The organism is Bradyrhizobium betae (genome assembly GCF_008932115.1).
In the GTDB taxonomy this organism is placed as follows: Bacteria; Pseudomonadota; Alphaproteobacteria; order Rhizobiales; family Xanthobacteraceae; genus Bradyrhizobium; species Bradyrhizobium betae.
Map to the genome: position 1 here is coordinate 4,233,402 of NZ_CP044543.1, position 56,788 is coordinate 4,290,189.

Here is a 56,788-nt window from a genome sequence, read left to right on the forward strand (position 1 = left end):
GCGAGACTTCGTCCGGGCCGTGCATCTTCGGCTTGACGATATAGGCAGATCCCGTGCGGCTGTTCTTGACCTTCGAGTTGCCCTTGAGGTCGTGAATCGCGAGCAGGCCGGAGACGGCGGCATCGAGCAGGCCTTCCGGAACTTCCTCGCCCTTCTCGTCCAGCACCGCGTCGGTGAACATGTGATGACCGCAATTGCGCATCAGCAGCAGGCTGCGGCCGTGCAGCTTCACCTCGCCCTTGCCGTCCGGTGTCTTGTAACTGCGGTCGGCATTCAGCGAACGCGTCAGCGTCTTGCCGCCCTTCTCGAAGTCGGCCGACAGCGTGCCGTTCATCAGGCCGAGCGTGTTGCGATAGACCAGGACCTTGTCTTCGGCGTCGACCGCCGCGACCGAGTCCTCCATGTCGAGGATGGTCGACACGGCGGACTCCATGATCATGTCGGCGACGCCGGCCGGGTCGTCCTTGCCGATTCCGCTGCTGCGGTCGATCTTCACCTCGACGTGCAGGCCGTTGTTGGCGAGCAGCACCGCGCTCGGTGCGGCAGCATCGCCCTGGAAGCCCGCCAACTGCGCGGCGTTCTTCAGCGCGGTGGCGTTGCCGCTCTTCAGCTTCACCGCGAGCTGGCCAGCGACGATGCTATAGGCGGTGACGTCGGTATGGCTGCCGGTCGCGAGCGGCACGGCGGCATCGAGGAAGGCCTTGGCCTTGGCGATCACCTTGTCGCCGCGCGCCTTGTTGTAACCCTTGCCGGCTTCGGAAGGATCGTGCGGGATCGCGTCGGTGCCGTAGAAGGCGTCGTAGAGCGAGCCCCAGCGCGCGTTCGCCGCGTTCAGCGCATAGCGCGCATTGGTGAGGGGAACAACGAGCTGCGGGCCGCAGATCTTGCCGATCTCCTCGTCGACATTGGCGGTCTCGACCTTCTGCGTCGCAGGCTCGGGGACGAGATAGCCGATCTCCTTGAGGAAGGCGGTATAGGCATCGAGGTCGAAAGCCTTGCCCTTGTTGGCGCGGTGCCAGTCGTCGATCTTGGCCTGCAGCGTGTCGCGCAACGTCAGCAGTGCGCGGTTCTTCGGCCCCAGCTCCTTGATGATGGCGGCAACCCCGGCCCAGAACGCGTCCGGCGCGATCCCCGTTTTCGGGGCCGCTTCCTTGGCGATGAAGTCAAACAGGACGGGTGCAATCTTCAATCCGTGGGCGTCGACGCGTTTCATGATGGTCTTTCTTGTTGGAAATGGCTGTTTTTGGCTGCTTTTGACCCGGCAGCAGCAAAATGCGCCCACTGGGAGCGGCTTTCGGGGCCTTATTAGCCCCAAAATCGGGGCCGTGAGAAGGCCTCCGAAAGTTGTCAAAATGTCAAGGCGAGGGGGCGGGCCGGCGCTCCGCTGTCATTCCCCGCGAAAGCGGGGAATCCAGTACGCCGCGGCTTCTCTGTAACCCAACACTGTCTCTGGAATACTGGGTCGCCCGGTCAAGCCGGGCGACGACAGTGGAGTAGGACGGCCTTAAATATTCGCGGCGAGGTCGACGACCTCGTCGAACAGCACGCCTGATGTCTTCAGCATCTGTTCGATCTCGTCGGCCGCCTCCGCAACCGTCCGCGTCGACGTGTCGATCACGAGTTCGGCGGCTTGCGGCGCCTCATAGTCGTTCAGGATGCCGGTGAAGGATTGCAGGGTGCCGGCGCGGGCCTTCTTGTAGTGGCCCTTGGGATCGCGCTCCTCGCAGATGCCGGCGGGCGTCGCCACGTGGATCTCGCGGAACGCGGTATCGGCGATGCGGCGTGCGGTGGCGCGGTCCTCGCGAGCCGGCGAGACGGCCGCGACGATCGCGATATGGCCGTTGCGGGCGAGATGCGTCGCGACCTCGGCGAGGCGGCGGATATTCTCGCTGCGATCGGCGGCGGAGAAGCCGAGATCGCTGTTGAGGCCGGCGCGCAGCGTGTCGCCGTCGAGCAGGATCGGCGAGCCGCCGTTGGTGAACAGCCGCCGCTCCAGCGCCTTCGCCAGCGTCGACTTGCCGGACGCCGGCAGGCCCGTGAGCCAGACCACGGCGCCGTTGTGCCGGTAGCGCGCGGAGCGTTCATCCGGCCGCAGCGCCGATTCCACCGGCACGATGTCGACAGGCACCGCACGCTGGCCTGCCTCGACCGACAGCACGAGGCCGCCGCCGGCGATACGCCCGGACACCTCGATCACGAGACGGCCGGTGCGCGGGTTCTCGGTGTAGGGGTCGGTCGCGATCGGACTGGACAGCGAGATATCGATCTCGCCGACATGGTTGCGGCCGATCGCCTTGTTCTCGACGCTCGAGAGTTCGCCGGGATCGACCGCCTTCTCGATCGCGACCACGGTAGCGCGACTCTCCTTCGGTCCGCAGCGGACCAGCAGCTGGTCACCCTTGGCGAGCGGCTTCTCGTGCAGCCAGAAGATGCGCGCGCGGAGCCGACGCGTCTCGCGCGGAGCGGAGCTGGCGTGCGCGACGATGTCGCCGCGCTCGATGAACAGCTCGCGGTCGAGCGTGATGCCGACCGAGCGGCCCGCGCCCTGACGTCCCGCGACCGGCGTCAGCGGCCAGCTCTCGACGGTCTTGATCCGGGCGATCTTGCCGGCCGGCATGATCACGATCTCGTCGCCGGCAATCAGGCTGCCGGACTCGATACGGCCCGCCACGATGCGGCGGTCGTCGAACTTGTAGATCGCCTGCACCGGCAGGCGCAGCGGCAGCGCTTCGAGCGGTCGCGCCGGCTCGAGGGCGTCGAGTGCCTCGACCACGGTTGGTCCCTTGTACCAGCCGATGCGGTCGGTGTGTTCGGCGACGCCGTCGCCATCGCGCGCGGAGATCGGGATGATTGCCGTCGGCGTCACGCCGAGGCCGTTGAGATGCGCGGAGATTTCGTCGCTGATCGCCTTGAAGCGATCCGCGGAGAAATCGACGCGGTCCATCTTGTTGACGACGACGGCGACCTGCTTCACGCCGAGCAGATGCAGCAGATAGCCGTGCCGCCTGGTCTGGTCGCGCACGCCTTCCAGCGCGTCGATGATCAGCACCGCGCCGTCGGCCTGCGAGGCGCCCGTGATCATGTTGCGCAGGAATTCGGCGTGGCCGGGCGCGTCGATCAGCACGATGTCGCGCGAATTGGTGCGGAAGCGGATCTGCGTGGTGTCGATGGTGATGCCCTGGTCGCGCTCGGTCTGGAGCGCGTCGAGCAGGAACGACCACTCGAACGGCATGCCGCGCCGCGCGCTGACGGCCTTGAGCATTTCGAGCTTGCCGTCGGGCAGGCTGCCGGTCTCGTGCAGCAGGCGGCCGACCAGCGTCGACTTGCCGTGGTCGACATGACCGACGATGACGATGCGGACCTGCGGACGGGTGGTGCCGTTCGGAGTGGCAGGCGAAGCGGGGGTGACGATCATGTTCATGGCCGCATTGCGTCCTGAGGTCAGAGATAACCGGCGACGCGCAGCCGCTCGAAGGCGTCCTCGGTCTCGTGGTCCAGCGCACGGCCGGCGCGCTCCGGCACCTTGGTCTGCTCGAGCTCGGCCAGGATCTCGTCGATGTTCGAAGCGGTCGAATTCACGGGGTTGGTGATGTCCTGATCGCCCAGCGAGCGGTAGCGCTTGCCGTTCTGGGAGAGATAGAGCGGGATGATCGGAATGTTCTCGCGCTTGGTGTAGGCCCAGATGTCGGCCTCGGTCCAATGCAGGATCGGATGGATGCGCAAATGCGCGCCCTGCGGCGGCGAGGCGTTGAAATGGTCCCAGAACTCCGGCGGCTGGTCGCGCACGTCCCAATTGCCTTCGAGCCCGCGCGGCGAGAACACGCGTTCCTTGGCGCGGGTTGCCTCCTCGTCGCGGCGAATGCCGGCGATCAGGCCGTCAAAGCCGTATTTGGCGAGCGCCATCTTGAGGCCCTCGGTCTTGCGCGCGGCGGAACGGGCCGCCGGCGGCAGCGTTGGGTCGACGGCATCGATGGGCGGGCAGGGCTCGACGCGCAGGTCGAGCTCCCATTCCTTCCCGTAATGATCGCGGAAGCGATACATCTCCGGAAACTTCTTGCCGGTGTCGACATGGAGGGCCGGGAACGGCAGGCGGCCGAAGAAGGCCTTGCGCGCCAGCCAGATCATGACGTTGGAATCCTTGCCGAGCGACCACAACAGGGCGATCTTCTTCAGGCGGGCAAACGCCTCGCGGAAAATGTAGATGCTCTGCGCCTCGAGCTGGTCGAGATGGTCCATGCCGGGCGTGGTCAGCGCGACGGGAATTTGCTCGAAAACGGGAGTCCGGGAGTCCCGTCCATCTGCACCGGAATCGGTCCTGAGAAGATGCATCTCTGCCACTTTGTGTTTGGAGGCGAAAATTCTATAGTTCTGGTACAGAAGAGAAGAAGAAATTTTCTCTTTGCGCGCTCGAAACGACACATATATAGAAAATAATTCCAGTCAACCCCGGATGTGGGGGAAGCGAGTATCGCATGCGGTTCTTGCCGGTGTTCCTCGATCTCAAGGCCGGTCCGGTGGTCCTCATCGGCGCGGGCGAGCTTTTGCGCGCCAAGCTGCGCGTGCTCGCCGCGGCCGGTGCGCGTATCCGCGTGTACGCGATCGATGGCAATCATGATCTCGGCCTCAGCCCCGAGGATACCGCGCGTATCGACGTCGCGGCGGGCGATCCGCTCACCGCCGATCTCTCGGGCGTCATCGCCATCGTCTGTGCAGGCGCGGGCGACATCGGCGTCGCGATGTCGGTTCGGGCCAAGGCGCTCGGCCTGCCCGTCAACGTCATGGACGACCTCGAACATTCCAGCTTCATTTTCCCGGCCATCGTCGATCGCGGCGATGTCGTGGTCGCGGTGGGCACCGGTGGCACCTCGCCGGTGGTGGCGCGGCGTCTGCGCGAGAAGATCGAGGCGCTGCTGCCGGCGCGCATCGGCGAACTCGCCGAGTTCATCGGCGGCTTCCGCAAGACCATCAACGGCCGCATCGCAGAGTTTCCGCTGCGCCGCCGCTTCTGGGAGCGCGTCATCGACGGCCCGATCGGCGCCGCCGTGCTCGCCGGCCGCAAGGACGAAGCGGACGCGGCGCTCAAGGCCATTTCCGATCCGTCCGAATTCGCGCGCGCCGGCAAGCCGGAAGGCTCGGTCGCGCTGGTCGGTGCCGGCCCCGGCGACCCCGATCTGCTCACCATCAAGGCGCTGCGCGCGTTGCAGGACGCCGACATCGTCTTCCATGACGAACTGGTCTCGCCTGAGATCCTCGACCGCATCCGCCGCGATACCACGCGCGTTCCGGTCGGCCGCCGCGTCGGCAAGCCCGGTATCGGCCAGGACGTCATCAACCAGCGCTTGATCGAGGCCGCACGATCCGGTCAGCGCGTGGTGCGGCTGAAGGGCGGCGATCCCTTCGTGTTCGGCCGCGGCGGCGAAGAGGTCGAAGCGCTTCGCGCCGCCGGTATCGCCTATTCGATCATCCCCGGCATCACCGCTGGACTCGGCGGTGCCGCCGATTTCGAGGTGCCACTCACCTATCGCCATGAAGCGACCCGCATCACCTTCCTCACCGCGCACAAGGCGCGCGATGCCGAGGCGGTGGACTGGTCGACGCTGACCGACACCAGGATGACCGTCGTGGTCTACATGGGCATGACCGCTGCGCCCGCGATCCGCGCAGGCCTGCTCGCCGCCGGCCGTTCGCCGGAGACGCCGGTCGGCGTGTTCGCTCGCGTCACGCGTCCGGACGCGCAAGGCGCGGTCGGTACGCTGCGCGACCTGCCCGAACTCGTGCGGCGGACCCATGGCGGTCCCGCCATCCTCATCATCGGCGACGTAGTCCGGCATGCCGGCTCGCTCCGCCGCGAAACACCCAACCAAATCATCTCTGACCTATTGGATGCAGCCGAATGACCTCCCCGCTTGAACAGAAGAAGCTCAAAATCGCCGGCCCCTCGGTCGTGACCGCCAACCGCACCTGGGACGGTATCGTGGTTTACCGCACCGCCGGCAGAAGCTGGTCCGCAGACCTGTCGGAAGCTGCGATCGTGCGCAACTCCGACGAGGCGAAGGCATTGCTCGCGGAGTCGATCGCCGATGACGTCGGCGCGATCGGTCCCTATATCGCTCCGGTGCAGGTCGGCACGGACGGCAGGATCGAACCCGGCAATCTGCGCGAACAGATCCGCCGCACTGGCGTGACCATCGGACAGCCGGTCCAGGCTTAAGGCATTTTCCTATGTACGCTTACGACGAAATCGACCGCACGCTTGTCAACGAGCGCGTCTCGGAGTTCCGCGACCAGGTGAAGCGGCGCCTTTCCGGCGAGCTCACCGAGGACGAGTTCAAGATCCTGCGGCTCCAGAACGGCGTCTATCTTCAGCTGCACGCCTACATGTTCCGCGTCGCTATTCCCTATGGCACGCTGGCGTCAAACCAGTTGCGGGCGCTTGCCCATGTCGCGCGCAAATACGATCGCGGCTACGGCCATTTCACCACGCGGCAGAATATCCAGTTCAACTGGATCAAGCTCGCGGAGCTGCCGGATGCGCTGGCCGATCTCGCTGAGGTCGGCATCCATGCGATGCAGACCTCCGGCAACAACATGCGCAACGTCACCTCCGACCAGTGGGCCGGCGTTGCCCCCGGCGAAATCGAGGATCCGCGCATCTGGTCGGAGCTGATCCGCCAGCACACCACGTTGCATCCGGAATTCTCGTTCCTGCCGCGCAAGTTCAAGATCGCGATCACCGCGTCGGACCACGACCGCGCCGCGATCAAGATCCACGATATCGGGCTGAAGCTGGTCAAGAACGAGAAGGGCGAGACCGGATTCGAGGTGCTCGTCGGTGGCGGTCTTGGCCGCACGCCGTTCATCGGCAAGACCATCAAGCACTTCGTGCACGGCCGCGATATCCTCAGCTATATCGAGGCGATCCTGCGCGTCTACAATCAGTATGGCCGCCGCGACAACATCTACAAGGCGCGCATCAAGATCCTGGTGCACGAACTCGGCATCGAGAAATTCTCGCGCGAGGTCGAGGAGGAATGGCAGCATATCCGCAATTCCTCGCTCCAGATCGACGACGAGGTGATCGAGGATATCCGCTCGCGCTTCAGCTACCCGAACTACGAGAAGCTGCCGCACATGCCGGACGAGCTGCGTCAGGCCGCGGCCGATCCCGACTTCGAGGCATGGCGCAAGAACTCGGTGTCGCCGCACAAGGTGCAGGGCTATTCCATCGTCACGATCTCGCTGAAGCCGATCGGCGCGCCTCCGGGCGATGCCACGGCCGAGCAGATGGACGCACTGGCCGATCTCGCCGACAAATATTCCTTTGGCGAGATTCGCGTCGGCCACGAGCAGAATCTCGCGCTGCCGCACGTCGCAAAGCGCGACCTGCCGGCACTGTGGAAGGCGCTCGACAAGCTTGGCCTGGCGACGCCGAACGTCAATCTGATCACCGACATCATCGCCTGCCCGGGGCTCGACTATTGCTCGCTGGCGAATGCGCGCTCGATCCCGATCGCGCAGGAGCTGACCCGGCGCTTCGCCAACCATGAGCTCGCCAATCTGATCGGCCGGTTGCACATCAACATCTCCGGCTGCATCAATGCCTGCGGTCACCACCATGTCGGTCATATCGGCATTCTCGGCGTCGAGAAGAACGGCGAGGAGGTCTACCAGATCACCATCGGCGGCCGTGCCGACGAGAGCGCCGCGCTCGGCAATCTGATCGGTCCGGGCGTCAAGTTCGACGAGGTCGCCGACGTCGTCGAGGACATCGTGGAAGCCTATCTTGCGCTGCGCGAGCGGCCGGAAGAGCTGTTCGTCGACACCGTGAAGCGCCTCGGTGTCGAACCCTTCAAGGAGCGCGTCTATGCCACTCGTTAACGGCGGAAAGATCGCCGACGACAGTTTCGTCAAACTCGCCGTCGACACCCCACTGCCCGAAGGCGGCGACCTCCTGGTGCCGGCTGAGCGCTTCTTGGCTGACGCAGAAGCTTTGCTCAAGCGCGGCGGCAAAGTCGGCGTGATCTGGCCGAACAATCGCGACATCGGCGAGCTCGTTCCGTATCTCTGCAAGATCGCCGTGGTCGCGCTGGTATTTCCGAGCTTCCGCGATGGACGCGCCTACAGCCAGGCGCGGCTGCTGCGCGAGCGCTACAATTATCGCGGCGAGCTGCGGGCGACGGGGCAGGTGCTGCGCGACCAGTTCGTGTTCATGCTCCGCGCCGGCTTCGATTCCTTCGAGGTCAAGAAGCAGGCCGACGCGGAAGCCTTCATGCAGACCGCCAAGCGCTATTCGGTGTTCTACCAGCCGACCGGCGATGGCCGGATCACGGCGCTGCACCGGCGCATGCAACTCCGTCACTCCGAGGGTGTCGGCACGTGAACGCGATCGCGCCCCAGGTTTCGTCGGTGTCCGTCTCTGCGCTGCCTTCGGCGGAGGAGCTTGATCGCGCGTTGCGCGATGCGTCTCCTGCCGAAGTCATCGCGACGGCACTGAAGACGATCGGGCGCGACAAGCTTGCACTGGTGTCGTCCTTCGGCACGGAATCGGCGACCCTGCTGAAGGTCATGGCGGACGTCGATCCGGCGATCCCCGTGATCTTCCTCGATACCGGTTGGCTGTTCGAGGAGACGTTCGCCTATCGCAACACGCTGGTTGCCGCGCTGGGCCTCAAGGATGTCCGCTCGATCAAGCCTGCTGAAGAAACGCTGTCGCGCGACGATCCCGACCGTGATCTCTGGTTCTCCGATCCCGACGCCTGCTGCCGCATTCGCAAAGTGGAGCCGCTCGCACGCGCGCTGAAACCATTCGATGCCTGGCTCAACGGCCGCAAGCGCTTTCAGGGCAATGCGCGCACCGACATTCCCGTGGTCGAGGACGATGGCGTGCGGCTGAAGTTCAATCCCTTCGCCAATGTCTCGCGCGAGGAACTCGAGGCGATCTTCGTCCGCGCTAAATTGCCGCGTCATCCGTTGGTGGAGTCCGGTTTTCTGTCGGTTGGGTGTATGCCTTGCACCAGCAGAACGATCGAAGGCGAGGATGCACGCGCCGGTCGCTGGCGCGGCCGGGCGAAGACAGAATGCGGCATCCACACGATGAAGACTTCGTAGCACAGGCAGGCTGCGACTCCTCAAACAAGAAAATCCGGTTCCGTTGACTCGAACGCGTTTCGCCCTGAGTTATGCCCGCATGCCATCGACGGCGCTGAAGTCGTCGAGGTGAATGGAGATGGACATGATGCGTCGTATCGTTCCGCTCGCGGCAGGATTGCTTTGGGCAAGCTCGGCTCTCGCCGCTGACATCAATCTTTTGAACGTTTCGTACGATCCGACGCGCGAGCTCTATGTCGAGTTCAACAAGGCGTTTGCGACCGCCTATCAGAAGGAAACCGGCAAGAGCGTCGAGATCAAGCAGTCGCATGGCGGCAGCGGTTCGCAGGCGCGCGCCGTGATCGACGGATTGCAGGCGGACGTGGTCACGCTCGCGCTCGCCTATGACATCGATGCTGTCGCGAGCAAGGGCCTCACCGCGACCGACTGGCAGAAGCGTCTGCCGCAGAATTCGTCGCCCTACACCTCGACCATCGTGTTCCTGGTGCGCAAGGGCAATCCGAAGGGCATCAAGGACTGGGACGATCTGCTCAAACCGGGCGTTGCCGTGATCACGCCGAACCCGAAGACCTCGGGCGGCGCGCGCTGGAATTATCTCGCGGCCTGGGGCTTTGCACAGAAGAAGTACGGCTCGGCCGACAAGGCCAAGGACTTCATCGGAAAGCTGTTCCAGCAGGTGCCGGTGCTGGATACCGGCGCGCGCGGCGCCACCGTGACCTTCGTCGAGCGCGGCGTCGGCGACGTGCTGCTCGCCTGGGAGAACGAGGCATATCTCGCGCTCAAGGAATTCGGTCCGGAGAAATTCGAGATCGTGGCGCCGCCGCTGTCGATCCTCGCCGAGCCGCCGGTCGCGATCGTCGACAAGGTGGCCGACAAGAAGGGCACCCGCAACGCTGCCGATGCCTACCTGCAGTATTGGTATACCAAGGAGGGTCAGGAAATTGCCGCACGCAATTTCTACCGTCCGCGCGATGCCGAAATCGCCAAGAAGTATGAAAACTCCTTCGCAAAGGTCGAGCTGTTCACGATCGACGATGTGTTCGGCGGCTGGACCAAGGCGCAGAAGGAACATTTTGCCGACGGCGGCGTCTTTGATCAGATCTACAAGAACTGATCGGGCGCTGTCTTAAGAGGCTTTAGCAGGGGGCCTGGTGAGCGCAGTTGCAGCACGACGCCGGACTTTGCCGGGCTTCGGTCTCACGATGGGACTGACGCTTTCCTGGCTGTCCGTGATTATCCTGATTCCGCTCGCCGGTCTGTTCCTGAAATCGCTCGAGCTGAGCTCCGAGCAGTTCTGGAACATCCTCTCCAGTCGACGAACCCTGAATGCGCTCAGGGTTTCGTTCGGCCTCGCCTTCGCGGCGGCCTGCGTCAATCTGGTGATGGGCAGCATCATCGTCTGGGCGCTGGTGCGCTACCGCTTCCCCGGAAGGCGGCTGTTCGATGCGATTGTGGATGTCCCCTTCGCATTGCCGACGGCGGTCGCCGGGGTCGCGCTGACCTCGCTGTTCGCCGAAAAGGGCTGGCTGGGCGCGCCGCTCGCGGCGCTCGGCATCAAGGTGGCGTTCACGCCGCTCGGCATCTTCGTCGCCATGATCTTCATCGGCATTCCCTTCGTGGTGCGCACGGTGCAGCCGGTGCTGCAGGATCTCGATGTCGAGATCGAGGAAGCTGCGGGCAGCCTGGGGGCGAGCCGCTGGCAGACCATCATTCGCGTGATCCTGCCATCGCTCGCGCCGGCGCTGCTCACCGGCCTCGCGCTCGCCTTCGCACGTGCCGTCGGCGAATACGGCTCGGTGATCTTCATCGCCGGCAATCTGCCGAATGTCTCCGAGATCGCACCGCTCCTGATCGTGATCCGCCTGTCCGAGTTCCGCTATGCCGACGCGACCGCCATCGCGGTGGTCATGCTCGTCGTGTCCTTTGTCATCATCTTTGCCGTCAACCGGCTCCAGCGCTGGGCGCAGAGCCGGATTCCGGTGCGTTGAGGGCGGGCCATGGCGATGCAGATCGCAGATTCGGTTTCGCTCTCGCCATCGGAGGCGAAGGCGCGTGCGCATGCCGCAGCCGCGCGGGACAACCTTCGCACGGAGCCGAGGGCGGTGCGCATCGTCATCATCGCGCTGGCGATGATCTTCCTCTCCGTCTTCGTCGTGCTGCCGCTCGTCGTGGTGTTCGCGCAGGCGCTCTCGAAGGGATTCCTCGCCTATATCTCCGCGCTGGCCGATCCGGAGGCGTTGTCCGCGATCAAGCTGACGCTGCTGGTGGCGGCGATCTCGGTCGGCCTCAATCTGGTGTTCGGCCTCGTCGCCTCTTGGGCCATCACCAAGTTCGAATTTCCCGGCAAGACCTTCCTGATCACGCTGATCGACCTGCCGTTCTCGGTGAGCCCGGTGATCTCGGGCCTCGTCTTCGTGCTGCTGTTCGGCGCGCAGGGCTATTTCGGCGGCTGGCTTCGGGATCACGACATCCAGATCCTGTTCGCGGTGCTCGGCATCGCGCTCGCCACCACCTTCGTGACCTTCCCCTTCGTGGCCCGCGCGCTGATCCCCTTGATGCAGGAGCAGGGCACGCAGGAGGAGGAAGCGGGGATCTCGCTCGGCGCCTCCGGCCTGCAGACCTTCTTTCGCGTCACGCTGCCCAACATCAAATGGGGCGTGCTCTACGGCGTCCTGCTCTGCAATGCGCGTGCGATGGGCGAGTTCGGCGCCGTGTCGGTCGTCTCCGGCCACATCCGCGGCGAGACCAACACCATGCCGCTGCTGGTCGAGATTCTCTACAACGAATACCAGTTCGTCGCCGCCTTCGCGATCGCCTCGCTGCTGGCGATGCTGGCGCTGATCACCCTGATTGCCAAAACCATTCTCGAACGTCACCTCGACGAAGGACAAGACGTCAATGACCATTGAAGTCAGGAATCTCGTCAAGAAGTTCGGCAGCTTCGCAGCCCTCGACGGCGTCGACCTCAAGGTCAATGACGGCGAGCTGCTGGCGTTGCTCGGACCCTCGGGCTCCGGCAAGACCACGCTGCTTCGGATCATCGCCGGGCTCGACTGGCCCGATGCCGGCGAGGTCTCCTTCAACGGCGAGGACGCGCTGGCGCAAGGCGCGCGCGAACGCCATGTCGGTTTCGTGTTCCAGCACTACGCGCTGTTCCGCCACATGACTGTGTTCGAGAACGTCGCCTTCGGCCTGCGCGTGCAACCGCGCGCGATCCGCAAGGACGAGGCGACGATCCGCGCGCGCGTCAAGGAGCTGCTCGATCTCGTGCAGCTCGACTGGCTCGCCGACCGCTATCCGAGCCAGCTCTCCGGCGGCCAGCGCCAGCGCATCGCGCTTGCCCGCGCGCTCGCGATCGAGCCGCGCATCCTGCTGCTCGACGAGCCGTTCGGCGCGCTCGACGCCAAGGTGCGCAAGGAGCTGCGCAAATGGCTGCGCTCGCTGCATCATGAGATCAACGTCACCTCGATCTTCGTCACCCACGACCAGGAGGAGGCGCTGGAAGTCGCCAACCGCGTCGTGGTGATGGACAAGGGCAGGATCGAGCAGATCGGCTCGCCCGACGACGTCTATGAGACTCCGGCCTCCGCCTTCGTGCATGGCTTCATCGGTGAATCCATCGAGCTGCCGGTCCAGATTGCCGACGGCGTTGTGCGGCTCGGTGACCGGCCGCTCCGGCTCGCGGCGGACGGTCTTGCGCCTGGCGCGTCAAGGCTGTTCGTGCGGCGACACGACATGCTCATTGGCCCGCCCGGCAGCGGCGCCTTCGAGGGCGCCGTGCGGCATGTCCGGAACTTTGGCCCGGTGCAGCGGGCCGAGGTGGCACTCTCGGGCGGCGAGACCATCGAGATCGACGCCCCGCGCGACAGGGAATTGCGTGCCGGCGACACGGTTGGCCTCGAGCCCCGCCGCTACCGGATATTTGCGGGCGTCTGACGCCCCGCGGAAGGTCAATTTTTCCTCAAAATTCACCTTTCAGCCACGGTTGGTATGCAACAACGGCCCTTCCTTTGGGGGCCCGATTCATGCGCGCTGCGGCCGCGATACTCATTGCTTTGCTTCTCGCCGGCTGTGCCGGCAATGAGGCACCGATCCAGCAGCAGCCGTCGATGTATGCCGACATGGCGGTCCCGGGCACCAAGCTCGATGCCCAGGCGGCCGCGATCATGATTTCGCAATACCGCCAGAACAACGCCCTCGGCACCGTGGTGATCGATCCCGACCTGATGCGGCTCGCCGAATCCCAGTCCAATGCCATGGCGGCGGCCAACAAGATGGACCATGACGTCCGTGCGCCGCTGGCCAAGCGCCTCGCCGCCGGCGGATATCCCGCGACCGTGGCGGTCGAGAACATCTCGGCCGGCTATCATACGCTGGCGGAAGCGTTTTCCGGCTGGCGCGACTCGCCGCCCCACCGGGCCAACATGCTCAAGGGCGGTGTCACAAAATTGGGCATCGCGGCGAGCTATGCTCCGGGCACCAAATACAAGGTGTTCTGGACCATGATCCTGGCCTCGACGGACCCCCGATAAGCCAGACTTGATCCCGGGATGCATTGACGCCGCGGCGATCAGTCGCCACGGTCGCTCGTCATCTGCTATTGTTCCCGAATGACCGATCACACCAATCCGGAATCCGCCAGCGTCCCCGCGAATGCGCAACGTGTGCTGGTGTTGCAGGGTGGCGGTGCGCTCGGCTCCTATCAAGCGGGCGCCTATCAGTCGCTGTGCGGCTACGGCTTCGAGCCGGAATGGGTCGCCGGCATTTCGATCGGCGCTGTCAACGCCGCGATCATTGCCGGCAACGAAGGCCAGACCCGCGTCAAGCGGCTCAAGGAATTCTGGGAGATGGTCTCGGCACCGGTGCCGTGGAAGCCGATCGGCAAGGGCGACCATAGCCGCGAGCTGTTCAACTCGACCAGCGCGGCGCTGATCGCGACCTTCGGCGTGCCCGGCTTCTTCACGCCGCGCGTCCCGCCCGCGCCGCTCTGGCCGCCCGGCAGCCCGCAGGCCGGGAGCTATTACGACACCTCGCCGCTGAAGAAGACGCTGGAGCGGCTGGTCGATTTCGATCGCATCAACGATCTGAAGACGCGCCTGTCGGTCGGCGCCGTCGGCGTCACCTCCGGCAACTTCAAATATTTCGACAATTACGAGTTCAAGAAGCTCGGCAAGACCATCGGCCCCGAGCATATCATGGCCTCCGGCGCGCTGCCGCCGGGCTTTCCGTCCGTCGTGATCGACGGCGAGCACTACTGGGACGGCGGCATCGCCTCCAATACCCCGCTCGACTATGTGCTCGATGCCGAGGTCGATCGCGACATGCTGATCTTCCAGGTTGACCTGTTCAGTGCGCGGGGCGACCTGCCGAATTCGCTGCTCGAGGCCACCGAGCGCGAGAAGGACATCCGCTTCTCCAGCCGGACGCGGATGAACACCGACAAGAACAAGCAGCTGCACAACGCCCGCAGGGCCGTGCGCGACCTGATTTCCAAATTGCCCGATTATCTGAAGAACGACCCTTCCGTGGAGTTCCTGGCGAAGGTATGGCGTGAAAGCACCGTCACCGTGGTGCATCTGATCTACCGCAGCAAGAACTACGAATCCTCGTCCAAGGATTACGACTTCTCGCACGTCGCCATGGTCGAGCATTGGGAAGCCGGCGTGCACGACGTGCATCTGTCGATGCGCCACAAGGATTGGCTCGAGCGGCCGCAGTCCGGCGAGACCATGGTGACCTACGATCTCACGGGGGACGTCACCGCGGCCCCGCCAAAAAGGAGCGAATGATATGGGTAGTCTGTCAGGCAAGAACGCCGTCGTGACCGGATCGACAAGCGGCATCGGGCTTGCTTATGCGCGCGGCTTCGCCGGCGCCGGCGCCAATGTCGTCATCAACGGCTTCGGCTCGCCGGAGGACATCGAGAAGGAGCGCGCCAAGATCGAGTCCGATTTCGGCGTCAAGGCGGTCTACTCGCCCGCCGACATGACCAAGCCGGCGGAGATCGCCGAGATGATCGCACTCGGTGAGAAGAGCTTCGGTTCGGTCGACATTCTCGTCAACAATGCCGGCATCCAGTTCGTCTCGCCGATCGAGGAATTCCCGATCGAGAAGTGGGACCAGATCATCGCGATCAACCTGTCCTCGGCTTTCCACGCCATTCGCGCGGCCGTGCCCGGCATGAAGAAGAAGGGCTGGGGCCGCATCATCAACACGGCGTCGGCGCACTCGCTGGTGGCCTCGCCCTTCAAGTCGGCCTATGTGTCGGCCAAGCACGGCATCGCCGGCCTGACCAAGACCGTGGCGCTGGAAGTCGCGACCCACAAGATCACCTGCAACTGCATCAGCCCCGGCTATGTCTGGACGCCGCTGGTCGAGAAGCAGATCCCCGACACGATGAAGGCGCGCAATCTGACGCGCGAGCAGGTCATCAACGACGTGCTGCTCGACGCCCAGCCGACCAAGGAATTCGTCACCTCCGAGCAGGTCGCAGCCCTTGCGCTGTTCCTCTGCGGCGACGATGCCGCCCAGATCACCGGCAGCAACCTCTCGATCGACGGCGGCTGGACCGCGGAGTAAGCAAGCGATGCCGTAGGGTGGGCAAAGGCGCGTCAGCGCCGTGCCCACCATCACCCTCAATTGAAAAAGTGGTGGGCACGCTTCGCTTTGCCCACCCTACGATTCCGTCGCTCGGTCGGGCCTAATGCGTCCAGGCCAGCGCCGTCACGATCGCGGACGACAAATTCAATTCCGCGAACATGATCTTGCCGGCGACTGTGACGAGGACGCAGGCAAGCGCCACGCGTAGCACCGGCTCCGGTACGCGCGTCGCGCTGAAGCTGCCGACGATGATGCCAGGCAGCGAGCCCAGCAGCAGCACGCCCATCAGGGCCCAATCGACGTCGCCAAGCGCCCAGTGCCCGACGCCCGCCACCAGCGTCAGCGGCACCGCATGCGCGATATCGGAGCCGACGATGGTCGCCATCGGCAGGCGCGGGTAGAGCAACAGCAGCACGGTGACGCCGACCGCGCCGGCGCCGACCGATGAAATCGATACCAGCACGCCGAGCACGATGCCGGTGAAGACGGTCGCGATCGCGGTGGTGCGCGCGTCGACCCGCTCGAGGCGTTTCCTGTAACGCTCCATGATCGACTTGCGGAAGATCAGCGAGGTCGCGGTCAGGAGCAGCGCAAAGCACAGCACGACGTTGACGAGGTTGCGCTCGGAATCGCCCCTGAGGTCGAGCTTCCACAACACGAGCAGGGTCAGCCCGCTCGCCGGAATGCTGCCGCACGCCAGCCGCAGCACCGCCCGCCAGTGCACGCTGCGCGACCAGCCATGCACGACGCTGCCGCCGGTCTTGGTCGCGGCGGCATAGAGCAGGTCGGTTCCGACAGCGGTGGCGGGGTGGATGCCGAACAGCAGGATCAGGAGCGGCGTCATCAATGAGCCGCCACCCACGCCGGTCATCCCGACAAGCAGGCCGACGCCAAACCCCGAGGCGACGTAAAGCGGATCGATCATCTTGCGAAAAGTGTAGGTTTATCCAGCCGGTTGAGCAATACGACGTGGAATAAACTTTCCCCAAAGTGGACCTTCCGGACCAAATAAGAGAAATCATACTACCAGAGGGAGTTTCGCAGTCATTCTGACCCGTTCACGACGGGCTCGCGAAATCGATTATTCTTTCAGGGAGCGGGGGTGAGGCCTACTTGCCAAACGCCAGCACGTGCAGGCCGAGCCGCTGCCGCACGATCCAGAACAGCAGGACCGTCTCGAAGCTGAGCGAGATCGAGGTCGCGGCCGCGGCGCCGTGGCCGCCGTAGCGCGGCACCAGCGCGATGCAGAGCACGACGTTCATCACGAAGGCCAGCGCGTAGGCCAGCGCGCAGATCTTCTGCTGGCCGAGCATGTTGAGCAGGCGCTCAACGGGCCCGATCGCGGAGCGGACCACGAGGCCGATCGCGGCGACGAACATGATGTCGTAGCCGACCGTGAATTGCGGTCCGAACAGCCAGAGCAGCGGCTTGCCGAACGCGAGCAGCACGATGGTCGCCGCCAGCGACGGCCAGAACGTCCAGCTGATGGCGTGCGCGACATAGGCCGACAGGCGGGCCTTGTCGCCGCTCGCGTTGTATTCGGCGAAGCGGTGCGCCGTGGTCGCAGACATCGCGTAGTGGATGAACGAGACCAGCGCCAGCGTCTTCACCACCGCGAAGTAGACGCCGACTTCGTCGGAGGGGCGGAAGCGCTGGAGCACCAGCACGTCGGTGTAGGACAGCAGCAGGTAGAAGCTCTCCACCAGCAGGATCGGCAGCGAGACGGCGAGCCAGCCGCCGACGTCGTAGGCCTTGGGGCCCGGCGCGATGTGATCGGCCAGCTTGCGGTTCAGCACCACCATCTGTCCAGTCATCGCGATCCAGACCGCGCCGGCGCTGGCAACCATCGCGGCGATTGCGCCGATATGGTAGCCGAGCATGAAGGCGCCGGCTGTGATGCCGATGATCAGCGCCTGGCGGATGATGAATTGCGGCATTAATCCGAGCTGCATCCAGTCATGCGAGCGCGCGATGCCGTCCTGGGTGTTGGCGACGACGAAGGCCGGCAGCGTCATGCAGCCGATATAGAGCGGCAGCACCTCGGCCGGATCGAGCCAGGGCGACGCCAGCTTGACGATGCAGGCAAGCCCGAGCGACACCAGCGCGGAGGCGGCAAAGGTGAGCCAGCGGCTGCCGGAGAGGAAGCCGCGCAGCAGCGCATGCTCGCCGCTGGTGCGGTATTCCGGAATGATTTTTTGCGCGGACGCCGAGATGCCGAAATCCAGCATGCTGCCGAGCAGGAGCACCCAGGTCCAGACATAGACATAGATGCCGTAGTCGGACGTTCCCATCCAGCGCGCCAGCAGCACCTGCGAGAAATAGGCAAGGCCCGCGCTGATCACGCGGATGATGAAGATGGTGCCGGCCAGCCGCCGCGTCAGCGACGCTTCGCTCGATCCGCCTGTCAGCCTGCCGCGCAGCCGCGCGATCAGCCGGGCCGGTCCGGTCGTAGCGGGTTCTGCATCCATCACGGCCAATTCGAACGACCCCCGGGCGTTCCGCGTGTTGCGGCAGGGTCCGAACTAGCAACGATTCGTTAAGATTCGGTTGGGTGAACGCGGTGCCGCCTCACCCTCCGCTATCGTCCCCGCGAACGCGGGGACCCATAAACACAGGGAGAAGTCGTAGCGCGAGCTGGCCACTCCGAGTCTTCGCGAAACCACTTGCTGTGGCTATGGGTCCCGGGCTCGCGCTGCGCGCCCCGGGACGACAGCTCGAACTCAATCCAGGCTCGTATTGAACTCGTACGACTTCTCCGCCCCCACCAGCGTGAACTTCAATGCCGCGCCGTCGGACTTGGCGCCCGGCGGCAGCCCATCGAGCTCGAAGGAGAATCGTTTCACGCCCGGCGGGCTATGCTCGACCGGCGCCGGGATCGGCAGCGACCAATCGGGGGTCGGCCCTTCCACGTACAAATTGACATTGCGGCTATCAGGTACAACCACGTCCACGACCACATTCCTGGGCCCGTCACGCTTGACGTCGCGGATGGTCAGCGGGTTGGGATCACCGATCGTGGCCGGCTTCGGCACGGTATCGAGCGCTGCACGCAGATTGGCGTCCTCGGTCGAGGCGACACTGTTGAAGCCGAGCTCGGCATTGGCCTCGACGGGGATGCAGAGTTTTTCGCAGACCGCATAGTTGATCTCGGCGCGCAGCGTCACCGGCTTGTCGGCGGCCTTGGCGACGATGCGCAGCGGCAGCACGACCTGGTCGTGATAGCCGATCGAATGGCCACCCGCGCCGTCGTCGAATTTCTGCGGCGCCGGCCACATGATTGTCACCGCCTCGACATTGTCCGACTTCGAGAAGTCGAACCGCGGCGGAACGCCGGAATCGCCGGGGTTGCGCCAGTAGGTCTTCCATCCGGGCTGGATCTGGAAAGCGATGCCGCCAAGCAAGACTGCGCCGCTCCGCGACCCCGCGAGCAACCGCACAGCGGAATGTCCGTCACGTTGCCACGGCGAGGCGTCGTCGGCGCGGGCTGCAAGCGCCAGTGATGACGCGAGCAAGATTGTCGCGACGCCAATCGCCGCACGCCTGGGAACTCTTGTCAGCATGGCACGTCTTTACAGGGTCGCCACGGGGCAAGCCATTGAAATGCTTGTGATGGATGCACTTGATTCATGTCCCTGCAAGCCTTGATTTGACAGCGGGCCGGCCCGACATCAGGATAGGAATTGAAACCGGAGTGCTTCACCGATGGCTCCCACAGGCAAGAGAACGGGCGAAAGCACCCGCGGCGCGAGTCTCGCGCCGCCCGGTTCGGCCGATTACCTCGACGGCCGGCTTTTGATCGCGATGCCCGTGATGGGCGACGAGCGCTTCGAGCGCTCGGTGATCTATCTCTGCGCCCATTCCGCCGAGGGGGCGATGGGCATCATCGTCAACCATCCGGCCGGCAGCATCGACTTCCCCGAGCTCCTGCAGCAGCTCGGCATCATCAAGAAGGGCGAGCATATCAGGCTGCCCGAGAATGCCGAAAGCATGAAGGTACTCCGCGGTGGCCCTGTCGATACCGGGCGCGGCTTCGTGCTGCATTCCAGCGATTTCTACATCGAGAACGCGACGCTCCGGATCGACGACGGCGTCTGCCTTACCGCGACCGTCGACATCCTGCGCGCGATCGCCAACGGCTCCGGTCCCAAGCATGCCATCCTCGCGCTCGGCTATGCCGGCTGGGCGCCGGGCCAACTCGAGACCGAGATCCAGAGCAACGGCTGGCTGCATTGCGATGCGGATGCGGATCTGATCTTTGGCGACGACGTCGACGAGAAATACGGTCGCGCACTCCGCAAGATCGGCATCGACCCCGGCATGCTCTCGAACGAGGCGGGGCACGCGTAGCTCCATTCTCCGCCGTTTTGGTTCGACCCACCGCTGTCATGCCCCGGCTTGACCGGGGCATCCAGTACGCCGCAACGCATCGGCACTTTCACAATCGCCTCGGCGTACTGGATCGCCCGGTCAAGCCGGGCGATGACACCAGTTGCTGAGCAGCGCCTACTCCGCCGCCTGCTGCTGCACCGTTGGCTCCGTCCCCGCGACCGTTGCGCGGCGCATGTCGCGGGGCTGGGACTGGTCGTAGCGGCGGACGCGGTGCATGGTCTGGCGGTTGTCCCACATCACGAGGTCATGCAGTTTCCATTTGTGGACGTAGACGAATTCCGGCTGCGTGGCGTGCTCGTTGAGGTCGCGCAGCAGCAGCCGGCCCTCCGGCACGCTCATGCTGACGATCTTGCCGGCATGCGATGACAGATACAGCGACTTGCGGCGATGTACCGGATGGGTGCGCACCAGCCGCTGCAGCACCGGCTTGAACATCTGCTTCTCGTCGTCGGTGTATTCGGTGAAGCCGAGCGATCCCCGCGAATACATCAGCGAGTGCTCGCAGACGAGGTCGTCGATCTCCGCTTTGGTCTCGTCGTCGAGCGCGTCATAGGCGGCGCGCATGTCGGCGAATTCGGTGTTGCCGCCCTTTGGGTTCACCACGCGCGCTGACAGCAGCGAGAATTTTGCCGGGATGGGACGGAACGAGCTGTCGGAATGCCACAGGCAGTTGCCGAGATTGAACAGATGCGTGCGGCTGTCCTTCGCCAGCGGCTTGCCGTCCTTGCCGAGATTGGACACGTCGTTGAGGCCCGACTGGAGCCGGTAGTCCTGCGCCTTGGTCACAGTGCCGCCGCGCGCGTCCTCGCGTTGACCGAAATTCAGCGCAAAGGCCATCTGCTGCTCGTCGGTGATGTCCTGGTCGTGGAAGACGAGCACCGCGTATGTGTCCATGGCGGCCTCGACCTCGCGGGCCTCCGCCTCGGTGAGCGGCTTGCGCAAATCGAGACCGGAGACCTCGCCGACGAAATGTTTTTGAAGCTGCCGGATGGCGATCGTCATGGTGTTCCTCCCGCGAACCGTGAGCGGTTGGTCCCGCTCTCTTGAAGAAAAAGCTACTCCCGCTTCGGCAGATGTCAACGCTCGGCGCGCATGGCTCTCACGCGTTGCGCGCCATCAGGCCGCCGTCCACCGGGATCACCGCGCCGGTCAGGAAGGATGCGGCCGGCAGGCACAGGCTCAGCGTCATGTGTGCGACTTCCTCGGGATCGCCGTAGCGGCCGAGTGCGGTGCGGCGCTTGGCATAGATGGTCTTGTGCTCCTCCGAGATGCGGTCGGTGATCGCGGTGCAGATCGGCCCCGGGCAGATGCAGTTGACGGTGATGCCCTCGCGGCCGAGCTCCACCGCGAGCGAGCGGGTGAGGCTGGCGACGCCGCCCTTCGCCGCCGAATAGGGGCTGTGCAACGCGGTGGCGCCGAGCGCTTCGGTCGAGGCGATGTTGACGATGCGCGGGCTCGTCGATTTGCGCAGATGCGGCAGCGCCGCGCCGATGATGCGCGGATGCGCCGTCAGCATCACCGCGATGCCCCTGGCCCAGGCGTCCTCGTAGGCTTCGTCGTCGATCGCGACGCGGACGGAGATGCCTGCATTGTTGACGATGATATCGAGCCCGCCGAAATGCGACGCCACATCGCCGACGACACGCTTGATCTCGCCGCCGTCGGCGACGTCGAGTTTCCAGGCCTTCGCCGAACCGCCGCTCGCCGCGATCTCTCTGGCGACGGATAGCGCGCCTTGCTCGTCGTAATCAGTCACGGCGACGTTCGCGCCTTCGCTTGCGAACACGCGCGCAGTCGCACGCCCCATGCCGCTGGCTGCGCCGGTGATGAGAACGGTCAGGCCCTTCACGGACCGGCTGAGCTGCTTGAAGTCGGACATGCTGTTTCCTCGCGGCGTGCTTGTTTTTTGTTATGAGATTGACGAGGCTGGCATCGATCCGCAGACAGGTCAAACAAGCAAGACAAAAGGGGAGGCCGCGATGGCGAACGAGCTGGATTTTTCGGGCAGGCAGGTGCTGGTCGTCGGAGGGTCCAGCGGCATCGGCAACGGCATCGCACAAGCCTTTCGCGCGCGGGGCGCGGCTGTTGCGGTCTGCGGCACGCGTGCTCACGCAACGGAATATTCGCCGGAGGAGGGCTCCGATCTCACCGGTCTTTCTTACGCGCAACTCGATGTCAGCGATGCCGGCGCGATCGAAGCCTTCAAGCCGTCGTTCGATCGTCTCGATGTGCTCGTGCTCGCGCAGGGCGCGGTGCTCTACCGCCGCGGTGAGTTCGAGATGGCCGGTTTTCGCAAGGTCGTCGAGGTCAATCTGATGAGCCTGATGGCTTGCGCCACGCGATTCCATTCCATGTTGCGGGATTCCAGGGGCGCGCTGATCATGGTGTCGTCGACCGCGGCCTATCACTCCACCATGGGCAATCCGGCCTACAATGCATCGAAGACCGGCGCGGTCGGATTGACGCGGACCCTGGGCGAGGCCTGGGCCGAGGATGGCATCCGGGTCAACGGCATTGCGCCCGGCCTCGTCGACACCAAGATGACGAAGGTGACGACCGACAATCCCAAGCGGCTCGAAGGCGCGCTGGCGCGCATTCCGTTGCGGCGATTGGGCACGCCGGCCGACATGGCGGGCGCGGCCCTGTTCCTGGCGTCGCCGCTGTCGTCCTACATCATCGGCCAGACACTGGTCGTCGACGGCGGACTCATTCTTTAGACGATTGGAACCGTGCCGCTCCTGATCGGTTACTTCGGCAGACCCCCGAGGAGGAGCAGCATGGACAAGGATCGAATCATCGGATCAGCCAAGGAGTTCGCCGGACGCGCCGAAGGCGCTGTCGGTGATCTCGCGGGCGATGCGCAGACACAGGCATCGGGCAAGGCGCGCGAGGCCGCCGGCACCGTGCAGAATCTCTACGGCCAGGCCAAGGATGCCGTGCGTGACGCTGGCGAAACGGCGGCCAGCTACGCCAAGGACGCTTACGACAAGCCCGCCGAAACCCTACGCGACGGTTCGCAGGCGATTGCCCAGAAGGTGCAGGACAATCCGCTTGGCTCGCTCCTGATCGCCGGAGGCATCGGCTTCGCGCTCGCGCTGCTGATGTCGCGCCCCGTCCGCCGCCCGCCGCCGCGCTGGCGCTACTAGGGCTGGTAGCCGTCAACACGCACTCGTGCCCCGGACGCGCTGCAGCGCTCAAGCGCTGCCGCGCAGATCCGGGGCTCATTCTTTTTTGAGTGCGGCAAATTCTCGGTCCGGGCTCGGCGTCGCATCACCAAGAGGTGCTGCGACGCGTCCAGGACACGACATCGATTACCGGATGACTTCCGCCGATCGCCCGACGTTACCCGGCGGTCGGGGGATCGCAGGATTTTGAGCTGGATTGCGCGGTCCTGGTGCGGGCGCTAGCTGACGCGGCGCTGGAGCGGGCTGCGGAGAGCCGAAGCCAAAGAAATCGCGAATGGACGGCGTGGATTGCGCAGGCTGCTGCGGCGTCGCCGGCTTCTTCGGCGCGAGCTTCGGCGGCGCGATCGCCGCGGCGGCGCCCGGCGTGCCGGGAGTGCCGGTACCACCGTCAGGCGTCGTCGCCGCCATCGGCGTATCACCCTTGGCCTGCTCGCGGCCGACTTCCCGGCGCGGCCAGGAATAATCGTCGGCGCGGCCCGCGGGTGCCGCCAGCGGCTCGCCCTTCACCAATGTCTTGACGGCAAGCGCATCGACGGCGGCGGGACGTGTGCCCGGTCCGCCCAGCAATTGATCGGTCGAAATCGACGCCGCAACCAGCGGCACGATCGGGCCCGCCAGCGGCCGCGGCGCGGGCTTGCCTGGTTCGGCGCTGGTGTCGGGCGTCGCCGGCTCGCTCGGCAGCGCGATCGGGCCGGAGCGTCCTGCGAGCAGGCGCGTGATCTCGCGCTCGACATAGTGGGCGAGCTTGCGCGCGCCGGGCTTGGTGAAATAGACGCCGTCATAGCTGCGGAGCTGACGGATCTGGCCTTCGAAGTCCGGACCTTTCTGCAGGAAGCGGCCGGCCTCGTCGACAAAGCCGTCCCAGACGTCGACATAGGTGATGCCGGCCTTGGCCGCGCCTTCGCGATAGAGCGAATCCAGGAACAGCATGTCCGCGGTGCCCTTGGGACCGCGAATCGCGGGCAGCCCGACCCAGAGCACCGGGACGCCCTTGCTCTTGAGGACGTTGGCCAGTTCCTCGATCTTCTTGCCGTAGAGCTCGACCCAGCGATCATCACGGAATTCGTAGAGGCCGTTCGGGTTGCGCGCCGTCTTTTCGGGCGCGGCCGCAGGTGTGTCGGCGTTGTCGGCATCGTCCTGCGGCAGGTCGGCATCGGCCGGCTTGTCGTCCGGCTTGGCCGCAGTATCGCCGGGCTTGGCATCGCCCGGCTTGGCCGGCGGTTTTGCGCGCGCGCCCTTGTCGTTCTTCTTGTCCTTGTCCGAAGTCTTATCGGACTTGTCCGCTACGGGCTCGCGGATCGAGATGCGATCGTTGAGGCCGAGCATGACGACGATGATTTCGGGCTTCTCGGTCTCGAGGATGCCCTTCGCAGCGGCCGCCCAATCCGAGGGCTCGCCCTTCGGCTGGTACTTGATCAGGCCGGACGTGGTCTTGTGCTTGCGGATCACGCCCATGTCGGGCTGCTCGGTGTAGGCGTCTTCCAGGCCGTAGGCGAGCCAGTCGGCCATGGCGTCGCCGATCACCAGCACGTTCTTGTCGGGGATGGTGTCGCGCTTGGCGGGCGCCGGCGCGCGCGAAAAATCCTGGCGCGGCGCCTGCGGCTGCTGCTGCTGGAATGGCGCGAAGAAGTCGCCGCCGAACCATCCCCCGTCGCGTCCGCCGCCCCGCTGCGGCGGAGCCGAGCGCTGCGGCGGGCCGCCGAAGCCGGGGAAGTTGAAGAACTGCGCCGAGGCGGGTCCTGCGATGGAGACCAATATCGCGAGCGCCGTCCCCAGCGCGATCAGCGGGCCGGTCTCGGTCAGCGCCTTGAAAAAGGATTTTGGCTTCGACATGCGATCTCGGGCGCGCGCAACGGGGTCTGGAATTTGCTCAATATAATAACGGAATCGGGCCGCAAACGGGCAAATTCTCTGGCTGATTCTTGGGGCAATACACCGGGGATCGGCCAAAATCCCGCTTCAGGGTTACTTTCGGCACGACTTTACCGGCCGCGGAGCCGTTCCAGCGCGTCGGAGGAGGCAAATCCGTCGGCTGGCACGCCGATCGAGGCCTGGAAGTTCCGCAGGGCCTCCCGGGTCTGGCCGCCGAACTGGCCGTCCGGGGTGCCCTTGTAGAAGCCGCGCTGGGCCAGCAGCTGCTGGAGTTCCAGCCGCTCGGTGCGGGACAGCTCCCGTTCCTGCCGCGGCCAGGGCTGCACGAAGGGCTGCCCCCCGCGCAGGCGGTCGGCGAAATGGCCGATCGCCAGCGCATAGGCCTCGGCCGGGTTGTACTTCATGATGACGCGGTAGTTCTGGAGCATCAGGAAGCCCGGCCCCTGCGCGCCCGCCGGCGCCAGCAGATAGGCTTTTTCCGCCGGATGCGGGAAGGGTTGGCCCGCCGGGCGCTTGAGCCCGAGCTTCTCCCACTGCGCCATCGTCATTGCCTTGGCGCGATCGGCCAGCATGTAGTTGAATCCCTGGGGCACAACGACCTCGTAGCCCCAGGTCTGGCCGGCCTGCCAGCCGTCCTTCTTCAAATTGTTGGCGGTCGAGGCGATCAGGTCGGTGGGATTGTCGACGACGTCGCGGCGTCCGTCGCCATCGCCGTCCACGGCAAAGCGCTTGAATGCGGTCGGCATGAACTGGGTTGGGCCGAAGGCGCCGGCCCAGGAGCCGCGCATCTGTTCAGGCCTGAGATCACCGCGGTTGAGGATCTCGAGGCCCGAGAGGAATTCGTCCTTGAAATAGGCTTGGCGGCGCCCGATGCAGGCGAGCGTCGCGGTCGATTGCAGCACGTTGCGGTCGCCCATCTGCGTCGAGTAATTGGACTCGATGCCCCAGATCGAGGCGATGATGAAGCGATCGACGCCATAGGCCTTTTCGGTGGCGTCGAACTGCGCCTTGTATTTGGCGAGCACCTCGCGGCCCTTGGCGAGGCGGTTGTCGTTCACGAGGATGTCGAGATAGTCCCAGATCGACTTGGTGAACTCCGGCTGCGAATCCATGAGATCCATGATGCGCAGGTCGGGTGACAGCCCGGTCGTGAAGCGCTGGAAATTCTCCTGGGTGATGCCGCGCCGTGCGGCATCGGGCCACATGCCCGCGACGCAATTGCCAAAATTGCCGGCGGCCTCGCGGATCGCGGCCGCCGTCATCAGCGGATGGCCGGAGGCGCCGTCCTCGCCGCTCCAGGGCTGAACTCCCGTTTGAGCACCGCCGGGGCCAGGCGGAGCTTGTGGGGGCGTGGGGTTCGAGCCGGAGAAGATACCGCCGAACAGGTTCGACAGGCCGTTCTGCGCCTGGGCGTGTGCGCAAGCCGGCAGCAGCAAAGCGGCCGCAATCATCGCTCCGCCGGTCACTGATCGAGCGCGTCTTGCCAGTCCTGCCAATGATTGCGCCATGTCCCACCTGTCCGGCCGAAAATCCGCCATCAGGAGGCCCGGTACCGGTTGCCAATAGCTTAACAAAGGTGAAATTTTAGTGGCGGCTTTTTCTTCACTCTGCGTGGCGAGGCCGCACATCCGCCTTTGTCAGCGGCTGCAAATTGTTTGGCGAGCGCCATTGTCCAGCCGTGGGAAATCGACTGGTGCTGCGATCGAGACGGAGTCCGCCAGTCTCGCGCATTGATGCGGCGTCTGCACTGCTGGTGAATGCGCCGGCAAGATGTCGAATTGGCAGCATCATGGAGAAGTAGCCAGAGGGCTGAGCGTCATCCGGCTTCTCGATCACCGGCCCGTTTTGGGGGGGCCGGTCTCGGCCTCTATTGCGGACAGCCTTGCTTGACCCAGCATCCGAAGGTGTTGACCCAGGCGGCCGACCAAGGCTGCTCGCCGGAGCCCGGCGGCGGCATCGCTTGGCTCGACACCTCGTTGTAGATCTTGTGCGCCCAGATCTTCACCGAATTGTAGCTGCTCAGGTCGAGCTGGTTGTTGGTGACCTGCTTCATGTGCGCGACATCCGTCGGGGTAAACATTTTCTGGATGTCGTTGGTCCAGGTCACGGCGGTCGGACAGTTCATTGCGTCGAAGAACGCATGATTATGGGTAGCCATGAGATGCGCGCCTTTCTACGGTTGAGTGAACCCGTTTATTTGCTGAGCAATCGGTTGCGCCGTACGTTGGTCAGACCCTTGGATGTTTCCGCTGCCGGCACTTCGGGCAGCGTGACCGAACCGCGGGCGAGGATCACGCTGAAGTCGCCCGCACTGCCGGCCGGATTCTGTCCCTGGCTGCCGTGGCAACCCATGCAGCCTCCCATGTTGTAGAACTTGCCGGCGTAATGGCTGTTCTTGTGCGGGGTGCCGTCTGCATTCCATTCGGTGCTGATGTTGGGAGACAGGCCGCCGGCAAAGAGCTGGAGGGAGCGATTGGTTTCGACGACGATGTTGGCCTGGTAGTAGCTCGAGGGCGCCGGGTTCGTCGCGGTGTAGGGCGGTTGCGCGGTATAGAGCGACCCGTTCGGAAGATTGGGATTCGGGATCTTGTCGTAGGGAAAGTACTGGACGTTGACGAGCTTGTAGTAGAGCTGCGGCGCTGTGACGATGTTGTTCTGCTTCAGATAGGCGGCAATCGCCGCGTGGGCCTGCGTGTTGGCCGCGATCACATAGGACGGGATCGCATTGTCACGCTTGTCGACGCAGATGTTGCCGTCACTCGGCTGGTTGTTCGGCGGCGGGAACGTGGCGTTGCGATAATAGAGCTGGCTGCCGGGCGAGCCGCAATAGTTCGGCGTTTGCGCCGGTTTGCAGGTCGCAGGGTCGGAGGTCAGGATCACCGATCCGAGCGCGCTGGTGACTTCCATCTGCGGCGGTGGAGTGCTCGGCGGCTGCGGATCGACCAGGCAGGTTTGCGGCGTCGTCGCCGTTGCCGGCGCGGGCTGGATGATGTTGCCCTCCGCGTCCTCGACCGGCTTGCCGGCGGCCGTCAGGATGTTGTCGGCCTGTTCGAACGTTGCGTAGATGAAGTACGGCGCTGACGGCGTCTTCTGGATGATATGCAGCGCGACGAGGCCCCAGGTCGCGTCGCGATAGCATGGGCTGCCGGAGCCGTTCTCGTAGAACCGCACCACCTGTCGCAGGAATCGCCCCGACGCGATTTCGCTGCTGTTGAGAGGCCGCCAGCCGGCTTTGACCTCGACCGTCCCGTTGGGAAGGCTGACCAGCGTCGTGCTGCCCGCGGGCGGGCTCGCGCTGTTCTTGGCCAGATAGGCCTTCGTCGCGGTCACGACGTCAGATGGAATCTGGCTCCACCATTGGTTCATGAAATTGTTGGGGTCGCTGTTGCCCGCGACGTAGACATATTGAGTCCGGTTCGCCTTGGCGAGAAAGCGGATCAATTGCGGCGACGAATTGCCTTGCGAACTCGACGGATTGACGACGCCCGCATACATGTTGTCCAGCGTGATCTGATCGGTCTCGTCGAGGTTGATCCAGGGCGTCGGATCATTGGCTTGCTTGGCATCGCATGCCGAAACCGGCGCCAGATAATTGTACACCGGCAGTGAATCGTAGCCCCACGACGTGGCGGCGGTCGAACCGGTGTAGCCGTGCGGCGGATTGCCATCGCCGGGGAAGATCTCCGTCTTGGCACGCATGGTCTCCCACACCAGCAGCTTGCAGTCGGGCGAGGGGTCGCCGAACTTGCACGTCGTCGACGGCGTGTCGCGCTGGCCCGGTTGACCGGTTTGCGGACCGGCAGGCCAATTCAGTGCGATGAATTCCTGCCAGGCGAATGCCGATGCCTGTTCCGGCGAAGCCGCCGGTGCGCCGCCGCTGGAAGGCGGGTCTGCGGCAAAGGGCGGATTCAACTCGCTCGGAACCGATGCGCTGACTGTGATGGGCGGGCCGGATTGTCCAGCCGCTTGCCGCACCGATAGATCGGCGACCGCGCCCGTGATGATGAATGTGCAAATGAGAGTGATCGGCCGGCGGTTCCTGGGCATGTCTGCGCTCCGCTGACTTCAAACGAGAAGCGGAGCAGATATCCAAACCGCGAGGAAGTCAATCTTAGATTGTAAAAAATGGACGTTCGATCTTAGAGATGTGATGACGGTCCTTGCGATCGCTATTTTCTGGTGAGGTATCTCAGGTCCGCGTCCCCAGGTCGGCAAAATGTCGCGGCGCGTCCCCGCTCATCACACATCCGCCTTTGTTAGCGGCTGCAAAGTGGTTACGAAGGTGAGATAAATCGTTGGCTACCCATTTGAGGCTTCTGACAATCCCATGAAAATTCGCAAAGCCGTATTCCCCGTCGCCGGCCTCGGCACCCGTGTCCTGCCCGCCACCAAGGCGATGCCGAAGGAAATGCTGACCATCGTCGACAAGCCGTTGATCCAGTACGTCTATGACGAGGCGAGGGAAGCCGGCATCGAGCACTTCATCTTCGTCACCGGCCGCAACAAAAACGTCATCGAAGATCATTTCGACAAGATGTTCGAGCTCGACGCGACGCTCGCCGCGCGCGGTAAGAAGACCGAGCAGGACATCCTGGCGCAGAACCAGCCGGAGGCCGGCGCCGTCAGCTTCACGCGCCAGCAGGCCCCGCTCGGCCTTGGTCACGCCGTCTGGTGCGCGCGCGACATCGTCGGCAACGAGCCGTTCGCGGTCGTGCTGCCCGACGAGCTCGTGCTCAACACCACCGGCTGCCTGAAGCAGATGATCGAGACGGCATCGACGCTCGGTGAAAAATCCAACGTCATTGCGGTCGAGGCGGTGCCCGACCATCTCACCCATCAATACGGCATCTGCGGCGTTGGCAAACGCACCGGCAAGATGTTCGAGGTCGACGGCATGGTCGAGAAGCCGGCCAAGGGCACCGCACCCTCCAACCTTTCGATCACCGGCCGCTACATCCTCCAGCCGGAAATCTTCAAGATCCTCGAGACCCAGGAGCGTGGTGCCGGCGGCGAGATCCAGCTCACCGACGCCATGATCGGGCTTGCCAGGTCGCAGAAATTCTACGGCGTCGAGTTCGAAGGCGAGCGCCATGATTGCGGCTCCAAGCCCGGCTTCCTCCGCGCCAACATCGCCTACGGCTTGAAGCGGCCGGAACTGCGTGACGGGCTGATCGCGGAGATGAAGAAGTATCTGGGGCAGTAGTTGCCACACATTCCGCTGTCGTCCCCGCGAAGGCGGGGACCCATACCGCGTGATCCATCGATCGCGTTTGGGAGCAGTACTGAACGACGAGTCTTCGCCAAACTTTTCCCTGGGGTTATGGGTCCCCGCCTTCGCGGGGACGACACCGAGGCTGTTGCGGATTGCGTCGCGCTCAACCGCAGTGAATAGCAGGCCTCACGCCACCAGCGACAGCTTCGGAAGGCTCGCGACAACGGATTGGTTGCGGCCTCCGGCTTTCGCCGCGTAGAGCGCCTTGTCCGCGGCCGCGACCAGGATCGACCAGTCCATGCCGATCGCGGGAACGAGGCTGGCGATGCCGCAGGAGACCGTCGACGTCGTCTGGTCGTCGGACCAGCCCTGCACCTTGCCGCGGATCGCCTCGGCGACCTTGAAGGCGTCGGTGGCCGAGGTGTTCGGCAGCAGCACGGCGAACTCCTCGCCGCCATAGCGCGCGGCGCAATCGCCGGCGCGGCTCACCGAATCGGAAATGCAGATCGCGATGCCGACCAGCACCTGGTCGCCGGCCTGGTGGCCGAACGTGTCATTGTAGGCCTTGAAGTGATCGGCATCGATCATCAACAGCGCGACCGGCGTCTTCTGGCGAATGGCACGTCGCCACTCGCTGTCGATCACATGGTCGAACTTGCGGCGGTTCTTCAGGCCTGTCAGCGCGTCCGTCGTCGCCATCTCCTCGAGCTTGCTTTCGGCTTCGGCGCGCCGGCTGATCTCGCGCGCCAGCCCGATCGCCGATCCCAGCAGGAACAGCGCGAGCAACAACACCACGGCGCCGATGCGAATGGCCTCCTTCCGCCAGAGCTCGAACACGACGCTCAGCGGCTTTCCGGCCACGACAAACAGCGGTCCGCTGTCGCCGCTGCGCGCATAGAGCCGCGGCGTCGGATCGACCGGACCCTGCCCCGAATAGGAGGCGCCGACCCGGAGATTGTCGGCCTTCCAGGCCTGGCGGTCGTTCAGATTTTTGCCGATGATGTCGAGGTCGAACGGCCGCCGCATCATGATGGTGCGGTCGCGCTTGAGCACGGTGATGGTGTCTTCGGGATCGAGACTCAGACGCTCGAACAATTCGTGGAAATAGCTGAAGCGGATCGAGCCGGCGACGACGCCGAGGAAGCCGCCGTCGGTATCGCTGATGCGCCGGCTGAGCACGATCGAATAGGCGCCGCGGAACAGCATCGGGCGGCTGATGAAGAGCCCGGCGCCCGGATTGTCACGATGAACCCTGAAGTAATCCTCATCGCCCCGGTTCTCCGGCAGGGGATCGAGGCTGGAGGCGTCGATGGTCAGCCTGCCCTCGGCATCGAACACCTGGATGGCGCCGAAATGCCTCGCCGTCGTGGCATGGTCGAACAGGATCAGTTGACGGATCGTCCTGGAGACCGTGTTGATCTCCGGCAGCAGCATGTTGCTGGCGACCGCCTTCAGGGAGAGGTCGTAGATCTCGATGTTGCGGCTGATGTCGGCGTCGATGGAGGTGGCGAGGTTTTCCAGCGTCTGGCGGGCGAGCGCCTCCTCGCCGCGGCGCATGTCCAGCATGATGTTGACGCAAATGGCGGAAAAGCCGATCACCGTCACGACGGACGAGATGATCAACAGCTTCGCCGAAATCCGCCACGGCCGGCGGGCCGTGACGTCACGCCATCCAGACAGCATCGTTTGCTCCCGATCCTAGTGGATGCGCCCGAAATCTTGCGTAGTGTTTAAGCCGGGACGACGCTGCCGCAATGAGTTAAGAAATGGTTTATGCGGCTCCCGGTTTTTGGCAGATCATCCGGCTGGGCGGCTTGGGCTCCGGACGAGAGGACGACGGTGAACGATTACGACGCGTTGCGCGACTATCTGATGCGGCACAAGCAGGCGGAATTCGTGCTGAGCTTCGAGCAGATCGAGGAGATCATCGGCGCGGCCCTGCCGCGCGCGGCCAATCGTGCCTCATGGTGGGACACCTCGCGCAGCCCCGACATCCAGATGCCGCAGCGCGAGGCCTGCCTCGCCGCGGGTTTCAAGGCCATGCGGATGCCGGATGGCCAGACGGTGCGGTTCACCAAGCTGAAGAATGACCGGCGGCGGTAGCGGCGCGCGAAAATCTCTCGCCGTCATCCTGAGGTGCTGGTCCTGCAACGCAGGACGAGCCTCGAAGGACGACAGGCCCGGCTGCATCCCGGCCGTTCATCCTTCGAGGCTCGCCAAGCGCCGCTTCGCGTCGCATGGCGCACGCCTCAGGATGACGGTTTGATATTGCGCGCGAATGGCGAGATCAGCTCGCCGCTTCCAGCCGCACTTCCGTCAGCAGCCGCATCGCGGCATCCGCGTCCATCGGCTCGCCGAAGGCGAAGCCCTGCGCGTATTCGCAGCCCATCTGGTAGAGCTCGACCGCGTCGGAATCGGTCTCGGCGCCTTCGGCCACCACGTCCATGCCGAGGTCGTGCGCGAGCGCGATGATCGACTTCAGGATCACCGGGCGGGTGCCGCGGTTGGTGGTGCGCACGAACGACTGGTCGATCTTGATGGTGTCGAACGGGAAGCGCTGCAGATAGGCCAGCGAGGAATGGCCGGTGCCGAAATCGTCGAGCGACAATCCAGTGCCGAGCTCGCGGATGCGCGTCAGCATCTGCGCCGCGTGCTCCGGATTCTCCATCACCAGCGATTCCGTCAATTCCAGCTTCAGCGTGCCGCGGGCCACCGAGGAGCGCGACAGCACGGTGCGGATGTCGTGGATCAGATCGTGGCGCAGCAATTGCCGCGAGGAGACGTTGACGCTCGCGAAGATCGGCTCGCGCGAGCGCATCGCGCGCTGCCAGATCGAGAGCTGCTTGGCGGTCTGGTCGAGCACGAACATGCCGAGATCGACGATCAGGCCGGTCTCTTCCGCGATGCTGATGAACTCCGACGGCGCCATGCGCCCGAGCTTCGGATGATCCCAGCGCACCAGCGCCTCGAAGCCCGCGACCGAACGATCCTCCAGCCGCACGATCGGCTGGTACAGGGTCGTGAGCTCCTGCCGCTCGATGGCGCGGCGCAGCTCGCTCTCCAGCGTCAGGCGGTCGGTCTTTCGGGCGCGCATGGCGGGCTTGTAGACGTCGATGCGGTCACCGCCGATGCGCTTGGAATGATACATCGCAAGCTCGGCATCCTTGATGATCTCGTCCGTGAGCTGAACTTGCGGATCGGACAGCGCGAGGCCGATCGAGGCGGTGAGAAAGATCTCGCGCTCGTTGAAGGCGATCGGCGCGCGGATGGTCTTGCGGATGGTTTCGGCGAACGCGGTGATGCGGGCGGGGTCCTGCTCCGACAGCAGGATCAGGCCGAACTGGTCGCCGGCGAGCCGCGCCAGCGTATCCTGCGGCTTCAGGATGCGGGTGAGGCGGCGGGCCAGCGTCAGCAGGATGGAATCGCCGACCGCGATGCCGACGGAATCGTTGACCTGCTTGAAGCGATCGAGGTCGATCACCATCAGCGTCGGCCGCAGCGTCGGCATGGTCTTGGCGAAATGGGCGACCGCACCCAGCCGGTCCATGAACAGTTTGCGGTTGGGCAGGCCGGTGAGGTTGTCATGCACGGAATCGTGCAGCAGGCGTTCCTCGGCGTTGCGCAGCTCGGTGACGTCGGTGAGCGTGCCGACCACGCGCGAGACCTCGCCGTCGGAGCCGACCACCGGGCGCGCCTTCAGCGCGAACCACATGAAATGGCCGTCCGGCGTGCGCAGGCGGAAATCCTGCACCAGACGGCCGCGGCGCTGGTCGAGCACGCTGTCGAGCGCGGCGCGGAAGCGGTCCTGGTCGAGCGGGTGCAGCACTTCCAGCCACGATGCGGCCGGGCCTTCCAGCGTGCCGCGCTTGAGGCCGAGCAGGGCTTCGGTCTCGGGGCTGGTGAAGACCTTGTCGGCGGACACGTCCCAGTCCCAGATCAGATCGCCGGAGCCGGCCAGCGCGAGCGCGCGGCGCTCGATGTCGGAGACGATTCCGGTGGTGGCGCCGCCGCCGGCGAAGGCGTGCTGCATCACCGTGAAGCCGATCAGCATCACGATCAGCACGAGGCCGCCGAGCAGCGCAGGGCCGACGATGTCGTTGGTGACGGAACCTGCGACCGTCATGCCGGCCGCGACCACCCAGACCACCAGCAGGAACCAGGTCGGGATCAGCAGCACCGCGCGGTCGAAGCCGTGGGTCGACAGATAGACGATCAGCGCGAAGCCGGCGAAGGCGATCAGCACCAGCGAGATGCGCGCGATGCCGGAGGCGACCGCCGGATCGAACAGGGCCAGCGCCACCAGCGAGCCGAGAAAGGCGAGCCAGCCCACCGTGATGTGGGAGTAGCGCACGTGCCATCGGCTGAGGTTGAGATAGGCGAACAGGAACACAAGCAGCGTCGCGGCCAGGATCGCCTCACCCGCCGCGCGCCAGATGCGCTCGGCGTTGTTCGACATGTCGAGCACCTTGCCCCAGAAGCCGAAATCGACGCCGATATAGACCAGCACCGCCCAAGCCAGCGCCGCGGCGGCCGGGAACATGATGCTGCCCTTGACCACGAACAGAATGGTGAGAACGAGAGCCAGCAGACCGGAGATGCCGATCACGATGCCCTGGTAGAGCGTGAAGGAGTTGACCTTGTCCTTGTAGGCCTCGGGCTCCCACAGATAGAGCTGTGGCAGCTTGTCGGTGCGCAGCTCGGCGACGAAGGTGATGACGGCACCGGGGTCGAGCGTGATGCGGAAGACGTCGGCGGTCGGGCTTTCCTGCCGCTCCGGCCGGTCGCCGGTCGAGGGCGTGATGGTCGCGATGCGCGACAGCCCGAGGTCGGGCCAGAGCAGGCCGGAGGAGACGATGCGGTAATGCGGGGCGACGATCAGGCGGTCGAGCTGGTCGTCGGTGTTGTTGGCGAGCGCGAACACCACCCAGTTCTGGCCGCCTTCGCGGGCGCGCACCTCGATGCGGCGGACGATGCCGTCGGTGCCGGGCGCGGTCGAGACCTGGATGCGGTCGGCATCGCTGCGCTGGTGCTCGAGCACGCCGGTAAGGTCGATCGCGGGCGCGTCACCGCGGACGCTGACGGCGTCGAGCGCGCGCGCGGGGAGCGCGGCGACAACAATCATGAGGCCCAGCGCGATGGGCGCGAGGCACCTGATCAGACGCAAGGTCAGTTCTCCGCGTTCGACGCAAACTTAAAATGCAAGGCGATTTCAGACCGGACGGAAGTGGTTCGGCATCCGGCGATAGATGGCACGAAAGCGTGGAAAATCAAAGGGTTTCCGCCCTGCCGGGTGGGTCAGCGGCCTAGACCTCCAACACAATTTTGCCAATATGTTCGGAGGTCTCCATGCGCCGGTGCGCGTCGGACGCCCTTTCCAGCGGGAAAGTGCTGTCCATCAGCGGTTTGACGCGGCCTTCGCGCAAGAGCGGCATCACTTTGGCCTCGATCGCGGCCACCATCGCCGCCTTGTCAGCATTACTACGGGGACGCAGCGTCGAGCCGGTATGGGTGAGGCGCTTCACCATCACCTTGGCGATGTTGACGGTGACCTTGGGGCCGTTGAGGGTCGCGATCTGCACGATCCGGCCGTCGACCGCGGCGGCATCATAGTTGCGGTCGACATATTCGCCGGCGACCATGTCGAGGATCAGGTTGACGCCGGCATTGCCGGTTTCCGCCTTGACCACGGCGACGAAGTCCTCGGTCTTGTAGTTGATGGCGCGGTCGGCCCCGAGCTTGAGGCAGGCATCGATCTTGTCCTGCGATCCCACGGTGACGAACACCTTGGCGCCGAACGCTTTCGCGAGCTGGATCGCCATGGTGCCGATGCCGGAAGAGCCGCCATGGATCAGCAGCGTCTCGCCGGCCTTCAGGCCGCCGCGCTCGAACACATTGTGCCAGACCGTCATCAGGGTCTCCGGCAGCGCGCCGGCTTCCTTGATCGACAGCGACGGCGGCACGCTCATCGCCTGGCCGTCCTGGGCGATGCAGTACTGCGCATAGCCGCCGCCGGCGACGAGCGACATCACCTTGTCGCCGATCTTGTGCCGCTTGGCGTTGCTGCCGACGGCGACCACTTCACCGGCGATTTCCAGGCCGGGCAGGTCGCTGGCGCCGGGCGGCGGCGGATAGGCGCCGGAGCGCTGCGCCACGTCGGGCCGGTTGACGCCGGCGGCCTGCACCTTGACCAGGATCTCGTCGGGACCGGGCTGCGGCAGCGCCCGCTGTTCCGGCACCAGCACCTCCGGTCCGCCGGGCTTGGAGATGGCGACCACGGTCATTTGCGCGGGCAGCTTGTCCATGATGTGTCCTTGGGCAAAGGTGCGGGAGGAAGCGAGGCCATTGCTTAGCCAGCGCGGTCCCAGCTGGCAACCGCTTCAGCGCCCGCAGGAGGAGCAACCATGCCGCCGGAAGACGACGACCGCCCGCGCAAGAAGATCAGCCATGAAATCGGACAGGACCTCTCACTCTTGTCCGTGGAGGAACTGACCGAGCGCGTCACGCTGCTCAAGACCGAAATCGCAAGGCTGGAGGAAGCCGCCACCAAAAAACGCGCCTCGCGCGATGCGGCGAACAGCGTGTTCAAGTCGTAGAGCGCAGCACTCCGCTCTCGTGTCCCGGACGCGGTGCGGCACCACAAGCGCGTTCGCGCGCGTCTTCGACGCGCTATGGTGACGCTCCGCAGAGCCGGGACCCATGCCTCTCCCCTTTCGTCATTCCGGGGCGGCGCGCAGCGCCGAGCCCGGAATCCATAACCACAGAACGTCGAAACGGGCACGCTGACAGTGAACGCCCACCACACCCGCCTGTGGTTATGGATTCCGGGCTCGCGCCAAGTAGCGCGCCCCGGAATGACGGCGGTGAGAGAGGCGCGACCGCTTCCACATCGTCATGCCCGGGACAAGCCCGGGCATGACGGACAGATCTTTCCACACCCCCTCGGCCACTGGCCGACATGGCTAACGAACCCTCAAAAAATCCGCTCGTTTACGCACCATTAAGCTTTCGGGTTTATGACTGGAACTGTCCTCGTTTGGACACCGAGTGGCTCCTGTCCACTCTGTTTGACGCCTCCCTGTTATCAACTTTCAAAGCCGCCGGTTTTCCGGCGGCTCTTTTTTTGCCTCGCACCTGGGGTGAAATCAGGTTGAATTCCGGGGAAAGACGCGCGGAAACCATATCCGCGCTTGTCGCTGGACTCCGGGTCCGGCCCGCGCAATGATTTGTTCATCATAAGCCGGCGCCTAAGCCGGATGGGTAAACAGTTGCGTAAGGGGCGTTAACCATGGAACGTTTGCAAGCCGACGGCGCTCTCGTTCAACTCAGCGAGCGTTTCACCAATTCTGCGGCGTTCGGCACGCTGTTCCGCGAGGGCATGGACCTCGTCGAAGAGACCGCGGCCTATCTCGACGGCGCAGGCCGCACCGAGGCCAAGGCGCTCGATCGCGCCGTCAGCCTCATCTATGCGACCGAGAGCATGCGTCTCACCACCCGCCTGATGCAGCTCGCCTCGTGGCTGCTGCTGCACCGTGCGGTGAAGGAAGGCGAGATGACGCTGGGCCAGGCCAGCCGCGAGAAGACCAAGGTCAAGCTGTCGGCCGCCGATCCCGGTCCGGGCGATACCATCGAGAAGCTGCCCGCACAGTTGCAGGACCTGATCCATCGCTCGATGAGCCTGCAGACCCGCGTGCGTCGTCTGGACACCACCATCCACACCCCGCCGGCCGAACTTCCCGCGATCGGCAACCCGCTGGTGCCGCACCTCAACGCGCTGAAAGCGGCGTTCGAGCGGTAGGGTCTAATTCCAACTCCGTCACCCTGAGGTGGCCGCTTCTTCAGCGGCCCTCGAAGGGCGACGGCCCGGCTGGTGCATCTCGGCCGTCTATCCTTCGAGGCTCTCCACGCGACGCTTTGCGCCGCATGGTTCGCACCTCAGGATGACGGGGATAGAGCACCCCTAACAGCAGCCCACCAACAAAAAACGCCTCCGGTCTCCCGGGGGCGTTTTTCGTTTCCAGCCTCGAGGAGCCGGATCAATCCTTCTTGAGGAAGCCCGAAAACTTCTTCTGGAACCGCGAGACGCGGCCGCCGCGATCCAGCATCTGGGCGTTGCCGCCGGTCCAGGCCGGGTGCGACTTCGGGTCGATGTCGAGGTTCAGCGTGTCGCCTTCCTTGCCCCAGGTGGAGCGGGTCAGGTACTCGGTCCCGTCGGTCATCACGACCTTAATCGTATGATAATCCGGATGAATTTCGGCTTTCATGGCAATTCCTAGGGCGACCGGCGCCGCTCGCTTGAGTGATGTCGATGACGGATTTGGGCGCTCTATACCCCACAGACCCCTTGAAGACAAGCTTGCCCCCTAAAACAAGCCTTTGTCGGGACAGGAGAACCGGGCCGTCCCCTAAGTGACATTCCGGATTTGCCACTCCCCCTGCACCGGCCTATGTGGAGCCAACGTCTCTTTTTTGGTCGGATTCCAATGAGCGCAGTTGAAGCCGGGCCCGCAGAAGCCTCGTCGATCGAAGCCGAACTGATCGAGCAGCCGGCGAAGAGCCGCGCCAAGCTGCGGCCGTTAATGGCGCTTGCGCCCTACGTCGCCCGCTACCGCGGCCGCGCGGCGCTCGCCTTCGTCGCACTGACGATCGCTGCACTGACCACGCTGCTGGTGCCGGTCGCGGTACGCCGGATGATCGATTTCGGCCTGACGCCGGAAGGCATCGAACTGATCAACAGCTACTTCTCGGTGATGATCGCGGTGGTCGCCGTGCTCGCACTGGCGAGCGCCGCGCGTTACTACCTCGTGATGACGATCGGCGAGCGTATCGTTGCCGACCTCAGGCGCGACGTCTTCGCCCATCTGCTGTCACTCTCGCCGGCCTTCTTCGATTCGGCGCGCAGCGGCGAGCTGATCTCGCGGCTCACCGCCGACACCACCCAGCTCAAATCCGCAGTCGGCGCCTCCGTCTCGATCGCGCTGCGCAATCTGATGATGTTTTTCGGCGCGGCGGCGATGATGGTGTTCACCAGCCCGAAGCTGTCGGGCTTCGTGCTGCTCGCCATACCTCTGATCGTGCTGCCGCTGGTTGCCTTCGGCCGCTGGGTGCGGCGTCTGTCGCGCAATGCGCAGGACACGCTGGCGGAAGCTTCGGCCTACGCAGGCGAGCTGGTCGGCGCGATTCGTACCGTGCAGGCCTATACCAGCGAACCGTTTGCCGGGAAGCGTTTTGGCGGCGAGGTCGAGCAGGCCTATGAAGCCGCGCGCACTTCGACGCAGGCCCGCTCCGTGCTCACCGCCATCATCATCTTCATCGTGTTCTCAAGCGTGGTCGCGATCCTCTGGATCGGCTCGCATGACGTGCTGAGCGGCGCAATCACGCCGGGCCGGCTCGGCCAGTTCGTGCTCTATGCGGCCTTTGCCGCTGCGGGCCTCGGCCAGCTCAGCGAAGTCTGGGGCGAGGTCTCGTCCGCCTCCGGCGCCGCCGAGCGCCTGTTCGAGATCCTGCACGTGAAGCCCGAGATCGCGGCGCCCGCCTCGCCGCGCGCGCTGCCGGTGCCGGCGCGCGGCGAGGTCGGCTTCGACCATGTCAGCTTCTCCTATCCCGCGCGGCCCGACGTCAAGGTGCTCGATGCCGTGTCATTCGCGGTGCGCCCGGGCGAGAAGGTCGCGATCGTCGGTCCGTCCGGTGCCGGCAAGAGCACGATCTTCCATCTGCTGTTGCGCTTCTACGATCCGCGTGGCGGTGCGATCTCGCTCGATGGCGTGCCGGTCAGATCCGCCGATCCGCGCGATGTCCGCTCCCGCATCGCTTTGGTGCCGCAGGAATCCAACGTGTTCGCGGCGAACGCCCGCGAGAACATCCGCTTCGGCCGCCCCGATGCGACCGACGCCGAGGTCGAGCGCGCCGCCGAGCTCGCGCACGCCGCCGAATTCATCCGCCGCCTGCCCGAAGGTTTCGACACCCCGCTCGGCGAGCGCGGCGTGACGCTGTCCGGCGGCCAGCGCCAGCGCATCGCGATCGCCCGCGCGATCCTGCGCGATGCGCCGCTCCTGCTGCTCGATGAAGCCACCTCCGCACTCGATGCCGAAAGCGAAACGCTGGTGCAGACCGCGCTCGAAGAGCTGATGAAGCACCGCACCACCCTGGTGATCGCGCATCGCCTCGCCACCGTGCTGTCCTGCGACCGCATCCTGGTCATGGACCAGGGCCGGATCGTCGAGCAGGGCACGCATGCCGAGCTCGTGGCGGCGAACGGGCTCTATGCGCGGCTGGCGCGGTTGCAGTTCGAAGGGGCGTGAGGTGGCCGTGTTCGAGGCCGGCAGAGCCGTGATATCGCGGGTGTCGAGACCCAGCCGAACATCTTCCCTCCGCGTTTCAGGCAAGCTGCAATGACCAATATCTCCCGTCTCGCGAACTTCGTCGCTGACGCCGCTCGCATTGTCGAGTCCGGATCGGGCGAGGCGGCCATCGTTGCCGAGCTCAATCCGAAACTGAAGGCACTCGTCAGTGTCGATGACTGGCTGCCGGCCGCTTACGCCGTCGCCGACGGCAAGGCGTATCAGCAGCATCTGCTCTATGCCGATCCACTTGATCGCTTCTCGGTCGTGAGCTTCGTCTGGGGACCCGGCCAAGGCACACCCATTCACGACCATCGCGTCTGGGGAGTGGTCGGCGTTCTGCGCGGCGAGGAGGTTTCGGTCAGCTACGCGCGGTCCGGCGACGGTTCGCTCGAGGCTGGCCCGGCGGAACGGCTTCCGCAGGGAAGCGTGGCCGGCGTGTCCCCCGACATCGGCGACATTCACGCGATCTCCAACGGGCTCCCGGACCGTTCGTCGATCAGCATTCACGTCTATGGCGGCAATATCGGAACGATTCGCCGCTCCATCTTCGATGCCGAGACGGGATCCGCCCGCGACTTCATCTCCGGCTATTCGAACGAAGCCGTTCCGAACCTCTGGCGTCGGCGTCAAGTGTAAGCGCCCGACCTTTCGAATGGTCAGGACCGGTTGCCGCGTATAGCATAAAGTAATATATTATGAGACAGGAGGCGCTCATGGCCACGAGCTATTCTGTCGGCAAGCACTACGAAAGCTTCATCAAGGATCTCGTCGACAGCGGTCGTTACGCTACCGCGAGCGAAGTCATGCGCGAAGGGCTGCGCCTGATCGAGGAGCGCGAGGAGCGTCGCAAGGCGGAGCTCGAAGCCTTGCGTGCCGCCGTTCAGGAAGGGCGGGACAGTGGTCCAGCCGATCCATTCGAGCCCGGTGAGTTGGTCGAACGGGTCAAGGCGCGAGGACGTGAGCAGCTGAAAGCCGGCAAGCGTGGCGGGTAATCTCTCCAGGCGTCCTCAGGTTGAAACTGACCTTGAGGAAATCTGGCTTTTCATCGCATCGGACAACATCGGCGCAGCGGACCGCCTGCTCGATCGTATCGGCAATACTTTTCAGATGATCGCCGAGAATCCGCAGGCAGGCCGGCATCGCCCCGAACTTGGGATGGGCATCCGTAGCTTTGCTGTAGGCCACTACGTCGTGTTCTACGAAGCATTCCCGAACGGCGTTGAAATCGTCCGGGTGCTGCATGGTGCCCGAGACATTGCACCGAACGATCTCGACTGAAGGCTGCGTTTTTCGGCTGCAGCCATAGACCGCTCTACCGGCACTTTGGCGAGAGCGTCGGCACGTTCGGCCACGGCCAGTTCTTCCAGCTCCCGTCCGCATCGACGCAAGCCGATGGAGCGGAGCCGTTCGTTGGAGCTGGGTTGCTTGTCGGAGCAGGCGCATTTGCCGTCTTGAGCGGCGCGGCGAAGCGCTGGTCGACATAGGCGGTCGACACATATCCGGCGACGACGACGCCCAGCAGGACCGTCGAACCCTTGGTCAGGTCGCTCAGCTTCATCGATCCTCTCCATCTGCTTGCCGCCGCCGGCACGAATAGCAAACGTCTCGAGATCCATGCGTGACAGGAATCACGCCCGCCAAATCATCTTCAGCACCGGCCGTCCCGAGGTCGGGTTCACATCATCACCCGCGTTCGCAAAGCCGTTGCGCTCGTAGAAGCGGATGGCGCGGGTATTGTCCTTGTTGACGAGCAGCGTGATGCCTGACGGTGACAGGCGCTTGGCTTCATTCACCAGCAGCCGGGCCGCGTCCGAGCCCCAATGATCCGGGTCGACCACGAGCTGGTCGAGATAGCCCTCGCCGTCGATGGTGACGAAGCCGGTGAGGGCGCCATCCGCTTCCGCGACGACAATGGACGCCTTCGGCACCAGATCCTTGCGCCAGCGCTCGCGCCACCATTCCAGCCGCGCGGCGAAGTCGATCTGCGGATAGGCCTGCTGCCAGGTGCGATGCCAGAGGTCGATGGCGGCGGCTTCGTCCTCGGGCCGGTAGGGGCGAAGGTGGAGCGCGCTCACTACCGCTCCGTCAGCTTCAGCTCGATGCGGCGATTGCGCTTGTAGGCCTCTTCCGTATTGCCGGTATCGAGCGGCTGGAATTCGCCGAAGCCGGCGGCGACGAGGCGCTGGGCGGGGACGCCGAGCGAGACCAGGTACTGCACCACCGAGATCGAGCGCGCTGCCGACAGGTCCCAGTTCGACTTGAAGTTCGCGCCGCTCACCGGCCGCACATCGGTATGGCCGTCGACGCGTAGCACCCAGGGAATCTCGTTCGGAATCTTCTTGTCGAGCTCGATCAGCGCGGTTGCCAGCGTGTCGAGCTCGGCGCGGCCTTCGGGCAGCAGCGTCGCCTGTCCGGTGTCGAAGAACACTTCGGACTGGAACACGAAGCGGTCGCCGACGATGCGGATGTCCGGCCGGTTGCCGAGGATGGCGCGCAGCCGGCCGAAAAACTCCGAGCGGTAGCGCGAGAGTTCCTGCACGCGCTGCGCCAGCGCGACATTCAGGCGCGAGCCGAGATCGGCGATGCGGTTCTGCGATTCCTTGTCGCGCTTCTCGCTGGCATCCAGCGCCTCTTCCAGCGCCGCCAATTGCCGCCGCAGCGCGCTGATCTGCTGGTTCAGGACCTCGATCTGCGCCAGCGCCCGCGCCGACACGGCCTTCTCCGAGTCCAGTGCCTTGCCGAGCTCGGAGGTCTTGCCTTGCGCGTCGTTGCCGGCGGCAGCCAGGCCGTCATAAAGGCCCTTGATGCGATCGCGCTCGCTTTCGGCGGAGGCGAGGCCGGCTTTCAGCGACGAGACCTGGTCGTCGAGCGTGAGCTTGCCGAGCTTCTCCAGCGACAGCAGCTCGTTGAGCTGGGCGATCTTGGCGTTGAGCTGCTCCAGCGCCTTGTCCTTGCCGGTGACCTCCTGCGACAGGAAGAACTGCACGACCAGGAACACCGACAGCAGGAACACGATCGACAGCACCAGCGTCGACAGCGCGTCGACGAAGCCGGGCCAGTAGTTGAAGGAGGTATCGCCGCGGCGGCCGCGCGCCAGAGCCATGTCGCTAACCCTTTTCCGGCTGGCGCGCGATGCGCTCCAGCAGGCGACGGATCTCTTTGTTCTGCTCGCCCTGGCCGTCGGCCCATTCGCGGATCATCTGCTGCTCGGTCCGCATGTGCGAGACCAGCGCCTGGATCGCTTCGGCGAGGCTCGCCATCGCCGCGGTGGTGCCGCGGCTGGCGCTGCCTTCCTCGAGCACGGAGCGCAAGCGTTCGACCGCGGCCTGAAGCTCGCCGCTGGCAACACCGCCGCCGGAGGCGACCGCGACGTCGCCGTGGCCATATTCGCGCACGGTTGTGGCGAGCCAGTCTTCGAGGTCGGTGTAGAAGCGATTTTGGGCCTGGCTCGACTGCAAATCGAGGAAGCCGAGGATCAGCGATCCCGCGAGGCCGAACAGGGAGCTCGAGAACGAGATGCCCATGCCGCCGAGCGGGGCGGCAAGGCCCTCCTTCAGCGTGTCGAACAGCGCGCCGGAATCGCCCCCGACCTTGAGCCCGTCGATCACCTTGCCGACCGAGCCGACTGTTTCGATCAGGCCCCAGAAGGTGCCGAGCAGGCCGAGGAAGACCAGGAGCCCGGTCATGTAGCGGGAGATGTCGCGGGCTTCATCCAGACGGGTCGCGATCGAATCGAGCAGGTGTCGCATCGTGGTCTGGGTGATCGACATCCGCCCGGTGCGCTCGCCGCCGAGGATCATCGCCATCGGCGCCAGCAGCTTGGGGTGGCGCGCCGGCGCCAGGCCGGGATCGGCGATGCGGAAATTGTTGACCCAGGAGACTTCGGGGTAGAGTCGGATGACCTGGCGGAACGCCAGCACGATGCCGATGAACAGCACCGCCCCGATCAGGGCGTTGAGGCCCGGATTGGCGAAAAAGGCCTGGATGATCTGCTTGTAGAGCACCACGCCCACCAGCGCGCACAGCACCAGAAAGACCAGCATCCGCACCAGGAAGACGCTGGGTGAGGACAGTTTTGTGTACTCGATATCCATGGGGGAGCGGGTCGAGGCGCCTGACGGCATGGCTGGTATCATCCGTTACGAAAGCTTGCTTGCAGGGCGCACTATGGCACAGCGCCCGGCCAAAAAAAGCGCCCGATGCGCGGATTTCGGGGGGCGGCGCGGAACCCAATGCTGAAACCGCGCTTTGATACCCGCGTATTCGCAAAACGTCGGCATTCCGCTGGCCCAGATCGGGACTTTCGAATGGAGATCCGCGTTTTGACCCAGGAAGCGGTCATATGAGCGTCGTTTCCGCGATCATCGGGACCGCCGAACGCGTGCCGCTGCCGGATGTCGTGGTCCGTGCTGCGATCCAGCGCCTGTGCGCGCGTACGGCCGTGCGGCTGTCCGGGCTGGGCGCGGCCGAAGATGCCGCCTTCGCCGGGCGGATGATGTTGCGGCCGATCGCCGAGGACGCGGATGCCGGCTCTCGCGAGGTGCCCGCTTCGTTCTTCGCGCAGGTGCTCGGACCCAACCTCAAATACTCGTCCTGTTTCTACAAGACCGCTGCCTCCACCCTGCAGGAGGCCGAGGAGGAGGCGCTGCGCCAGTCCGTCGAGCATGCCGGCCTCGCCGACGGCCAGACCATCCTCGAGCTCGGTTGCGGCTGGGGCTCGCTGTCGTTGTGGATGGCGCGGCAGTTTCCGCACGCGACGATCATGGCGGTGTCGAACTCGCAGGCCCAGCGCACCCATGTCGAGGACGAGGCGCGGTTGCGCGGCCTTTCAAACCTGCGCGTGGTCACCGCGGACATGAACGTATTCGCCCCCGAGGGCCTGTTCGACCGCATCGTCTCGATCGAGATGTTCGAGCAGATGACGAACTGGCGCAAGCTGCTCACGCGCGTGCGGTCATGGCTGGCGCCGGAGGGGCGCTTCTTCATGCACATCGTCACCCATCGCTCCGGCTCCCACCTGTTCGACCGGACCGATCGCGACGACTGGATCGCGCAGCACGTCTTCACCGACGGGTTGATGCCGAGTCATCACCTCGTCAGGCAATTCGGCGACATCTTCGCAATCGAGAAGGAATGGTGCTGGAGCGGAACGCACTATCAGCGCACCGCCAACGACTGGCTCGCCAATTTCGATGCGCATCGCGACATGATCGAAGCTTCACTGCGCAAGGTCCATGGCGAGGAGGCCGCGCTGTGGATGCGGCGCTGGCGTTGGTTCTTCCTCGCGACGTCGGGACTGTTCGGCTACGCCGACGGAACCGAATGGGGCGTCAGCCGCTACCGGATGAAGGCCGCCGTATAATTGCGGTCTTCTGTCGCAGCACGCCGCGATGGAACCCGACTCACAATCCGGTGAGACGCAAAAAGCGCCCTGAACTCAGCACGATAGGTCATGTGGCATTGAGCCGCCTGCGCCATGCGTTGCGTTGCAGCAAGTCCCTTCTATTTTGAGGGCACCAGCCGCGCGGAATTGTCCAGAACAGGCGCCACGCGGCGCGTGATCAGTTTCAACAACATCGGGGCACTTAACTTCATGTCAGGACTTCGCGCGCGATCGGCCTGCGTTGCAATGATGCTCGCGGCCTGTGCGCCGCTGCTCGGCGCTTGCGACGAATCCGCCTCCGCTGTTTCCGCCGCGCAGCCGGCCGAACCTGACGTCAGCATCGTCACGGTCAAGCCGCAACCGCGCGCCGTGGTGCGCGAACTGCCGGGCCGCATTTCGCCGACGCGCGTCTCCGACGTGCGGCCGCGCATTTCCGGCATCGTGGTCGAGCGCCTGTTCCGGCAGGGCAGCGAAGTGAAGGCGGGTGATCCGCTCTACCGCATCGATCCGCGTCCGTTCGAGGTCGAGGTGATGGCCAACGAGGCCGCGGTCGCCAAGGCCGAGGCCGCGTTGATGCAGGCCAGGCAGCAGGCGCACCGCATCGCGACGCTCACCAGCCAGCGCGCCGCGCCGGAGGCCGAGAACGAGAAGGCGATCGCGGGCGAGCGCCAGGCCCATGCCGAAGTCGAAGGCCGCAAGGCCGATCTCGCGCGCGCAAAGCTCAATCTCGACTACGCGACCGTGCGCGCGCCGATCGACGGCGTCGTCGGCGCGGCGCTGGTCAGCGAAGGCGCGCTCGCGGTCCAGAACGAGACCAATCTTGCGACCATCCAGCAGCTCGATCCGATCTATGCCGACTTCACCCAGTCGGTGAACGAGCTAAACCAGCTGCGCCGCGCCTTCGAGAGTGGCGACCTCGAGCGCATCGCGGCCGACGCGGCCAAGGTGAGCCTCGTGCTCGACGACAACACCCTCTATTCGCTCGACGGCAAGCTGCTGTTCTCGGATGCCAAGGTCGACGCCCATACCGGGCAGGTCACCTTGCGCGGCGAGTTCCGCAATCCCAAGCGCGAGCTGTTGCCGGGCATGTATGTCCGCGTTCGCATCGACCAGGGCCTCGACTCCGATGCGATCGCGGTGCCGCAGCAGGCGATCCAGCGCAATGGCGGCGGCGGCAGCGAGGTGTTCGTGGTCAAGGACGACAACCGCATCGCGGTGCAGCCGGTGCGCACCGGCTCGGTGCAGGACGGCGTCTGGTTCGTCACCGATGGCCTGAAGGCCGGCGACAAGGTCGTGGTCGAAGGCTTCCAGAAATTCGCGGCCGGCGACAAGGTCAAGCCGCAATCCTGGTCGGAAGCGGACGCGACCGCCGACAACCGGCACGCTCTCAAGGTCACGCGGTAACGCGCCATGGCCAGCTTCTTCATCGACAGGCCGATCTTCGCCTGGGTCGTCGCGCTGTTCATCTGTCTGATCGGCGCGATCTCGATCCCGCTGCTGCCGGTCGCGCAATATCCGATCATCGCGCCGCCCTCGATCTCGATCTCGACGAGTTACCCCGGCGCGTCACCGGAAAACCTCTACAACAGCGTCACCCGCCTGATCGAGGAGGAGCTCAATGGCGCCTCCGGCATCCTCAATTTCGAATCCACCAGCGACTCGCTCGGCCAGGTCGAGATCATCGCCAACTTCCAGCCCGGCACCAACACCAACGACGCCTCGGTCGAGGTGCAGAATCGCATCAAGCGCGTCGAGGCACGTCTGCCGCGCGCGGTGATCCAGCAGGGCATCCTGGTCGAGGAAGCCTCCAGCGCCGTACTCCAGATCATCACGCTGAACTCGACCGACGGCAGCCTCGACGAGGTCGGCCTCGGCGACTTCATGATCCGCAACGTGCTCGGCGAGATCCGACGCATCCCCGGCGTCGGCCGCGCCACGCTCTATTCGACCGAGCGCAGCTTGCGCGTCTGGGTCGATCCGGCCAAGCTGGTCGGCTATGGGCTGACCGCCGACGACGTCAACAAGGCGATCGCGGCGCAGAACGCGCAGGTCGCCTCCGGCAGCATCGGCGCCGAGCCGTCGACCTCCACCCAGCGCACCTCGGCGCTGGTGCTGGTCAAGGGCCAGCTCTCGTCCCCGGATGAATTCGGCGCCATCATCCTGCGCGCCAATGCCGACGGCTCGACCGTGCGCCTGCGCGACGTCGCGCGCATCGAGGTCGGCGGCCTCAGCTACCAGTTCAACACCCGCCTCGACGGCAAGCCGACCGCCGGTCTCTCCGTGCTGATGTCGCCGACCGGCAACGCGCTGGCGACCGCGAGCGCGGTCGAGGAGAAGATGAAGGAGCTGTCGCGCTTCTTCCCGGCCAACATCGCCTACGAGATCCCCTACAACATCACGCCGGTGGTCGAAGCCTCGATCAAGAAGGTGCTGACGACGCTGCTCGAGGCCGTGGTGCTGGTGTTCGTGGTGATGTTCCTGTTCCTGCAGAACATCCGCTACACCATCATTCCGACCATCGTGGTGCCGGTCGCACTGCTGGGCGCCTGCACCACGCTGCTGCTCGCCGGCTATTCCATCAACATGCTCTCGATGTTCGGCATGGTGCTGGCCGTCGGCATCCTCGTCGACGACGCCATCGTCGTGGTCGAGAACGTCGAGCGCATCATGGCCGAGGAAGGCCTGCCGCCGAAGGAGGCGACGCGCAAGGCGATGTCGCAGATCACCAGCGCCATCATCGGCATCACGCTGGTGCTGATGGCGGTGTTCGTGCCGATGGCGTTCTTCCCGGGCTCGGTCGGCATCATCTACCGCCAGTTCTCCGTGACCATGGTTGCCGCGATCGGCTTCTCCGCCTTCCTCGCGCTGTCGCTGACGCCGGCGTTGTGCGCCACGCTGCTCAAGCCAATTGCCAAGGGGCACGGCCACTCGACCAATACCGTGTTCAGCCGCTTCAATCATTGGCTCGAGGCCTGCCGGTTCCGCTACGCGCGCACCGTCGGCTTCTCGCTGAAGCGCACCGGCCGCCTGATGCTGGTCTATGTCGCGCTGCTCGTCGGCCTGTCATGGGCCTTCGTCAATCTGCCCGGCGGCTTCCTGCCCGTCGACGACCAGGGCTTCGTCACCACCGACGTGCAGACGCCGTCGGACTCGTCCTATGCCCGCACCGAGGCCGTGATCGAGAAGGTGGAAAAATATCTGGCGCAGCGGCCGGGCGTGGACAACGTCACCTTCCTCACCGGCTTCAGCTTCTCCGGCCAGGGCATGAACACCGCGCAGGCCTTCATCACCTTGAAGGACTGGTCGGAGCGCGGGCCGAAGGACTCCGCCGCTGCGATCGTCGCCGACATCAACCGCGATCTCGGGTCGTCGGTCCGCGACGCCAAGATCTCCGCCCTGCAGCCGCCGCCGATCGACAATCTCGGCAACTCCTCGGGCTTCTCGTTCCGTCTCCAGGACCGCGGCCAGAAGGGTTATCCGGCGTTGATGCGCGCCGCCGACCAGCTGATCGCGGAGGCCAATGCCAGCCCGGTGCTGCAGAAGGTCTATGTCGAAGGCCTGCCCGAGGCAGGCGTCGTCAATCTGGTGATCGACCGCGAGAAGGCCGGCGCCTTCGGCGTCACCTTCGAGGACATCAACAACACGATCTCGACCAATCTCGGTTCGAACTACATCAACGACTTCCCGAACCGCGGCCGCATGCAGCGCGTCGTGGTGCAGGCCGACGCCCGCGATCGTATGCGGACCGAGGACATCCTCAACTACAACGTCAAGAACAGCCGCGGCCAGCTGGTGCCGTTTTCGTCCTTCGCGACCGTCGAATGGGCGCGCGGCCCGACGCAGATCGCCGGTTTCAACTATTATCCGGCGGTGCGCATCTCCGGCGAAGCCCGGCCCGGCTTCACCTCGGGCGACGCCATCGCTGAGATGGAGCGGCTCGCCGGCAAGCTGCCGCGCGGCTTCGGCTATGACTGGACCGGCCAGTCGCTGCAGGAAAAGCTGTCGGGCTCGCAGGCGCCGTTCCTGCTCGCCCTCTCGGTGTTCGTGGTGTTCCTGTGCCTCGCCGCGCTCTACGAGAGCTGGACCATTCCCCTCGCGGTGCTGCTCACCGTGCCGCTTGGCATCGTCGGCGCGGTCGCCGCAGCGATGCTGCGCGGCCTGCCCAACGACGTCTATTTCACCGTCGGCCTCATCACCATCATCGGTCTCGCCGCCAAGGACGCGATCCTGATCATCGAGTTTGCGAGGGACCTGCGCAGGGAAGGCAAGCCGCTCGTGGACGCCACCATCGAAGCCTGCCGCTTGCGTTTCCGCCCGATCCTGATGACGGGCCTTGCCTTCATCTGCGGCGTGCTGCCGATGGCCATCGCCCACGGCGCCGGCGGCGCCAGCCAGCAGGCGCTCGGCTCGATCGTGATGGGCGGCATGATCGCGGTGGTCATCCTGGCGCTGCTGATGGTGCCGGTGTTCTTCGTCTCCGTGCAACGCGTGCTGGCGGGGGACCGGGAGCCGAAGGCGGAAACGGAGGGTGGAGTTCACGTGCCGCCCGCGCCGGTGAAGCCGTAAGGCAAGCTGTCATGCCCCGCGAAAGCGGGGCATCCAGTACCCCGCGGCCTCTCCGTACCCAACTGATGTCTCTGGAATACTGGATCATCCGCCTTCGCGGATGATGACAGCGGAGCTGGGGAAGCGACGCTGTTTTCAGCGTGGAGGCCTTTTACCTACATGATCTTTTCGAACAAGAATCCTTCGTCCCCCGCCGGATCGTTCGGAACAACGGGGTGGTTCGGGTCGGTATGGCGGCTGTTGAAGAATTCGATGATCTTAAAACCACACTTGTTGACGTAGAAGTGGATGTTTCTCTTCTCGAAGTATGGGGTGTAAGTCCGCCATGCCACCGTATTCGGGTATCGCTGTTCCAAAGCAAGCCAGGCTTTGTGACCCAAACCGCGCCCCTCCTCGCCAACCCTAAGAAAGAAAAGACCCAGCGAATTACGGTGAGTTTGTTCGTTGATGGTCACCACTGCGCCGCCGACCTTTCTGCCATCGCACATTATGCGCAGCGTCACCGCCCCCTTGGCGTTGATCGATCTGTCCAGGTCGTCGTCTGAAGGAATGGGCCCGTCCGGCAGATCGTCGAATTCCTCCGTGACTGCTATGGAAAACGCGTCCTGCAATTCCTTTTTGAAATCGCCGATATCGGTTGCGTCGACTTTCATCAAGCTGATTTGAGTGTCGGACATATCGTTCTCGTAGACGTTTGCTGCGCACTTCGGGCGAATGTTCGTGGCAGAAAACCGGGCAGCCGCTATGTGATCACAAACAGCCTCGCCGCGCGACATCGGAACAGCTGCTCCGAGCGGCCATGCCCCGGGCGATGAGTCCTGGACAATGAGTCCTGGGCGTCGCGCTTCGCCCTACGCCGGCTTCCGCAAAATCTTCACCAGCTCCCCGTGCACGAACTCATTCCCGCACACGACATTCCCGGTCACCAGCGCATCTCCCGGCGTCGCAATATCGCTCACCGTTCCACCCGCTTCGCGCACCATGATCATCCCGGCTGCAATGTCCCACGACTGCAAATTCCGTTCCCAATAGCCGTCGAGGCGGCCGGCGGCGACGAAGGCGAGGTCGAGGGAGGCGGCGCCGAAGCGGCGCAGGCCGGCGACGCGGTCCTGGATCGCGGTCATCTCGCGGCGGAATTCCTCGTGGTCGCCGCGGCCGATATGGGGCAGGCCGCAGGCCACCACGCATTCGTTGAGCTGGCGGCGGCCGGCCACGCGCAGGCGCTGGTCGTTGAGGAAGGCGCCCTTGCCGCGCTCGGCGATATAAAGCTCGTCATTGGCGGGGTTGTAGATCACGCCCGCAATGATGGTGCCCTCGCGCACGAGGCCGATCGAGATCGCGAATTGCGGGATGCCGTGCAGGAAGTTGGTGGTGCCGTCGAGCGGGTCGACGATCCAGGTGTGGCTCTTGTCGCTGCCCTCGCGGGTGCCGCCTTCCTCGCCGATGAAGCCGTAGCCGGGCCGGGCCTTGGCGAGGTCCTGGTACAGGATCTCCTCGGCGCGCTTGTCGGCGAGCGAGACGAAATTGGCCGGCCCCTTCAGCGAGACCTGGAGATGCTCGATCTCGCCGAGATCGCGCTTGAGGCTGCGGCCGGCGCGCCGCGCGGCCTTGACCATGACGTTGATAGTGGCGGAATACAGCATGTGCTCTGGTCTTGATCGGGGGAAATGGCGCGAAATCGCGCGTCTTTGGGGGATGGGGTGCCCTGCGGGGCGCCTGACGTCAAGTCATTGGGTCAAGTCATTTGGTCCCGAGCCATTTCCGGGCGGCGGCCTCGGCCTTGGCCCGGTCCTCGGCCGGCAGGTCGGAAAACTGCTTGTCGAGGTCCGGATCACCCTTGCCGGCGGTCTTGGCCACCAAGTGCCATTTGAACCCCTCGATCTTGTCCGCGGTCGCACCCATGCCGTTGATCAGCACCCAGGCCAGCCGGTTCTGCGCGATCGCGCTGCCCTGGCGGGATGCCTTGCGGAGCAGCGCCACGGCCGCGGGCTGGTTCTTCGGCGTGCCGGTGCCGTTGAACATGGCGATGGCGTATTCGACCTCGGCATCGACATTGTCGGCCAGTGACGCCGCCTGCAGCAGCCGCACCGCCCGTTCCGCGTCTTTCGGGACCCCCGTGCCCTCCTTGTAGAAGGTCGCCAGCGCGTATTGCGCCTCGGGCAGGCCGGCATCGGCCGCCTGGCGCAACAGCTCGGCGGAGCGCTTGACGTCCTGCGGCAGGGTCTGGCCGTCGAGATAGAGCAGCGCCAGATTATAGGCCGCCTTGGGCTCGCCGAGCTTGGCGGAGGAGGCCATCAGCTTGACCGCCTCGCCCTTGTCGACCGGGCCGCCGCGGCCGGACATGCGCAGCATGGCTTGCGCGAACATGGCCTCGCGGTCGCCGGCGTCGGAGGCGCGCTTGTACCATTCGAGCGCCTTGGCGTAGTCGCGGCGGATGCCCATGGCATTGGAATAGAGCTCGCCCAGCATGGTCATCGCCTTGGGATCGCCGGCCTTGGCGCGCTCGGTGGCGAGCTCGAACGCCGTCTTGTACTGGCCGCGCTGATAGGCGCCGTACACGAGGTCGACGCCGGGCGTGTCGGTTGCAGGCGCGGGGATCACGGTCGCGGGCAGCGCCGGCTTGGGGGAGGCGGACGGCTTCGGCGCCGGCGCTGCCTCCTTCTTCTTGGCGGCGGCGGGCGGCTTGGGCTTCAGTTTTTCGGCGGGCGCGCTCGGCGTGGTCACCGGCGGCGCGATCTGGAGCTGCGCGGCCGCGGGCGCCGTCAGCAGCAGCGTGGCCAGGAGGGTGATGCGCGGGAGCTTCATGTCGGGCGCTAGCCGTGCTCGCCGCTCACAGGATTTTGGTCGGCAAGCGCAGTCGCGTAGGCCTTCTTGATCGCAGCGTCGGCCTCGACCAGCGCAGCCTTGGGCCCGCGCGGATCAGCCCAGATGAATTCGCCGACCAGCACGAAATCAGCGCCGCTGGCCGCGAAGTCGTGGGCCTCCTCGAGCGAGGTGGCAAAGCCGACGCAGGGCGGCTCGAACAGCTCGGCCCACCAGTCCAGCCGCTCGGCGATCGCCTGCGACGACGGGCGCTGGCCTTTGCCGTCGGGTTCGCCGAACAGCACGTAATCCGCGCCGATCTCGCCCGCATCCATGGAATGGTGCCGCGTCGTCAGCCCGCCGACGCCGGCGATGCGATCGGGCTTGAGCGATGGCAGCGCCTCTTTCAGCGCGGCGATGCCGGGCAGGTGGGCGCCGTCGGCGCCGCCGCGTGCGACCAACTCGGGATGGCCCTCGACGAGCAGGGCCGCACCCGCTTTCTGCACGACCGGCGCCAGCGCCTTGATGCGCGAGATCATGGTGCGCTGGTCGGTCTCCTTCAGCCGCAGCAGCACGGCCGCGACATCGGTGGACGCGAGCAGGCCCGGCAACTCGGCCAGAAGCGTCGCGGGATCATCGACGACAGGCGTCGCGAGATAGAGGCGCGGCGCGGGGCGCGGCGGAGGCGATTTGTTCGACAAGATCTAGGCTGCTTTCTTTTCCAGGCTGCTTTGCCACTCGCCCCTGGAGGCGAGGCCGTTCATGCGGGCGCGATGACTGAATGCGCTTTGCCCGGCCGCGACGTTCTCGGCCTTGCCAGACCAGGCTTTCTGCGGCGCGGCCTGCAGCGCGCGGCCGTAGGAGAAGGTCAGGCCCCAGGGTAACGGACAGGGCAGCGGGCCGAGCTTGTGCATGGCGTTGAGATGCGCGGTTGCCTCTTCGTCCGACTGGCCGCCGGAGAGGAAGGCGATGCCCGGCACCGCCGCGGGCACGCAGGCCTTCAGCAGCCGGATCGTCTTTTCCGCGACTTCCTCGACGGAGGCCTGCTTCGCGCACCTCTTGCCTGAGATCGCCATGTTCGGTTTCAGCACCATGCCTTCGAGCGCGACGCGCTGCACGCGCAGCTCCTGGAAGGTCTTGTTGAGCACGCGCTGGGTTACTTCATAGCAGCGGTCGATGTCGTGATCGCCATCCATCAGCACCTCGGGCTCGACGATCGGCACGATCTGCGCGGCCTGGCACAGCGCGGCGTAGCGCGCCAGCGCGTGGGCGTTGACGCTGATCGCGGTCATCGAGGGAATCCCGCCGCCGATGTCGATCACCGCGCGCCATTTGGCGAAACGCGCACCGCGCTCGTAATATTTCTTCAGCCGCTCGGCGAGCTTGTCCAGCCCGACGGTGACCAGTTCACCCGGGCACATCGGCAGGGCTTGCGTGCCCTCATCCACCTTGATGCCGGGGATGGCGCCGCTCTGTTCGATCAACTTCACCAGCGGCGTGCCGTCCGCGGCGTCCTGCCAGATCGTCTCGTCATAGAGGATCACGCCGGAAATATACTGGCTCATGGCCTCCTTCGAGCGGAACAGCATCTCGCGATAGTCGCGGCGATTGCTTTCCGTCGATTCGACGCCGATCGCGTCGAAACGCTTCTTGATGGTGCCGGAGGATTCGTCGGCGGCAAGGATGCCCTTGCCCGGCGTGACCATGGCGGTCGCAACCTTGTTGAGCTCAGTCAGATTCATCGAGAGGTCCTCCCAAAACGATTCTGCCCTTGCCTGTGAAAATAGACGGTTCTCGGGCAATTGCCGAGTTAACGTTCGTCGCAGGGTAAAGGGGCGGGAGGTCGGGGTTGTTCGCCTCTCCCCGCTTGCGGGGAGAGGCCGGAATGCGCGCTGAAAGCGCGTATTCCGGGTGAGGGGGACTCTCCGCGGGTCCAATTGCCAGCGTCGCCGTGGAGACTCCCCCTCACCCCAACCCTCTCCCCGCAAGCGGGGCGAGGGGGAGGATAGGGCGCAGCCAGCCTTACGCCACCGCGCGATCGCTTACGCGACGCGGGGATCCAGCTCGCCCTTGGCGTAGCGCTTGGCCATTTCGGCTGTCGTCAGCACCTTCTTGATCTTCGAGGCCTGGCCGGCGGTATTGAACTCCTGCAGCCGCTGCTTGCACAGCTTGGTCATGGCTTCCATCGCGGGCTTCAGGTACTTGCGCGGGTCGAACTCTTCCGGGTGCTCCTTGAACACCTTGCGGATCTGGCCGGTCATGGCCATGCGGTTGTCGGTGTCGATGTTGATCTTGCGCACGCCGTGCTTGATGCCTCGCTGGATCTCGGACACCGGGACGCCCCAGGTCGGCTTTATCTTGCCGCCGAACTCGTTGATGATGTCCTGCAGGTCCTGCGGTACCGACGAGGAGCCGTGCATGACCAGATGCGTGTTCGGCAGCTTGCGGTGGATTTCCTCGATCACCTTCATGGCGAGGATGTCGCCGTCGGGCTTGCGGGTAAACTTGTAGGCGCCATGCGAGGTGCCCATGGCGATCGCGAGCGCGTCGACCTTGGTCTCCTGAACGAACTTCACGGCCTCGTCCGGATTGGTCAGGAGCTGGTCGTGGCTGAGCTTGCCTTCGGCGCCATGGCCGTCTTCCTTGTCGCCCATGCCGGTTTCCAGCGAGCCGAGCACCCCGAGCTCACCTTCGACCGAGATGCCGCCGAGATGGGCCATGTCGGTCACGGTCTTGGTGACGCCGACATTGTAGGTCCAGTCGGCCGGGCTCTTGCCGTCGGCCTTGAGCGAGCCGTCCATCATCACCGAGGTGAAGCCGGCCTGGATCGCGGTCATGCAGGTCGCGGCCTCGTTGCCGTGGTCGAGATGCACGCAGACCGGGATATGCGGATAGATCTCGGTGACCGCGTCCATCATGTGCTTGAGCATGATGTCGTTGGCGTAGGAGCGCGCGCCGCGCGAGGCCTGGATGATGACGGGCGCGTCGACGCTGTTGGCCGCGTCCATGATCGCCAGCGCCTGTTCCATGTTGTTGATGTTGAAGGCCGGTACGCCGTAATCGTTCTCAGCCGCATGGTCGAGCAATTGACGCAACGTGATCCGAGCCATGTGTCTTTCTCTCCGTTTGGGCCTCTGGCGGCCGCTAGTTTCTTGCAGACTGATTACTTGATGCGCAGCACTTCGACGCCGGGCAGGGGCTTGCCTTCCATCCATTCAAGAAATGCGCCACCGGCCGTCGAGACATAGGTGAACTGACCGGCCACATGGGCCTGGTTGAGGGCCGCGACGGTGTCGCCGCCGCCTGCGATCGAGATCAGCTTGTTGGCCTT

At 64.9% G+C, this 56,788-nt stretch carries 53 protein-coding genes (2 of these 53 only partly in view); 26 read left to right on the top strand and 27 right to left on the bottom strand.

All coding sequences use genetic code 11. The annotated features are described in order from the left end of the window. The 3 genes from F8237_RS20105 to cysD form a co-directional block, all read right to left on the bottom strand. Positions 1-1,213 carry the 5' portion of a malate synthase G gene (locus tag F8237_RS20105; protein ID WP_151647256.1) on the bottom strand. The gene continues 953 nt to the left of window position 1, outside the view, so only the first 1,213 of its 2,166 coding nucleotides appear in the window; its start codon is at positions 1,211-1,213; its stop codon lies beyond the left edge, outside the window. Positions 1,214-1,504: 291 nt separating this feature from the next. Then, entirely contained in the window at positions 1,505-3,421 is a 1,917-nt protein-coding gene (gene cysC / locus F8237_RS20110; protein ID WP_151647258.1) for an adenylyl-sulfate kinase, read from the bottom strand. A 20-nt stretch (positions 3,422-3,441) separates the two neighbouring features. After that, a complete protein-coding gene (cysD, locus tag F8237_RS20115; protein WP_151650611.1) occupies positions 3,442-4,236 on the bottom strand; it encodes a sulfate adenylyltransferase subunit CysD in 795 nt (264 codons plus the stop codon). 236 nt (positions 4,237-4,472) lie between these two features. Here cysD and cysG point away from each other — a divergent pair, with 236 nt between their 5' ends. From cysG to F8237_RS20175, 12 genes are all read left to right on the top strand, one after another. Next, a complete protein-coding gene (cysG, locus tag F8237_RS20120; RefSeq protein ID WP_151647261.1) occupies positions 4,473-5,897 on the top strand; it encodes a siroheme synthase CysG in 1,425 nt (474 codons plus the stop codon). Further along, on the top strand, positions 5,894-6,211 hold the full coding sequence (locus F8237_RS20125; protein WP_151647263.1) for a DUF2849 domain-containing protein: 318 nt from the start codon (positions 5,894-5,896) through the stop codon (positions 6,209-6,211). The genes cysG and F8237_RS20125 overlap by 4 nt, the downstream gene beginning before the upstream one ends. An 11-nt stretch (positions 6,212-6,222) precedes the next feature. Then, positions 6,223-7,878, top strand: coding sequence for a nitrite/sulfite reductase (locus tag F8237_RS20130; RefSeq protein ID WP_151647265.1), 1,656 nt, complete (start codon positions 6,223-6,225; stop codon positions 7,876-7,878). After that, on the top strand, positions 7,865-8,380 hold the full coding sequence (locus F8237_RS20135; protein WP_151647267.1) for a DUF934 domain-containing protein: 516 nt from the start codon (positions 7,865-7,867) through the stop codon (positions 8,378-8,380). The genes F8237_RS20130 and F8237_RS20135 overlap by 14 nt, the downstream gene beginning before the upstream one ends. Continuing rightward, the gene (locus tag F8237_RS20140) at positions 8,377-9,108 is read left to right on the top strand and encodes a phosphoadenylyl-sulfate reductase (protein ID WP_151647269.1); all 732 of its coding nucleotides are present in this window, start codon (positions 8,377-8,379) and stop codon (positions 9,106-9,108) included. Before F8237_RS20135 ends, F8237_RS20140 begins: the two co-directional genes overlap by 4 nt. Before the next feature lie 112 nt (positions 9,109-9,220). Beyond that, positions 9,221-10,222: a sulfate ABC transporter substrate-binding protein gene (locus F8237_RS20145; protein WP_151647271.1), complete on the top strand. Its 1,002-nt coding sequence runs from the start codon at positions 9,221-9,223 to the stop codon at positions 10,220-10,222. A gap of 37 nt (positions 10,223-10,259) precedes the next feature. Then, positions 10,260-11,096 carry a sulfate ABC transporter permease subunit CysT gene (gene cysT / locus F8237_RS20150; RefSeq protein WP_162006139.1) on the top strand — a complete coding sequence of 279 codons (837 nt, stop codon included), beginning with the start codon at positions 10,260-10,262 and terminating at the stop codon, positions 11,094-11,096. 9 nt (positions 11,097-11,105) lie between these two features. After that, on the top strand, positions 11,106-12,017 hold the full coding sequence (gene cysW, locus F8237_RS20155) for a sulfate ABC transporter permease subunit CysW (RefSeq protein WP_151647275.1): 912 nt from the start codon (positions 11,106-11,108) through the stop codon (positions 12,015-12,017). Further along, the gene (locus F8237_RS20160) at positions 12,007-13,044 is read left to right on the top strand and encodes a sulfate/molybdate ABC transporter ATP-binding protein (RefSeq protein ID WP_151647277.1); all 1,038 of its coding nucleotides are present in this window, start codon (positions 12,007-12,009) and stop codon (positions 13,042-13,044) included. Before cysW ends, F8237_RS20160 begins: the two co-directional genes overlap by 11 nt. Positions 13,045-13,133: 89 nt before the next feature. After that, positions 13,134-13,640, top strand: a complete 507-nt coding sequence (locus tag F8237_RS20165) for a CAP domain-containing protein (protein WP_041748040.1) — start codon at positions 13,134-13,136, stop codon at positions 13,638-13,640. Between the two features lie 78 nt (positions 13,641-13,718). Next, complete coding sequence (locus F8237_RS20170; protein WP_151647279.1) at positions 13,719-14,897, top strand: DUF3734 domain-containing protein; 1,179 nt, start codon at positions 13,719-13,721, stop codon at positions 14,895-14,897. Between the two features lies 1 nt (position 14,898). After that, complete coding sequence (locus F8237_RS20175) at positions 14,899-15,687, top strand: 3-hydroxybutyrate dehydrogenase (RefSeq protein WP_151647281.1); 789 nt, start codon at positions 14,899-14,901, stop codon at positions 15,685-15,687. Positions 15,688-15,808: 121 nt separating this feature from the next. Here F8237_RS20175 and F8237_RS20185 read toward each other — a convergent pair whose 3' ends face one another. The 3 genes from F8237_RS20185 to F8237_RS20195 all read right to left on the bottom strand — a co-directional run bounded on the left by F8237_RS20185 (position 15,809) and on the right by F8237_RS20195 (position 19,268). Next, the gene (locus F8237_RS20185; RefSeq protein ID WP_151647283.1) at positions 15,809-16,633 is read right to left on the bottom strand and encodes a sulfite exporter TauE/SafE family protein; all 825 of its coding nucleotides are present in this window, start codon (positions 16,631-16,633) and stop codon (positions 15,809-15,811) included. 184 nt (positions 16,634-16,817) lie between these two features. Continuing rightward, entirely contained in the window at positions 16,818-18,185 is a 1,368-nt protein-coding gene (locus tag F8237_RS20190) for a flippase (protein ID WP_374761609.1), read from the bottom strand. A gap of 243 nt (positions 18,186-18,428) precedes the next feature. Then, on the bottom strand, positions 18,429-19,268 hold the full coding sequence (locus tag F8237_RS20195) for a protein-disulfide reductase DsbD domain-containing protein (RefSeq protein ID WP_151647287.1): 840 nt from the start codon (positions 19,266-19,268) through the stop codon (positions 18,429-18,431). A gap of 142 nt (positions 19,269-19,410) precedes the next feature. Here F8237_RS20195 and F8237_RS20200 point away from each other — a divergent pair, with 142 nt between their 5' ends. After that, positions 19,411-20,055: a YqgE/AlgH family protein gene (locus tag F8237_RS20200; RefSeq protein ID WP_151647289.1), complete on the top strand. Its 645-nt coding sequence runs from the start codon at positions 19,411-19,413 to the stop codon at positions 20,053-20,055. 156 nt (positions 20,056-20,211) lie between these two features. Here the strand turns inward: F8237_RS20200 and F8237_RS20205 are convergent, their stop codons facing one another. Both F8237_RS20205 and F8237_RS20210 read right to left on the bottom strand, forming a co-directional pair. Next, complete coding sequence (locus F8237_RS20205; protein WP_151647291.1) at positions 20,212-21,099, bottom strand: TauD/TfdA dioxygenase family protein; 888 nt, start codon at positions 21,097-21,099, stop codon at positions 20,212-20,214. A gap of 97 nt (positions 21,100-21,196) precedes the next feature. Then, positions 21,197-21,976 (bottom strand): SDR family NAD(P)-dependent oxidoreductase, encoded by a 780-nt coding sequence (locus F8237_RS20210; RefSeq protein ID WP_162006140.1) that lies wholly within the window; start codon positions 21,974-21,976, stop codon positions 21,197-21,199. A gap of 100 nt (positions 21,977-22,076) precedes the next feature. Here F8237_RS20210 and F8237_RS20215 point away from each other — a divergent pair, with 100 nt between their 5' ends. Continuing rightward, positions 22,077-22,814 carry an SDR family NAD(P)-dependent oxidoreductase gene (locus F8237_RS20215; protein WP_014439686.1) on the top strand — a complete coding sequence of 246 codons (738 nt, stop codon included), beginning with the start codon at positions 22,077-22,079 and terminating at the stop codon, positions 22,812-22,814. Positions 22,815-22,874: 60 nt separating this feature from the next. Further along, a complete protein-coding gene (locus tag F8237_RS20220) occupies positions 22,875-23,243 on the top strand; it encodes a CsbD family protein (protein ID WP_151647293.1) in 369 nt (122 codons plus the stop codon). Positions 23,244-23,408: 165 nt separating this feature from the next. On the opposite strand, the gene F8237_RS20225 is transcribed toward F8237_RS20220, so the two are convergent. From F8237_RS20225 to F8237_RS20240, 4 genes are all read right to left on the bottom strand, one after another. Further along, entirely contained in the window at positions 23,409-25,115 is a 1,707-nt protein-coding gene (locus F8237_RS20225) for a DUF459 domain-containing protein (RefSeq protein ID WP_151647295.1), read from the bottom strand. A 149-nt stretch (positions 25,116-25,264) separates the two neighbouring features. Beyond that, positions 25,265-26,662: a lytic murein transglycosylase gene (locus F8237_RS20230; protein ID WP_201280136.1), complete on the bottom strand. Its 1,398-nt coding sequence runs from the start codon at positions 26,660-26,662 to the stop codon at positions 25,265-25,267. Between the two features lie 359 nt (positions 26,663-27,021). After that, positions 27,022-27,312, bottom strand: coding sequence for a hypothetical protein (locus F8237_RS20235; protein ID WP_151647297.1), 291 nt, complete (start codon positions 27,310-27,312; stop codon positions 27,022-27,024). A gap of 35 nt (positions 27,313-27,347) precedes the next feature. After that, on the bottom strand, positions 27,348-29,201 hold the full coding sequence (locus F8237_RS20240; RefSeq protein ID WP_151647299.1) for a hypothetical protein: 1,854 nt from the start codon (positions 29,199-29,201) through the stop codon (positions 27,348-27,350). A gap of 280 nt (positions 29,202-29,481) precedes the next feature. Here F8237_RS20240 and galU point away from each other — a divergent pair, with 280 nt between their 5' ends. Next, entirely contained in the window at positions 29,482-30,357 is an 876-nt protein-coding gene (gene galU, locus F8237_RS20245) for a UTP--glucose-1-phosphate uridylyltransferase GalU (RefSeq protein WP_151647301.1), read from the top strand. Between the two features lie 195 nt (positions 30,358-30,552). Here the strand turns inward: galU and F8237_RS20255 are convergent, their stop codons facing one another. Continuing rightward, positions 30,553-32,049 carry a sensor domain-containing diguanylate cyclase gene (locus F8237_RS20255; protein WP_151647303.1) on the bottom strand — a complete coding sequence of 499 codons (1,497 nt, stop codon included), beginning with the start codon at positions 32,047-32,049 and terminating at the stop codon, positions 30,553-30,555. A gap of 156 nt (positions 32,050-32,205) precedes the next feature. On the opposite strand from F8237_RS20255, the gene F8237_RS20260 reads away from it, so the two are divergent. Next, the gene (locus F8237_RS20260) at positions 32,206-32,469 is read left to right on the top strand and encodes a DUF7662 domain-containing protein (protein ID WP_162006141.1); all 264 of its coding nucleotides are present in this window, start codon (positions 32,206-32,208) and stop codon (positions 32,467-32,469) included. 184 nt (positions 32,470-32,653) lie between these two features. Here F8237_RS20260 and F8237_RS20265 read toward each other — a convergent pair whose 3' ends face one another. Both F8237_RS20265 and F8237_RS20270 read right to left on the bottom strand, forming a co-directional pair. Further along, the gene (locus F8237_RS20265) at positions 32,654-35,530 is read right to left on the bottom strand and encodes an EAL domain-containing protein (protein WP_162006142.1); all 2,877 of its coding nucleotides are present in this window, start codon (positions 35,528-35,530) and stop codon (positions 32,654-32,656) included. 139 nt (positions 35,531-35,669) lie between these two features. After that, positions 35,670-36,668 carry an NAD(P)H-quinone oxidoreductase gene (locus F8237_RS20270; RefSeq protein WP_151647307.1) on the bottom strand — a complete coding sequence of 333 codons (999 nt, stop codon included), beginning with the start codon at positions 36,666-36,668 and terminating at the stop codon, positions 35,670-35,672. A 99-nt stretch (positions 36,669-36,767) separates the two neighbouring features. Here F8237_RS20270 and F8237_RS20275 point away from each other — a divergent pair, with 99 nt between their 5' ends. Beyond that, a complete protein-coding gene (locus F8237_RS20275) occupies positions 36,768-36,959 on the top strand; it encodes a DUF1192 domain-containing protein (RefSeq protein ID WP_151647309.1) in 192 nt (63 codons plus the stop codon). Between the two features lie 692 nt (positions 36,960-37,651). Next, positions 37,652-38,161 carry a protease adaptor protein RcdA gene (gene rcdA / locus F8237_RS20285; RefSeq protein WP_151647313.1) on the top strand — a complete coding sequence of 170 codons (510 nt, stop codon included), beginning with the start codon at positions 37,652-37,654 and terminating at the stop codon, positions 38,159-38,161. Between the two features lie 238 nt (positions 38,162-38,399). On the opposite strand, the gene rpmE is transcribed toward rcdA, so the two are convergent. Continuing rightward, positions 38,400-38,627 (bottom strand): 50S ribosomal protein L31, encoded by a 228-nt coding sequence (gene rpmE, locus F8237_RS20290; RefSeq protein WP_014439698.1) that lies wholly within the window; start codon positions 38,625-38,627, stop codon positions 38,400-38,402. A gap of 219 nt (positions 38,628-38,846) precedes the next feature. Between rpmE and F8237_RS20295 the strand changes: the two genes are divergently transcribed. From F8237_RS20295 to F8237_RS20310, 4 genes are all read left to right on the top strand, one after another. After that, entirely contained in the window at positions 38,847-40,664 is a 1,818-nt protein-coding gene (locus F8237_RS20295; protein ID WP_151647315.1) for an ABC transporter ATP-binding protein/permease, read from the top strand. Positions 40,665-40,754: 90 nt separating this feature from the next. Then, complete coding sequence (locus F8237_RS20300; RefSeq protein WP_151647317.1) at positions 40,755-41,342, top strand: cysteine dioxygenase family protein; 588 nt, start codon at positions 40,755-40,757, stop codon at positions 41,340-41,342. Positions 41,343-41,419: 77 nt separating this feature from the next. After that, entirely contained in the window at positions 41,420-41,698 is a 279-nt protein-coding gene (locus F8237_RS20305; RefSeq protein ID WP_151647319.1) for a type II toxin-antitoxin system ParD family antitoxin, read from the top strand. Then, positions 41,688-41,984, top strand: coding sequence for a type II toxin-antitoxin system RelE/ParE family toxin (locus F8237_RS20310; protein WP_151647321.1), 297 nt, complete (start codon positions 41,688-41,690; stop codon positions 41,982-41,984). Before F8237_RS20305 ends, F8237_RS20310 begins: the two co-directional genes overlap by 11 nt. A gap of 34 nt (positions 41,985-42,018) precedes the next feature. On the opposite strand, the gene F8237_RS20315 is transcribed toward F8237_RS20310, so the two are convergent. The 4 genes from F8237_RS20315 to F8237_RS20330 form a co-directional block, all read right to left on the bottom strand. After that, on the bottom strand, positions 42,019-42,264 hold the full coding sequence (locus tag F8237_RS20315) for a hypothetical protein (protein ID WP_151647323.1): 246 nt from the start codon (positions 42,262-42,264) through the stop codon (positions 42,019-42,021). A gap of 70 nt (positions 42,265-42,334) precedes the next feature. Further along, positions 42,335-42,781, bottom strand: coding sequence for a GNAT family N-acetyltransferase (locus tag F8237_RS20320; protein WP_151647325.1), 447 nt, complete (start codon positions 42,779-42,781; stop codon positions 42,335-42,337). Continuing rightward, positions 42,781-43,809 (bottom strand): peptidoglycan -binding protein, encoded by a 1,029-nt coding sequence (locus F8237_RS20325; protein ID WP_151647326.1) that lies wholly within the window; start codon positions 43,807-43,809, stop codon positions 42,781-42,783. The genes F8237_RS20320 and F8237_RS20325 overlap by 1 nt, the downstream gene beginning before the upstream one ends. Positions 43,810-43,813: 4 nt before the next feature. After that, positions 43,814-44,830: a flagellar motor protein MotA gene (locus tag F8237_RS20330; RefSeq protein ID WP_162006143.1), complete on the bottom strand. Its 1,017-nt coding sequence runs from the start codon at positions 44,828-44,830 to the stop codon at positions 43,814-43,816. 218 nt (positions 44,831-45,048) lie between these two features. Between F8237_RS20330 and F8237_RS20335 the strand changes: the two genes are divergently transcribed. The 3 genes from F8237_RS20335 (at position 45,049) to F8237_RS20345 (ending at position 50,655) form a co-directional block, all read left to right on the top strand. Then, positions 45,049-46,068: an SAM-dependent methyltransferase gene (locus tag F8237_RS20335; RefSeq protein ID WP_151647330.1), complete on the top strand. Its 1,020-nt coding sequence runs from the start codon at positions 45,049-45,051 to the stop codon at positions 46,066-46,068. A gap of 231 nt (positions 46,069-46,299) precedes the next feature. After that, positions 46,300-47,493 (top strand): efflux RND transporter periplasmic adaptor subunit, encoded by a 1,194-nt coding sequence (locus tag F8237_RS20340; protein WP_151647332.1) that lies wholly within the window; start codon positions 46,300-46,302, stop codon positions 47,491-47,493. Positions 47,494-47,499: 6 nt separating this feature from the next. Continuing rightward, positions 47,500-50,655 (top strand): multidrug efflux RND transporter permease subunit, encoded by a 3,156-nt coding sequence (locus F8237_RS20345; protein ID WP_151647334.1) that lies wholly within the window; start codon positions 47,500-47,502, stop codon positions 50,653-50,655. Between the two features lie 155 nt (positions 50,656-50,810). On the opposite strand, the gene F8237_RS20350 is transcribed toward F8237_RS20345, so the two are convergent. The 7 genes from F8237_RS20350 to F8237_RS20385 form a co-directional block, all read right to left on the bottom strand. Beyond that, complete coding sequence (locus F8237_RS20350; protein ID WP_151647336.1) at positions 50,811-51,332, bottom strand: GNAT family N-acetyltransferase; 522 nt, start codon at positions 51,330-51,332, stop codon at positions 50,811-50,813. A gap of 174 nt (positions 51,333-51,506) precedes the next feature. Continuing rightward, entirely contained in the window at positions 51,507-52,298 is a 792-nt protein-coding gene (locus tag F8237_RS20355; protein WP_151647338.1) for an inositol monophosphatase family protein, read from the bottom strand. A 97-nt stretch (positions 52,299-52,395) separates the two neighbouring features. Further along, a complete protein-coding gene (locus F8237_RS20360) occupies positions 52,396-53,460 on the bottom strand; it encodes a tetratricopeptide repeat protein (protein ID WP_151647340.1) in 1,065 nt (354 codons plus the stop codon). A gap of 8 nt (positions 53,461-53,468) precedes the next feature. Beyond that, the gene (locus F8237_RS20365; protein ID WP_151647341.1) at positions 53,469-54,158 is read right to left on the bottom strand and encodes a thiamine phosphate synthase; all 690 of its coding nucleotides are present in this window, start codon (positions 54,156-54,158) and stop codon (positions 53,469-53,471) included. 3 nt (positions 54,159-54,161) lie between these two features. Then, complete coding sequence (locus F8237_RS20370) at positions 54,162-55,199, bottom strand: class I fructose-bisphosphate aldolase (RefSeq protein WP_151647343.1); 1,038 nt, start codon at positions 55,197-55,199, stop codon at positions 54,162-54,164. 300 nt (positions 55,200-55,499) lie between these two features. Then, complete coding sequence (fba, locus tag F8237_RS20380; protein WP_151647345.1) at positions 55,500-56,567, bottom strand: class II fructose-bisphosphate aldolase; 1,068 nt, start codon at positions 56,565-56,567, stop codon at positions 55,500-55,502. A 53-nt stretch (positions 56,568-56,620) separates the two neighbouring features. Then, positions 56,621-56,788, bottom strand: partial view of a phosphoglycerate kinase gene (locus F8237_RS20385; RefSeq protein WP_151647347.1) — the final stretch only. 1,029 nt of this gene lie beyond the right edge of the window; 168 of the gene's 1,197 nt are visible here — the last part of the coding sequence; its start codon lies beyond the right edge, outside the window; it ends in the stop codon at positions 56,621-56,623.

Excerpts from the sequence above, each read along its gene's own strand:
- cysC (WP_151647258.1), bottom strand. The coding sequence starts at position 3,421 with ATGAACATGATCGTCACCCCCGCTTCGCCTGCCACTCCGAACGGCACC.
- cysD (WP_151650611.1), bottom strand. The coding sequence starts at position 4,236 with ATGGACCATCTCGACCAGCTCGAGGCGCAGAGCATCTACATTTTCCGC.
- cysG (WP_151647261.1), top strand. The coding sequence starts at position 4,473 with ATGCGGTTCTTGCCGGTGTTCCTCGATCTCAAGGCCGGTCCGGTGGTC.
- F8237_RS20125 (WP_151647263.1), top strand. The coding sequence starts at position 5,894 with ATGACCTCCCCGCTTGAACAGAAGAAGCTCAAAATCGCCGGCCCCTCG.
- F8237_RS20130 (WP_151647265.1), top strand. The coding sequence starts at position 6,223 with ATGTACGCTTACGACGAAATCGACCGCACGCTTGTCAACGAGCGCGTC.
- F8237_RS20135 (WP_151647267.1), top strand. The coding sequence starts at position 7,865 with ATGCCACTCGTTAACGGCGGAAAGATCGCCGACGACAGTTTCGTCAAA.
- F8237_RS20145 (WP_151647271.1), top strand. The coding sequence starts at position 9,221 with ATGGAGATGGACATGATGCGTCGTATCGTTCCGCTCGCGGCAGGATTG.
- cysW (WP_151647275.1), top strand. The coding sequence starts at position 11,106 with ATGGCGATGCAGATCGCAGATTCGGTTTCGCTCTCGCCATCGGAGGCG.
- F8237_RS20160 (WP_151647277.1), top strand. The coding sequence starts at position 12,007 with ATGACCATTGAAGTCAGGAATCTCGTCAAGAAGTTCGGCAGCTTCGCA.
- F8237_RS20165 (WP_041748040.1), top strand. The coding sequence starts at position 13,134 with ATGCGCGCTGCGGCCGCGATACTCATTGCTTTGCTTCTCGCCGGCTGT.
- F8237_RS20170 (WP_151647279.1), top strand. The coding sequence starts at position 13,719 with ATGACCGATCACACCAATCCGGAATCCGCCAGCGTCCCCGCGAATGCG.
- F8237_RS20175 (WP_151647281.1), top strand. The coding sequence starts at position 14,899 with ATGGGTAGTCTGTCAGGCAAGAACGCCGTCGTGACCGGATCGACAAGC.
- F8237_RS20185 (WP_151647283.1), bottom strand. The coding sequence starts at position 16,633 with ATGATCGATCCGCTTTACGTCGCCTCGGGGTTTGGCGTCGGCCTGCTT.
- F8237_RS20195 (WP_151647287.1), bottom strand. The coding sequence starts at position 19,268 with ATGCTGACAAGAGTTCCCAGGCGTGCGGCGATTGGCGTCGCGACAATC.
- F8237_RS20200 (WP_151647289.1), top strand. The coding sequence starts at position 19,411 with ATGGCTCCCACAGGCAAGAGAACGGGCGAAAGCACCCGCGGCGCGAGT.
- F8237_RS20205 (WP_151647291.1), bottom strand. The coding sequence starts at position 21,099 with ATGACGATCGCCATCCGGCAGCTTCAAAAACATTTCGTCGGCGAGGTC.
- F8237_RS20210 (WP_162006140.1), bottom strand. The coding sequence starts at position 21,976 with ATGTCCGACTTCAAGCAGCTCAGCCGGTCCGTGAAGGGCCTGACCGTT.
- F8237_RS20215 (WP_014439686.1), top strand. The coding sequence starts at position 22,077 with ATGGCGAACGAGCTGGATTTTTCGGGCAGGCAGGTGCTGGTCGTCGGA.
- F8237_RS20220 (WP_151647293.1), top strand. The coding sequence starts at position 22,875 with ATGGACAAGGATCGAATCATCGGATCAGCCAAGGAGTTCGCCGGACGC.
- F8237_RS20225 (WP_151647295.1), bottom strand. The coding sequence starts at position 25,115 with ATGTCGAAGCCAAAATCCTTTTTCAAGGCGCTGACCGAGACCGGCCCG.
- F8237_RS20230 (WP_201280136.1), bottom strand. The coding sequence starts at position 26,662 with ATGGCGCAATCATTGGCAGGACTGGCAAGACGCGCTCGATCAGTGACC.
- F8237_RS20235 (WP_151647297.1), bottom strand. The coding sequence starts at position 27,312 with ATGGCTACCCATAATCATGCGTTCTTCGACGCAATGAACTGTCCGACC.
- F8237_RS20240 (WP_151647299.1), bottom strand. The coding sequence starts at position 29,201 with ATGCCCAGGAACCGCCGGCCGATCACTCTCATTTGCACATTCATCATC.
- galU (WP_151647301.1), top strand. The coding sequence starts at position 29,482 with ATGAAAATTCGCAAAGCCGTATTCCCCGTCGCCGGCCTCGGCACCCGT.
- F8237_RS20255 (WP_151647303.1), bottom strand. The coding sequence starts at position 32,049 with ATGCTGTCTGGATGGCGTGACGTCACGGCCCGCCGGCCGTGGCGGATT.
- F8237_RS20270 (WP_151647307.1), bottom strand. The coding sequence starts at position 36,668 with ATGGACAAGCTGCCCGCGCAAATGACCGTGGTCGCCATCTCCAAGCCC.
- F8237_RS20275 (WP_151647309.1), top strand. The coding sequence starts at position 36,768 with ATGCCGCCGGAAGACGACGACCGCCCGCGCAAGAAGATCAGCCATGAA.
- rcdA (WP_151647313.1), top strand. The coding sequence starts at position 37,652 with ATGGAACGTTTGCAAGCCGACGGCGCTCTCGTTCAACTCAGCGAGCGT.
- rpmE (WP_014439698.1), bottom strand. The coding sequence starts at position 38,627 with ATGAAAGCCGAAATTCATCCGGATTATCATACGATTAAGGTCGTGATG.
- F8237_RS20295 (WP_151647315.1), top strand. The coding sequence starts at position 38,847 with ATGAGCGCAGTTGAAGCCGGGCCCGCAGAAGCCTCGTCGATCGAAGCC.
- F8237_RS20300 (WP_151647317.1), top strand. The coding sequence starts at position 40,755 with ATGACCAATATCTCCCGTCTCGCGAACTTCGTCGCTGACGCCGCTCGC.
- F8237_RS20305 (WP_151647319.1), top strand. The coding sequence starts at position 41,420 with ATGGCCACGAGCTATTCTGTCGGCAAGCACTACGAAAGCTTCATCAAG.
- F8237_RS20315 (WP_151647323.1), bottom strand. The coding sequence starts at position 42,264 with ATGAAGCTGAGCGACCTGACCAAGGGTTCGACGGTCCTGCTGGGCGTC.
- F8237_RS20325 (WP_151647326.1), bottom strand. The coding sequence starts at position 43,809 with ATGGCTCTGGCGCGCGGCCGCCGCGGCGATACCTCCTTCAACTACTGG.
- F8237_RS20330 (WP_162006143.1), bottom strand. The coding sequence starts at position 44,830 with ATGCCGTCAGGCGCCTCGACCCGCTCCCCCATGGATATCGAGTACACA.
- F8237_RS20335 (WP_151647330.1), top strand. The coding sequence starts at position 45,049 with ATGAGCGTCGTTTCCGCGATCATCGGGACCGCCGAACGCGTGCCGCTG.
- F8237_RS20340 (WP_151647332.1), top strand. The coding sequence starts at position 46,300 with ATGTCAGGACTTCGCGCGCGATCGGCCTGCGTTGCAATGATGCTCGCG.
- F8237_RS20345 (WP_151647334.1), top strand. The coding sequence starts at position 47,500 with ATGGCCAGCTTCTTCATCGACAGGCCGATCTTCGCCTGGGTCGTCGCG.
- F8237_RS20350 (WP_151647336.1), bottom strand. The coding sequence starts at position 51,332 with ATGTCCGACACTCAAATCAGCTTGATGAAAGTCGACGCAACCGATATC.
- F8237_RS20355 (WP_151647338.1), bottom strand. The coding sequence starts at position 52,298 with ATGCTGTATTCCGCCACTATCAACGTCATGGTCAAGGCCGCGCGGCGC.
- F8237_RS20360 (WP_151647340.1), bottom strand. The coding sequence starts at position 53,460 with ATGAAGCTCCCGCGCATCACCCTCCTGGCCACGCTGCTGCTGACGGCG.
- F8237_RS20370 (WP_151647343.1), bottom strand. The coding sequence starts at position 55,199 with ATGAATCTGACTGAGCTCAACAAGGTTGCGACCGCCATGGTCACGCCG.
- fba (WP_151647345.1), bottom strand. The coding sequence starts at position 56,567 with ATGGCTCGGATCACGTTGCGTCAATTGCTCGACCATGCGGCTGAGAAC.